Consider the following 48680-nt stretch of genomic DNA (forward strand, 5'->3'; position numbering starts at 1 on the left):
CTTCGTGGTGGTTGAGGTGAAATGTAGCTTAGATATGTCTTTATTTTATCGTAAGACAAGGGGTCTTGTGAACAGGAGTGTCCACAAGACCCCAACATTTATTATAGAACCAGAAAAAGCCCTTTTCCCCGGGCCAGGTCCGCCAGTTCCCGGGTCTGGGCCCACCGGGTGCAGAAGGGCTTTTCCAGGATTACGTTCTTTCCGGCCAGCAGGGCCTCCCGGGCATAAGCAAAATGGACCGGGTTCACCAGAGCGATGTACGCCGTATCCACATCCGCTTCCCGGAAAAGAGCCCGGCAGTCCGTATATACCCGGGGAATCCCATAGTCCCGGGCCAGGGTTTCTCCCCGCTGCCGGCTGTGCTGCCGGCACCAGAGGGCTTCCACACTTATGCCGACTGCCGCATTCATGGCGGCCAGGGCCACAGGAGCAATGGCGCCGGTGCCCAGCATGGCCACCTTCATGAAAAAGACCTCCCTTTTTTCTTAAAAGGTCACCCCGAAGGTAATGACCCCATCCTTGTATTCCACCTGGATCTTCCCGCCCAGGAGCCGGGTGGCCTCTTCTGCCATGGAAAGCCCGATGCCGTAGCCGGCCTTTTTGCTGTTGTGGCTTTCGTCTCCCCGGTAAAACCGTTCAAAAAAGTGGGAATAATCCACTCCGGCCCCGTTTTTGTAGTCGTTGGACACCTGGGCCCGGAACCCCTGTTTCCCGTGGGTTTCCAGCCGGGCCCGGATGGTTCCCCCGTCGTCACAGTATTTGGCCGCATTGTCCAGGAGGATGGTGAAGATTTCATAAAGATACTTGGGGTCGGTTTCAGCCAGGATATCCGGCTGGATCTCCGTCACCAGCTTTTTCTTCTCCCCTTCCACCACCGGAGCAAAGGACTGGACCACTTCCGTAAAGGTGTGGCTGATGTCCATGGTTTCCTTTTTCAGTTCCCGCTCATTCTTTTCTCCCATTTTGGCCAGCATGATCAGTTCGTTGATCAGCCGGGTCACCCGCTTCACCTGGAACAGGATGTTGTCCGTCCACTGGCTTTTGCCGCTGATCAGTTCCAGAGCTTCCGCGTTGGCGGAAATAATGGCAATGGGGGTCTTCAGTTCATGGCCTGCGTTGGTAATGAACCGTTTCTGGCTGGCCACGTTTTCCACAAAGGGCCGGATAGCGTAATTGCTCAGGAACATGAGCACCAGCATGTACAGCAGCACACAGACCAGGCCGAACCGGAGGGAATACCGCATAAATGCATCCACGGCCCCCACATCCCGGGTGCAGTCCATGACCACCACCAGTTTGCCTCCGTCATTCCGGGGGGTTACGCTGTAGCAGTAGCTGGCCCGTTTGTTCTTGAACAGTCCCTGGCTCTGGGTGCTGTCCGCCAGGGAACGGGCAATTTCCAGGGCCTGGAGTTCGTTGAAGGCGGAGATGTTGGACAGATTCAGCCGGCGGATTTTTCCGCTTTCATCCATAATAACGCTGAAATACCGGGTCTGATGGGCGAATTCCGGGGTGTCATTGTACCATTCCGGATCACTGAGCCAGCTTTCGGTGCTGGTACCCGGCTGATGGGAGGGCATGATTCCATCGTTCTGGACAATGGCCGTCAGGAGGGTGTTCACTTCCGACCGCATTTTCATATAGGTAATGCCGTTGATCAGTCCCAGGGCCCCGGCCAGGATCAGTACCACGGCAGCAAAGGCCAGGATCAGGAATTTCCGGCGCAGACGATGGATCATATCCATGATAAATTCTCCTTAATTGGCCAGGGCCGGCGTCTGGAGCACAAAAGATCCGTCCTGATGGCCGTCGATGGTGAGATTTCCCCCGATGGCCTTGAGTTTTTCCCGCAGGTAGGACACATAGATCCATACGATGCCCTGGTCTTCCTGCTGTTCATCCTGCCAGATCCGGTCAAAAAGCATCCGGGTTTCGCAGGGTTTCCCCGGGTGCTGCATGAAGTACTTCATCAGCTGGGTTTCCTTGGGGGACAGCCGGACGCTGCTCTTGCTGGACAGCTCCCCTTCCGCACAGTTGAGGGTCACGGTACCGGCCTGGAGGGTATCCCGGTTGAAGTCTTCCTGGCGCCGGGTCAGGCTCCGGAGACGGGCCAGCAGTTCCCCCATGGCAAAGGGTTTGGTCAGGTAGTCGTCGGCTCCTGCATCCAGGCCGGTGATCCGGTCGTCCACTTCTGCTTTGGCAGTGAGCATGATCACTGGAGTCCGGTCCCCTTCCTTCCGGAGTTCCGTCAGGGCGGTGATTCCATCCTTCACCGGCATCATAATATCGAAGATCATGGCATCGTAGACCTTTTCCCGGGCTTTGTCCACAGCGGCCTGTCCGTCGTACACCGGATCCACTTCATAGCCGGAATGTTCCAGCACGGCGCACAGGGCCATGGACATGGCTTTTTCATCTTCTGCAAGCAAAATTTTCATCTGGGGTTGACTCCTTTCTGGGTCAATGGATCATCCGTTTTCCCGGATCAGCTTCCGGATGGTCTCCATGGACAGGTCGCAGGCCGCCAGTTCGTCAGCGCACCGCTTCAGTTCCTGGCCGATCAGTTCCGGGTTCCGGATGCTCTTTTTGTACTTCATTTCGTGTTCCAGGCTGGCCCAGGAATCCATGGCGATGGTCCGGAGCTGGACCTCTGCATAGAAAATCCCCGGATTATTCCCTTCCACATCCGGGAAGGGTTCCTCCAGCCGAAGGATCAGGTGATAGGACCGGTAGCCGTTGGGTTTTACATTGTGTACGTAGTCTTTTTCCTGGATGATGGTGCAGCCGGGGATGGCCCGGAGCAGCCGGAGATTCCGGTCGATGTCGCTGAGGAACCGGCAAACGATCCGCAGTCCGATGGCATCGTGGATATCATGGAGGGCCGATTTAGCCGTCACCGGCAGCCCTTTCCGCTGGCATTTTTCCTCCATGCTGGCGGTGCCTTTCACCCGGTAGATCAGGTGCTCATAGGCGTTTTCGCCGGTTGCGTCCTTTTCTTTCTGGTTGTAGGCCTTAATGTCCCGGACCAGCTGTTCCAGCACCTTCTCCAGCACCGGCCGCCATGCCTCATAGCTGCTGCCCATGGGTTGGTTCAAAGTGATTCCTCCTTTTGCAAAGTCTTTGTCAGATTATATTGTATACTTATTGTATCATAGGAATATGGAATTTGTATGAAGAAAAAGAGGGCCTGCTGTCAACGGTCAGCAGCCGCTGGAAATCATATCACCTCATGGATTTTTTCTTTTACCCGGTCCAGCTGCCGGGCACTTTGGGGGTTCCCCGGCTGGAAATCCAGCAGTTTCTGGTAATAGCCCTGCTGCCGGACCAGGGCCAGGCTGGGGGCATAGGTAAAATCAAAGATCTGGCACAGACAGCCGGTGAAAAAGTCCAGGGCATTCTTTTTCACTTCTGTGTGGACCAGTTTTTTCTCCAGGGCTTCTGCCAGGACTTTGGGGGAAATTTCCTGTCGGCCCAGATCTTTCAGGGACATCTGCCACACCTGTTCCGGATGGTCAAGGTACCCGGCGTAAACCCGGAACAAGTCGATCTTGTCCGCATCCCGGATCAAAAGGGCAAAATCCCTGGCCCGGCCGGTGACTCCACCAGGGACGGCATAGGCGTTGTGCCACAGGATGGCCAGCTCCAGGATTTTATCCCGTTCCGGCTCCGGTTCCGGCAGAAAGTCCCGGATATGGCCCTGTTCGAACAGGTACCATACCCCGTACCGGGCATGGTCCATGGATTTGTAGTCGATGAAGGTATGGAACCGCCGGGCCTGTTCGAACCGGCCGATGTCATGGAGCAGCCCCAGCACCCAGGCCAGGTCCTGGTCCGCCCGGGACCACCCCAGCGCCTGGGCCAGCTGACCGCACAGGCCGCAGACGATCCGGGAATGGCGCTGTTTGCTCAAAATCCCCGGAGTATCCGGGTCAAAAAGAGAGACATACCGGTCAAAAGCCGCAGAAACAGCTTGTTTGTCCATCATTGTTTTTCCTTTCGTAAAAAAGGTGTGCTGCACGCTCCATGCAGCACACCTTTTTGTCATCCGGCCGCTGACCGTTGCCAGCTGACCGTTGACCGTTTTTATCTGATGTTGTAGAACACATCCATCCCGTTGTACTGGGCAGCGGCTCCCAGATCTTCTTCGATCCGCAGCAGCTGGTTGTACTTGGCCACCCGGTCGGTCCGGCAGGGTGCCCCGGATTTGATCTGTCCGGCGTTGGTGCCCACCACCACATCAGCAATGGTGGTGTCTTCCGTTTCACCGCTCCGGTGAGAGACGATGGCGGTATAACCGGCCCGTTTGGCCATTTCAATGGCATCCAGGGTTTCGGTGAGGGTACCGATCTGGTTCAGTTTGATCAGGATGGCGTTGGCCACGCCCATTTCAATGCCCTTCTTCAGCCGTTCCACGTTGGTGACGAACAGGTCATCCCCAACCAGCTGGACTTTTTTGCCCAGGGCATCGGTAAGCTGTTTCCAGCCGTCCCAGTCATCTTCGGCCAGGCCGTCTTCAATGGAAATGATGGGGTATTTTTCACACAGGGAAGCGTACCATTCCACCATTTCGGCAGAAGTCTTCACGACCCCTTCCCCTTTCAGGTTGTATTTGCCGTCTTCGAACAGTTCGCTGGCAGCAGTATCGATGGCCAGCCGTACCTGTTCACCGGGTTTGTAGCCGGCTTTTTCGATGGCTTCCACAATCACCTGGAGGGCTTCTTCGTTGCTTTCCAGGTTGGGTGCAAAGCCCCCTTCATCCCCTACGGCCGTAGCCAGGCCTTTGCCCTTCAGGACTTTCTTCAGAGCCTGGTAGATTTCCGCGTTGATCCGCAGGGCTTCGGCGAAGCTGTCAGCCCCTACGGGCATGATCATGAATTCCTGGATGTCCACGTTGTTGTCCGCATGGGCACCGCCGTTCAGGATGTTCATCATGGGAACAGGCAGTTCCTTGGCGTTGACCCCGCCCAGATACTGATACAGAGGCAGGCCGATGGACAGAGCCGCAGCCTTGGCCACAGCCAGGGATACACCCAGGATGGCGTTGGCACCCAGACGGCCCTTGTTGGGGGTGCCGTCCAGACGGATCATGGCTTCGTCGATTTCCACCTGACGGGTGGGATCCAGACCGATGATGGCGTCGGCAATGGTGTCATTCACATTGTCCACAGCCTTGGAGACCCCTTTGCCTCCGAAACGGTCCTTGTCCCCATCCCGCAGTTCCACGGCTTCGTGGACCCCGGTGGAAGCACCGGAAGGAACAGCCGCACGGCCTACCGTGCCGTCATCCAGCAGCACATCCACTTCTACCGTGGGATTGCCCCGGGAATCCAGGATTTCTCTTGCGCACACATTTTCAATGATTGGCATTGTTTTCACCTCGTTATTTTGGGCAGCAAGGGAAAATGATTTCCCTTGCTGGTCAATGGTCAATGGTCAATGGCCGATGGAAGCCAGCTTTTGCTGGCCACGAATTTACCTTTTACTTGCGTACCAGCAGGGAATGGCCGGTCATGGCTTCCGGTTTGGGGAGATCCAGCAGGTCCAGCAGGGTGGGAGCGATATCGGAGAGTCCTCCGTCTTCCACCTGGGTCCCGGGTTCAGCACCCACCACCAGGAAAGGCACCGGATTGGTGGTATGGGCCGTCATAGGCTCATGGGTCACCGGGTCTTCCATTTCTTCCAGGTTCCCATGGTCCGCGGTGATGCACAGGGCACCGCCTTTTTTCAGCACCTTTTCCACCAGGCTGCCCACACATTCGTCCACGGCCTCCAGGGCCTTCACTGCCGCCTCCAGGGAGCCGGTATGGCCTACCATATCCGGGTTGGCGAAGTTCAAGATCACCAGGTCGTACAGGTCCTTGTCCAGGGCTTCCTGGAGCTTTTCCGTCACCAGGTAGGCGCTCATCTCCGGCTGCAGGTCATAGGTGGCCACTTTGGGAGAAGGCACCAGGATCCGGTCTTCGTTGGGGAAGGGCTGTTCCCGTCCGCCATTGAAGAAGAAGGTCACATGGGCGTATTTTTCCGTTTCCGCAATGTGGAGCTGATGGAGTCCCGCCTGGGACACCACTTCCGCCAGGGTATCCCGGATCTCTTCCGGAGGGAAAGCCACCGGCGCATCAATACCCTTTTCATATTCCGTCATGGTGACGAAATGGACGGGCAGCTGGTCTTCCTTCCGGGCAAATCCCTGGAACTCCCTGTCCGTAAAGACATGGGTCAGTTCCCGGGCCCGGTCCGGACGGAAGTTGAAGAAAATCAGGCTATCGCCTTTTTCCACATTCCCTTCCACGCCGGATACCCGGAACGGCACCACGAATTCATCGGTCTGGCCGGCAGCGTAGGCGGCTTCCAGTCCTTCTGCAGCACTGGGTGCTTCCTGGGCCTCTCCGCCGCTCATGCAGTCGTAGACCTTCTGGATCCGTTCCCACCGTTTGTCCCGGTCCATGGCATAATACCGGCCGGATACGGTGGCAATCTGTCCCACCCCCAGCTCCCTGCAGGCTTTTTCCACCTGGTCCAGGAAGGGGCCGGCGCTCTGGGGCGGAGTATCCCGTCCATCCAGGAAGGCATGGATACAGACCTTTTCCACCCCCAGCTTTTTGGCCATGGCCAGAAGACCCAAGAGATGGTCGATATGGCTGTGGACCCCGCCGTCGCTGAGGAGCCCCAGGAGATGGAGTTTCTTTCCGGTGTCCCGGGCTTCCTCCATGGCCTTTACCAGCACCGGGTTGGTTTCCAGACTGCCGTCCTTCACCGCCCGGCTGATCCGGGTCAGGCTCTGGTAGATGATCCGGCCGGAGCCGATGGACAGATGGCCCACTTCCGAGTTGCCCATCTGCCCTTCCGGCAGGCCCACTGCCTCTCCGGAGCACCGGAGCTGGCTGTGGGGATACCGGTTGAAGTAAAAATCAAGATGAGGAGTCCTGGCGCGGGTCACCGCATTGGTGGAACTGGGAGGAGCGATCCCCCACCCGTCCAGGATCATCAGCATAACAGGTTTCTTTTTCATGAAGCGCCTCAGAAGGTATTGGCAATGGCGCAGAATTCCTGGGCGGACAGACTGGCCCCGCCTACCAGGACCCCGTCGATGCCGTCTTCATGGAAGGCATGGGCGTTTTCACTGGTCACGCTGCCCCCGTAAAGGATCCGCACCCGGCGGGCTGCTTCTTTGCCGAATTTTTCTGCAATGGCTTTCCGGATCAGATCCGCAGCCGCCACTGCATCCCGCACTTCCGCACTCTTGCCGCTGCCAATGGCCCAGACCGGTTCATAGGCAACCAGCAGATGCTGGATCTGGCTGTCGGTGAGCACATTCAGCACCGGAGTCAGCTGGCTCAGGATCTTGTCTTTGGTGGAGCCGTTTTCATGTTCGTCCGCGTCTTCTCCCACGCACAGCACCGGGTCCAGATCGTTCCGGAAGGCAGCCAGGACTTTCTTCACCACGATGTCGTTGGTTTCGTGGAAGAACTTCCGCCGTTCGCTGTGGCCCACCAGCACGTACCGGGAACCGATTTCCGCAATCATGGGGCCGGATACGGCGCCGGTGTAGGACCCTTCGTCTTCATAGAACAGGTCCTGGGCACCATAGCCGATGCCGTCTTCATCCACCATGGCTGCTACGCTTTCCAGAGCAGTGAAAGGCGGGAACAGCACCACTTCCGCCCGGGCCATTTCCGTGCCGTGAGCGATCTGGTGAGCCAGTTCCATGGCTTCTTCCACAGTTTTATGGCATTTCCAGTTGCCGGCCACAATGGGAGTCCGGAGATCATCCAGAGCCGCCAAGCCTGGCAGCACTTTCCCTTCCAGGTATTCCAGGGAGGCACCGCCGCCGGTGGATACATGGCTCATCTTGTCGGCCAGGCCCATCTGTTTCACAGCTGCAGCACTGTCGCCGCCGCCTACGATGGTGATGCCGTCAGAAGCAGCCATGGCTTCCGCCACCCGCCGGGTCCCTTCTGCATAGTTGGGCATTTCAAAGACGCCCATGGGGCCGTTCCACACAATGGTCTTCATGCCGGCCAGGGTCTGGGCATACAGTTCCGCCGTCTTGGGGCCGATATCCAGGGCCATGTACTCCGGATTCAGGGCATCCAGGTCTTCAGCTTCATGTTCCGCGTCATTGGAGAAGCTGGCGGCCATGATCAGGTCCACCGGCAGGAGCATTTTGGTCTTCTGGGCAGCAGCTTCCGCCAGCAGGTCCTTGGCGATCCCCAGGCTTTCCTTTTCCACCAGGGATTTGCCCAGGTCATAGCCTTTGGCAGCCAGGAAGGTATTGGCCATGCCGCCGCCGATCAGGATCACATCGGCTTTCTTGATCAGGCTGCGGATCACGGCGATCTTGTCCGCCACTTTGGCCCCGCCGATAATGGCGGCAAAAGGACGCTGGGGTTTGTCCACTGCATTGCCCAGGTAGGCGATTTCCTTTTCCAGCAGGAAACCAGCCACCGCAGGCAGGTAGTGGGTAATGGCTTCCACGGAAGCATGGGCCCGGTGGGAAACCCCGAACCCGTCGTTCACGTACACATCCCCCAGAGCCGCCAGTTCCTGGGCAAAATGAGGATCATTCTTTTCTTCTTCCGGATGGAACCGGAGGTTTTCCAGCAGCAGGATATCCCCATTCCGCAGCTGAGCGGCTGCAGCCTGGGCTTCCTTGCCGATGCAGTCCGGGCAGAACTGCACCGGACGGTGGATCAGCTGGCTCAGGGCTTCGGCCACAGGCTTCAGGGTGTACTTCATATTCACCTTGCCTTTGGGACGGCCCAGGTGGGCCAGGAGGATTACAGCAGCCCCCTGGTCCAGCAGGTAATGAAGGGTGGGCAGAGAGGCTTCGATGCGGATAACATCGGTGATTTCCCCTTTGTCGTTCATGGGAACGTTGTAGTCCACCCGGACCAGCACCCGTTTCCCGGTCAGCTGAATGTCTTTGACGGTTCTTTTATCCATGGCTCCGTGCTCCCTGCCTTTCTCTTACAGGCCCTTCTTGGCCACGAACAGAGCCAGTTCCACCAGACGGTTGGAATAACCCCATTCATTGTCGTACCAGGAAACCACTTTGGCCACACGGGGACCCACCATCATGGTGGACAGCCCATCCACAATAGAGCTCAGAGGGCAGCCGCTGTAGTCTTTGGATACCAGAGGCAGTTCATTGTAGCCCAGGATCCCTTTCATGGTGGTTTCAGAGGCCACTTTCATGGCTTCGTTGATTTCTTCTTTGGTGGTGTCTTTCTTCAGGTTCACTACCAGGTCGGTGAGGGAAACATCCGGAGTCGGGACACGGATGGCCATGCCTTTCAGTTTGCCTTCCAGTTCAGGCAGTACCAGACCGATGGCTTTGGCGGCACCGGTGGTGGTGGGGATGATGGAGCAGGCACCGGCACGGGCACGGCGCAGGTCTTTGTGGGCTGCATCCAGGATCTTCTGGTCGTTGGTGTAGGAATGGACGGTGGTCATCATGCCGCTTTCAATGCCGAAGTTGTCTTCCAGCACTTTGGTGAAGGGAGCCAGGCAGTTGGTGGTGCAGGATGCGTTGGAGATGATGTGGTCTTTCTTGGGATCGTACTTGTCTTCGTTGACGCCCAGGACGATGGTGATGTCTTCCCCTTTGGCCGGGCAGGCGATCAGCACCTTTTTGGCGCCGTTGTCCAGATGAGGCTGTACGGTTTCACGGGTCTTGAATTTGCCGGTGGTTTCCAGCACTACATCCACGCCCATATCGCCCCAGGGGATTTCCTTCGGATCAGTGTACCGGGTGAATTTGATGGCTTTGTCCCCTACATGCATTACGTCTCCATCAACGGACACATCTTCATCAAAGGTGCCGTGGATGGAATCGTATTTCAGCAGGTGGGCATAGGTATCGATGCCGGAACGGGCATTGACCGCCACAACTTCCACTTCAGGGTTCTTTACAGCGATACGCAGAGCGCAGCGTCCAATACGACCAAAACCATTGATACCGATTTTTACCATTTTGCATTCCTCCTAAGTTTTTTACTGATGATTGGGATCAGTTTGCAAACAATCGATGATTTCCCGGGCAGCCGCCTCGTCGGTGACCAGGATATCGTCCTGGCCGCTGCGGAGCATGGAAAGGATGGCCCTTCCCTTGGACTGTCCGCCGGCAATGCCCATGACCGTGTGGATCTTTTCCAGATCGTTGACCATGAGTCCCAGGGTGTCTGTGCTGTACACCACCCGGCCGTTCAGGTCGAAATACTGCCCCAGGGCTTCCCCTACGGCACCGGCCTTTGCCAGGCGGTCCATCAGTTTGGGGTCCATCCCCCGCTTTTCGGCCATCACCAGGGCCTGCCCCATGCCATGGACCAGGATATCCGCGCTTTTGATGGTTTCCACCACCTGTTTCACCCGGGCATCCTCTTCCAGGATCTTGCGGAGCACGTCCTCGCTGACACTGTCCGGCACATACAGCTGCAGGTACCGGGTCTTCAGCCGGCCGGCCAGCACCGTGGCAATGGTGTTGGCCTGGAGTTCCATTTTGTCCCCCAGACCGCCCCGGGCCGGGACCACCACGGTCTCCGGTTCATTGCCAAAGGTGTTTTCCGCCATGGCCGCCACAGTGGTGCCCCCGGTTACCGCCACAATGTGCTTTTTGTGGTCCGCCAGAAGGCGCAGCAGGATACCGGCCGCCACACGCCCGATTTCCCGGGTGACCACTTTGTCCTGGTCCGCATTGCCGGGCAGCACCACCACCTTCTGGAGATGGAGCTTGTCCTGGAGGATGCGTTCCAGGCTGGAAAGCTTCTGGAGCCGGTTCACATAGTCCCGGAGCTCCTGGAGGAGCACCGCCCCCTCTTCCGTAATGCTCATGCCGGTGAGGGTGAAATCCAGCAGCCCCGCTTCCTTGAGGAAATCCACATGGGAACGGAGGATCCGCTCGCTGAGCCCCAGCTTTTTGGCCAGGGTCCGGCGGCCGATGGGCTGATCGTGGCTGATCTGCCGGAGCACCTTATAGCGCTCGGTAAGCAGGTCCACCATTTCCGGAACCAGTTTATTCTGCAGGTTGATGATTCGATCCAAGCTGATGTTGCACATTTTGTCCCTCGTGGTACTTTTTATGTCCCACCCTGTTCGAAAAAAAATAAATTTACTACGTCTTCATTATAGCATAGATAAGAAAAAAAGGAAGGGGGACACCCTTCCTTTTTTTGCCCTGCCCGTTATTTAATCTCCCCCACATCCAGACTGATGTCCAGGGTTTTTACGCTGTGGGTCAGGGCTCCTATGCTGATTACGTCCACCCCGGCGGCTGCTGCGGCTTCCAGATTGTGCTCGTCGATGCCCCCGGAGGCTTCCACCACCGCCCGGTGACCGATCATCCTTACACATTCCTTCATGGCCTCCGGAGCCATGTTGTCCAGCATGATCACGTCGGCGCCCCCTTCCAGGGCTTCTTTGGCCTGGGCCAGGCTTTCCACTTCGATCTCGATCCTGGTCATGTGGCTGGCGTAGGCTTTGGCCCGGGCCAGGGCTTCCTTCACCCCTCCGGCCACGGCAATGTGGTTGTCCTTGATCAGGATGGCGTCGTAGAGCCCCAGCCGGTGGTTGTGGCCCCCGCCGGTGCGGACAGCGTATTTTTCCAGGAGCCGCAGCCCCGGCGTGGTCTTCCGGGTATCCACCACCCGGGTGCCGTAGGGTTTGGCCAGGTCCGCCAGCTTTTTGGTCCGGGTGGCAATGCCGGACAGGTGCTGGAGCAGGTTGAGGGCCAGCCGTTCTCCCGTCAGGACACTCCGGGCCGATCCGGTGACTTTGGCAATGAGGGTCCCCGGTTCCAGTTTGTCCCCGTCTTTGGCCAGGGCCTCGAAGGTCAGGCTGGGATCCAGCACCCGGAACACCTGCCGGGCCACTTCCACCCCGCACAGGATCCCTGTATCCTTGGCGTGGATGATCCCGGCAGTCACCGCCCCTTCCGGCAGCAGGGCCTCACTGGTCAGGTCCCCGCTGCCCACGTCTTCCGCCAGCCATTCCTCCAGCTGTTTATCCAACATTCTGCTGTACATGGATGCTGCCTCCTTCTTCCTCTTCGATAGTATGATGCTTCCAGCAGTCCCGGGGCTTGGGGAAATCCAGCCGGTAATGGGCCCCCCGGCTTTCTTCCCGCTGGAGAGCCGCCTGGGCAATGAGCCGGGATACCAGGATCTGGGATTTCAGATCCAGCTGCTCCGGGGTTTCCGCTGCCTGTCCGGCATATTTGGCTTCCACGGCCCCCAGTTCTTCCAGGGCCTGGCGGAGATCTTCCCGGTCCCGGGCAATCCCCAGCTGCCGGCTCATCAGTTCCCGGAGCTGCTGCCGGTCAGCGGCGGTTTCCCCCTGGGAAACTTTCCAGGGTTCCAGGACGGACTGCCAACGGCCGCCTTTTTCCTTCTGCCCCTCAACAGGGATTTCCCGGCACAGGGCACGGGCCGCCCGGCGTCCGAACACCAGCCCTTCCAGGAGGGAATTGCTGGCCAGCCGGTTGGCGCCCTGGAGACCGGTGCAGGCCGCTTCTCCGCAGGCATACAGGCCGGGCACCGTAGTGTGGCCCCAGCTGTCGGTGCGGATGCCTCCCATCATGTAGTGGGCCGCAGGAGCAATGGGGATCCGTTCCTTCCGCATATCCACTCCATAGTCCAGGAGAGTCCGGAAGATCATGGGGAATTTTTCCTCCACCCGGTCAATCACCGTGGCGTCCAGCAGCACATGGTTCGTGGCGCAGTGCTTCATTTCCGTGGCAATGGCCCGGGCCATCACATCCCGGGGAGCCAGTTCCAGCATGGGATGGTACCCGGGCATGAACCGTTCTCCCCGGGTGTTGTACAACAGGGCGCCGGCACCCCGGACCGCTTCCGAAACCAGGAAACTGGGCTTTCCCGGAAGGGCCAGGGCCGTGGGATGGAACTGGACGAATTCCATATCCATCAGTTCCGCACCGGCCCGGCAGGCCAGTGCCAGGCCGCTGCCCGTGGCTCCTTCCGGGTTGGTGGTGTGGGCAAACAGCCGTCCTACCCCACCGGTGGCCAGCACCACGGCGTTGGCGGAAAAGCGGACCATCCGGCCTTCGTGGAGAGCCATAGCTCCTGCGCACCGGCCTTCCTGGAGCAGCAGATCCGTTACATAGCAGTGTTCCAGGGTGGAGATCCGGCTTTCCCTGCCGGTAATGGACCGGAGGGCCCGGGACACTTCCTCCCCGGTGCTGTCTCCGTTGGCGTGGACGATCCGGTTCCGGCTGTGGCATCCTTCCCGGCCCAGGGCCAGGGTGCCGTCGGGATTTTTGTCAAACCGGGCTCCGTGATGAAGCAGGTCCAGCACCGCCTTGGGCCCTTCGGTGACCACGATTTTGGCCATGGTTTCGTCGGTGAGCCCGGCTCCGGCCACCAGGGTGTCCTGGTAATGGAGGCTGGGGTCGTCGTCCCTCCCCAGGGCCGCCGCAATGCCCCCCTGGGCCTTGGAGGTGTTGCTGTCCTGGAGTTCATCCCGGACCGCCACCAGCACCTGCCGGCCCGCCTCTGCCAGGGACCAGGCCGTCTGGAGCCCGGCCGCTCCGGACCCGACTACCAGGATATCCGTTTGTATTTCAGGCGTTTCCGCCGTATCAAAATTCGTCCAACAGGTTTCCATAAGGAATCCTCCTTTTACAAGTGGCCGCCTGAGCAGCAGCCTGTTACAGGTCGTAGGGAAAAGGGAAGGAACCCCATTAACGGGTTCCTTCCGCCATTGACCATTGACAACCCAATCACTTCACTTCCAGCATCCGTTCCAGAGCCCTCCGGGCCTTGTTCCGGATCTCTTCCGGCACCACGATCCTGGGTTCCAGGGTCTCCAGGGACCGCTTCACCAGTTCCAGGGTGGTCTTTTTCATGTTGGGGCACAGCAGGTTGCCTCCTGCCATATAAAACTTCTTGTGGGGGCATTTCCATTCCAGCTGGGTCAGTACTCCGCATTCCGTGGCAATGATGAATTCCTGGTCCGGGCTCTGCTGGGCATAATGGATGATCCCCATGGTGCTGCCCACATAATCCGCCAGGGCCCGGACTTCCGGCCGGCATTCCGGGTGCATCAGCACTTTGGCGCCGGGATGGGCTTTTTTGACTGCCGTCACTTCTTCCACCGAAAGGGCGTGATGGGTGGGACAGGCTCCCCGCCAGGGCAGGATGGTGTGATGGGTCTTCTCCGCCGTAAAGGTGGCCAGGTTCTGGTCCGGTACGAACAGGATGGGCTGGTCCGCCGGCAGGCTTTCGATCACCTTCACCGCGTTGGAAGAGGTGCAGCAGATTTCGCTGAGGGCCTTGACGCTGGCCGGGGTGTTCACATAGGACACCACCTTGTATTCCGGATGCTCTGCCAGAAAGGCTTTCACCCGGGACTCCAGGGTGTCGTCGAACATCCGGCACCCGGCATCGATGGCCGGCAGCAGGGTGATTTTGTCCGGAGACAGGATGTTGGCGGTTTCTGCCATGAACCGGACTCCGCAGAACACGATCACATCCGCATCGGTCTGGGCCGCCTGCTGGGACAGGGCAAACGAATCCCCGCAGAAATCAGCGATTTCCTGGATTTCCTCCGGTTGGTATACATGGGCCAGGATCACCGCATTCCGTTCCTTTTTCAAGCGGGTGATGGCATCGAACAAGTCTTCCATGGATCAGGACTCCTTTTGGGAAAAGGGGAACTCTCCGTTCCCCTTTCGTATTTTGTGTACATTATACACGATTTTTCTTTCATTGTCATGTCAGTAGATGTCAACAGATAATGCAATGAGTCCATTGTAGCTGATTTTGGGGGAAAGTGCAAGGCGGATAAAAAAATGCTCCCCGCAGGGAGCATTTTATCCTTATGAATTTATTCCACCGTCACGCTCTTGGCCAGGTTCCGGGGCTTGTCCACGTCGCAGCCTCTGGCCAGGGCTGCGTAGTAGGCCAGCAGCTGGAGCGGGATCACTGCCAGGATGGGAGCCAGGTCTTCGTCGGCTTTGGGGATGATGATTACGTTATTGGCGTGTTTGGCCAGTTCCGTATCCCCTTCCATGCCGATGCCGATCACGATGGCACCCCGGGTCTTCACTTCCTGGAGGTTGCTGATGGTCTTGTCATAGATGTTGGACTGAGTGGCCAGGACGATCACCGGCACCCCTTCCGTAATGAGGGCCAGGGTCCCGTGCTTCAGTTCCCCTGCCGCATAGGCTTCCGCATGGATGTAGGAGATTTCCTTCAGCTTCAGAGCCCCTTCCAGAGCCACCGCATAGTCCAGGCTCCGGCCCAGGAAGAAGGCATCTTCCCGGTTGGCATAGTTGGTGGCGTACACCTTGATCTGGTCCACATGGTCCAGGATGTCGTGCATCTGTTCCGGCACTTCCAGCACGCTCTGGATCAGTTCATGGAGCCGTTCGTCGCTGATCTTCCCTTTCAGGTTGGAGATGTACAGGCTCAGCAGCAGCATGACGATCAGCTGGGTGGTGTAGGCCTTGGTGGAGGCTACGGCGATTTCCGGGCCCGCATAGGTGTAAACCACCTGGTCCGCTTCCCGGGCGATGGAGGAGCCTACCACGTTGGTGACGGCCATGGTCTTGGCCCCCCGGCGTTTGGCTTCCTTCAGGGCTTCCAGGGTATCGCTGGTTTCCCCGGACTGGCTGATCACGATGCACAGGCAGCTTTCGTCGATAATGGGGTTCCGGTACCGGAATTCGGAAGCGATGTCCACTTCCACCGGGATCCGGGCCATTTTTTCAATGTAGTACTTGCCTACGATGCCTGCATGGTAGGCGGTGCCGCAGGCCACGATGAAGATCTTCCGGATGTCCTTCAGGGTTTCCGGGGTCCAGTTCAGTTCGTTGAAAACCACCTTGTCGCTGCCTTTGTCCACCCGGCCCCGGAGGGTATCCCGGACGGCTTTGGGCTGTTCGTAGATTTCCTTCAGCATGAAATGTTCGAAGCCGCCTTTTTCTGCCGCTTCCGCATCCCAGTTCACCCGGAACACTTTTTTATCGATCTTGTGACCTTCCAGGTCCTTTACCACAACTTTGTCCGGTTCCACCACGGCCATTTCCCCATCGCTGAGGATGTAGGTGTCCCGGGTCTTGCTGATGATGGCCGGGATATCGGAGGCAATGTAGTTTTCCCCTTTGCCCAGGCCGATGACCAGCGGGTTGTTCTTTTTGGCGCAGATCAGCTTGCTGGGATCCTTGGCGCAAAGGAACACCAGGGAATAGGATCCTTTGATGGTGTGGAGCACTTTCCGGACGGTGCTTTCAAAATCCCCGTCCCACAGATCTGCCATCAGATGCGGTACCACTTCCGTATCCGTATCAGAGCGGAAATGATGGCCTTTTTTCAGCAGAGCCTGCTTCAGAGGCATGTAGTTTTCAATGATCCCGTTGTGGACCACGGCGAACTGGCCGCTTTCGTCCGTATGGGGATGGGCATTGATGTCGCTGGGTTTCCCATGGGTGGCCCACCGGGTGTGGCCGATGCCCAGGGTGCCCACCGGTTCGTGACCCACGATTTTCTGGCGCAGAGCGTCCAGACGGCCCACGCATTTTTCCACGTCGATTTTCCCGTCGTTGTATACGGCAATGCCTGCAGAGTCATATCCTCTGTATTCCAGCTTGCTCAGCCCTTCCATGAGAAAGGGAGTAGCCTGATGACGTCCAATATATCCTACGATTCCGCACATGTTGTTGTGCCCTCCTGCATATGGTAGTTACCGTCTGCCGCCGCCCCTTCTGTATGCCTCCGTTGCCGGAGGGATTTGTAGGACAGCTTACGGTGTGCAGCTTACCGAGAGGCATCCGCTGACTGATCGATGAACCTCTTCCTCGTCGGCCGGGCAAAGCCCGGCACCTGCGCTCCAGATTTGCAGAAATCCCCTTGCCCGTTCCCCCTCAAAAACAGGCGGCCCTCCAGTCCGGTATCCCCAGAGAGCATGTTTCCACAGATACTTTATGATACTATGTTTTTGCCATGGGGTCAACAGGAAAGGGGGTGCTGCCTGCGCAGCACCCCCATCAGCGGTCAGCTGACAAAAAAAGGCGCTGCCTCAGCAGCGTCTTTTTCCTTATGCCAATTCTTTCCGCACCACTTCTGCAATGGCTTCGGTGATGCTGTCCAGTTCCACCTGGTTGGGGCCCTGGGCCATGATCCGGATCAGGGGTTCGGTGCCGCTGGCACGGACCAGCACCTGGCCGTCGTCCCCCAGTTCTTCCGTATATTTCCGGACCACATCGGCAATGGCCTGGTTTTCCTGCCAGCCGTTCTTGTCCTTCACCCGCACGTTCAGCAGGGTCTGGGGATACTTCACCATCAGTGCCCCCAGCTGGGACAGGGTCTGGTTGTGGCGGACCAGGCTACTCAAAAGCTTCACCCCGGTCATCATCCCGTCCCCGGTGCGCACCAGGTCTCCGAAGATGATGTGGCCGGACTGTTCGCCACCCAGTTTGTAGTCGTGTTTCAGCATTTCTTCCAGCACATACCGGTCCCCTACGGCAGTCTTCACCGTGGAGCCACCATGTTCCTTCATGGCTTTGGCCAGCCCCACGTTGCTCATCACCGTGGTCACCAGCACATTGTCCTTCAGCTTGCCGGCCTTCATCAGGTCCAGGGCACAGATCAGCATGATCTGGTCTCCGTCCAGCACGTCCCCGTTTTCGTCCACAGCCAGCAGACGGTCCGCATCCCCGTCGTTGGCCAGGCCGCAGTCGGCTCCCACTTCCTTCACCTTGGCCTGGAGTGCTTCCAGGTGGGTGGAGCCGCAGCCGTTATTGATGTTGATCCCGTTGGGTTCATGGAAAATGGGGATCACATGGGCCCCCAGGGTCCGGAGGATGGCCGGGGCGATTTCACTGTTGGCCCCGTTGGCACAGTCCATGACCACTTTCAGCCCGTTCAGCTTCACGTCGGCGCTGTCCACAATGTGCTTTACATACACCATGCCCATGTCCTGTTCCTGGATCACCCGGCCCAGGTTGGACCCGGTCACCGTGTTGGCATAATCCACCGGCTGGTTCACGATGGCTTCGATCTCGTCCTCCACCGCATCCGGCAGTTTGTAGCCGGTCCGGGCAAAGAACTTGATCCCGTTGTCTTCAAAGGGATTGTGGGAAGCGGAAATCACCACCCCTGCATTGGCTTCCAGCTTTTCCGTCAGATAGGAAACCGCCGGTGTGGGGATCACTCCCAGAAGATGGGCATTGCCCCCGGCGCTGCAGATGCCGGCGGCCAGGGCGCTTTCCAGCATGGTGCCGGAAAGACGGGTATCCCGCCCGATCAAAATCTTGGGAGTCTTCACTTCCCGTCCAAAATACAGAGCCGCAGCGCGGCCCAGCTTGTATGCCAGTTCCACATTGAGTACAGGACCATTGGCGACGCCGCGGACGCCGTCCGTTCCAAACATTCTAGCCATCAGAGCCCTCCAGGTTGTTACAGGTATTTGCTGCTTATTTTTCTTCTTCCACTTTCCGGCCTGCCATTTCCACCAGCATTTCGCCGGGGGTGATGTTATGGTAAGCCAACAGCACTAAGCAATGATACCATAAATCCCCCATCTCGTAAACAACCTGGTCCGCATCGCTGTTTTTGGAAGCCAGGATGGTCCGGGTGGTATTGGCGCCCATTTCCGTCAGCAGCTTGTCCTGGCTGGGAGATGGCAGCAGCTTCCGGGTCTCTTTCTGTTTTTCCTGATAGCAGACGATCTGTTTGTACAGTTCGTTGATCACCTGGGGCAGCCGGTTGTCCGCCACAGGCAGGCTTTCTCCAGAAGCACTGTTCCACAGCGGGTTGAAGAAACAGGAATAGTTGCCCGTGTGGCAGGCAGCCCCTTTCTGTTCCACTTTCACCAGCAGGGCATCCCCGTCGCAGTCGTAGGTGATGCTGTACACCTTCTGGGTGTGGCCACTGGTGGCTCCCTTGTTCCACAGTTCCTGGCGGCTCCGGCTCCAGAACCAGGTATAGCCGGTTTCCACCGTACGGGCCAGGCTGGTGCCGTTCATGTAAGCCAGCATCAGCACCTTGTCCGTCTTCACATCCTGGACAATGGCAGGGATCAGGCCCCTGTCGTCAAACTTCAGCTTGCTGATATCGATTTTCATAACCGTACGTCCACTCCTTTGCTCCGCAAGTATTCCTTCACCTGGCGGATCGTGAATTTCCTGTAATGGAATACGGAAGCGGCCAGAGCCGCGTCAGCTTTTCCGGCGGTAAGGACTTCGTAGAAGTCTTCCAGGGAGCCGGCGCCCCCGGAGGCAATCACCGGTACGGGAACGGCTTCCGCCACTTTCCGGGTCAGGGGAATGTCGAACCCGTCCTTGGTGCCGTCCGCATCCATACTGGTCAGGAGGATTTCCCCCGCCCCCAGGGATACGGCCTTTTTCACCCATTCCAGGGCATCCAGCCCGGTGGGAGTGTGGCCCCCGTTGATGTACACTTCCCAGGAATCTTCTCCCCGGCGTTTGGCATCCACGGCCAGCACCACACACTGGTTCCCAAAAGCTTCCGCTCCCCGGGTGATCAGGGTGGGATCCTTGACCGCCGCGGTGTTCAGGCTGGTTTTGTCCGCCCCGGCCAGGAGCACCGCCCGCATGTCCTCAAGGGAGGAAATGCCGCCCCCTACAGTCAGGGGCATGAACACTTCCCGGGCGGCCCGTTCGATGGTGTCCACCATGGACTTGCGCTTTTCCAGAGAAGCGGTGATATCCAGGAACACCAGCTCATCGGCCTGTTCCTTTTCATAAAGGGAAGCCAGTTCCACCGGGTCTCCGGCATCCCGGAGGCTGACGAAATTGGTCCCCTTTACAACCCGTCCGTCTTTTACGTCCAGACAGGGAATGATCCGTTTTGCCAGCATGGCTCACGCCTCCTTCGCAATCCTGACAGCTTGGCGAAGGTCAATGGCGCCGGTATACAGCGCCTTACCTATAATACACCCTTCGATGCCGTCTGTTTCTCTTTTTTTCAAAATTTTCAAATCTTCCAGGCTGGCCACCCCGCCGCTGGCGGTGACCGCAAGACCGGAAGCCCGGGCCACGTTCACCGTGGCTTCCACGTTCACCCCGCTGAGCATGCCGTCCCGGGCAATGTCCGTAAAGATGATCCGCCGGACGCCTGCCTCTGCCATTTTCCGGGCCAGGTCTTCCGCCTGGATGTGGCCGCTGGCTTCCCAGCCTTCCACTGCCACGTCCCCGTTCTTGGCGTCGATGCCCACCACAATTCGGCCGGGATACTTGTCACAGGCTTCCTTCACCAGTTCCGGATTCTTCACCGCCGCGGACCCCAGGATCACCTGGTGGACCCCCCGGTCCAGCAGCCGGGCAATGTGTTCCAGGGTCCGGATGCCGCCCCCCACTTCAATGGGGATGTTCCCCTGTTTCAGGATGGCGTCGATGGACAGCAGGTTCCGGCTTTCCCCGGCAACCGCCCCGTCCAAATCCACCACATGGATGCAGCTGGCCCCCTCATCGGCCCATTTTTTCGCCATGGCACCGGGATCGGTGCTGTATACTGTTTCTCTGGAAAAATCGCCCTTCACCAGCCGGACGCAGTTGCCTCCCCGCAGGTCGATGGCAGGATAGATGTTCATAGTTTCCACTCCTTGAAGGCTTTCAGCATGGCCAGGCCGGCGAAAGAGGACTTTTCCGGATGGAACTGGAAGCCCTGGACGCTGCCCTGGCCCACACTGGCCGTAATCTGGGTTCCGTAATCGCAGACGGAGGTAATAATGGAGGGATCTTCCGGCACCGCATGGAAGCTGTGGACGAAGTACACATACTTCCCGTCCGCCTCCTTCATCAAAGGAGAGGGATTCACGGTGGTAATCCGGTTCCACCCCATGTGGGGAATCTTATAGTCGGTGACGATTTTTTTCACCTGGCCCTTGAAGTATCCCAGGCCCTTTACTCCCGGTGCTTCTTCGCTGCCTTCAAAGAGCAGCTGTTCTCCCAGACAGATGCCCAGGAAGGGTTTGCCGCTGTGGAGAGCCTCCTGGACCGCTTCTTCCAGCCCCCGGCTCCGCATGGTGTCCATGCAGTCCCCGAAGGACCCCACCCCCGGCAGGATCACCCGGGGGGCCGCTTCGATGACCTTAGGGTCTCCGGAAATCACCGGATTGGCCCCCACCTTCAAAAGACCGTTGTACACAGAGTGCAGGTTCCCCCGGCCGTAGTCGATGATCACAATGGTGTCTTTGTCCATATTACAGTGCCCCCTTGCTGCTCATGACCCCGTGTACCCGGGGATCCAGGGCCACCGCCTGGCTCATGGCCCGTGCCACACCCTTGAAGATGGCTTCCAGCATGTGGTGGGTATTCTTCCCGTAGGGTACGTTGATATGGAGGGTCAGGCCGCAGTTCATGGCCAGGGCCCGGAAGAAATCTTCTCCCATTTCCGTATCGAAGTTCCCCAGGGTCACCCGGGGGATGATGTCCGCATTCCACACCAGGTAAGGCCGTCCGGAAAAATCCAGGGCGATTTCCGCCAGGGCCTCATCCATGGGCAGCAGGAAGCTGCCGTACCGGTGGATGCCTTTTTTGTCACCCAGAGCCTGGGCAATGGCCTGTCCCAGGGCAATGCCCACATCTTCCACCGTATGGTGGCAGTCCACTTCCAGATCCCCTTTGGCCCGGACCTTCAGGTCCATGAAGGAATGGACCGCCAGCAGGGTCAGCATGTGATCCAGGAAGCCCACCCCGGTGGAAATATCCGCCTTGCCAGTGCCGTCCAGATCCAGTTCCACAGCAATCTGAGTTTCTTTCGTATTCCGTTCCACTTTCCCTTGCCGCATAACCATGCCTCCCTTGTTTATTGGATGATGTCCCGGATGGCCCCGATGATCTGGGGATTCTCTTCCGCTTTGCCCACGGTGATCCGCAGGCCCCCGGGCAGCCGGGGATTCCGGGAATAGTTCCGCACCAGGATCTTCCGGTCCAGCAGTTCCTGGAACAGGTATCCCCCGGCAGCCATGGCTTTTTCACTGCTGGGCAGATCCCCGGCACCGGCTTTTTCCGCCAGGCTTTCCAGAGCTTTCCCTGCCGGCAGGGCCAGCAGGAAGTTGGTGGCGCTGGGCAGCACCCGGAATCCCAGGGCTTCCAGGTGATCCCGCAGGTATCTCCGGCCGGAGACCACCGCTTCCACCCGCTGCCGGAGCACTTCCGGCTTGCTGTACATCAGTTCCGCCGCCAGGATGGACACCCCGTTCACCGTGTAGGGCAGCAGCACCTTTTTCAAAATCTTCATCAAAGGAGCACTGCCGATGCCGTAGCCGATCCGGAGATTGGCCAGACCGTAGGCTTTGGAAAAGGTCCTCAGCACCAGCAGGTTATCCACCTGGTTCACCAGGTCCAGGGTGGTCACCTCTTCCTCTTTCCCCTCTTCCACGGCAAATTCCATGTAGGCTTCGTCCATGATCACCGGACAGTCCACACTGCGGATGATTTTTTCCATGGAAGCTTTGGGATTGAAGTTGCCGGTGGGGTTGTTGGGGTTGCAGATGATCAGAAGGGCCGGTTTTTCTTCCTTGCAGAAACTGATGACCCCTTCCGGATCCACGAACCCGTCCGCGGTCAGCGGGAACAGCACCGGCTGGCTGTCCGCCAGGATGGCGTAGGTCTGGTACATGGAAAAAGAGGGATTGGCGGAAGCGATCTTCCTCCCGGCACCTCCGAAGGCATAGCAGGCCTTCTCCAGCAGTTCGCTGGACCCGTTCCCGATGGCCACCTGGGCAGGATCGAACCCCAGCCGGTCAGCAATGGCCTGGCACAGGTCTTCCCCGTGCATGGAGGGATACCGGTTAAAGGCATGTTCCGCCAGACGGGTCCCCAGTTCCAGACGGATTTCCGGGGTCATATCCCAGTTGGTTTCATTGGCATTGACAACAATGTCTGCATCAGGTACGGTTTCCACCTGATAGTCTTCGATCCGGGCCAGACTCTCCCGGGCAAGCAAATCGCTCATAACAGCGCCCCCTCATTGACAGATTGCAGCGTAAAACCGTAGGGGGCGCAGGCCCGGCGCCCCGCCACAGGCACGGACAAACGTTGATTTGGCGGGCGGCCGGGCCTGCCGCCCCTACGGAAACGATATACACATTCAGAAAAATTTGCAGGCAAATTTTATCCAACGGCCGTTGACCGTTGACAATTGACCATTGACAGTCTTGTTACAGCTGCTTCTCCTTCCGGATCCGGATGGCATTGGCGTGTGCCTGGAGCCCTTCCGCTTCCGCCATGGCGATGATGTCATCGGCTGCTTCCGCCAGGGCTTCCCTGGTATAGGAGATGATGCTGGTCTTCTTCATAAAGGTTTCCACATTCAGCACGGAATAGAACCGGGCGGTACCGCCGGTTGGCAGGATGTGGTTGGGGCCGGCGTAATAGTCCCCCAGAGGTTCCGGAGAATAGGCTCCCAGGAAAATGGCACCGGCGTTCCGGATCTTGGGCACCAGGGCAAAAGGTTCCCGGGTGTTGATTTCCATGTGTTCCGGAGCGGAAATGTTGGCCATGTCCACCACCGTATCCATGTCCTTGGCCAGGATGATTTTCCCCTGCACTGCCAGGGACTGGGCGGCGATTTCCTTCCGGGGCAGCTTCTGGAGCTGGACTTCCACTTCGTCCGCCACCTTGTTGGCCAGGGTTTCATCGTCGGTGATCAGGATGGCGCAGGCCAGAGGATCATGTTCCGCCTGGCTCAGCAGGTCCGCCGCCAGGTACTGGTAATCCGCCGTTTTGTCCGCCACAATGAGGATTTCACTGGGGCCGGCCAGCATGTCGATATCCACATGTCCGTAAACCGCCTTCTTGGCCAGGGTCACGAAAATGTTCCCGGGGCCGGTGATTTTTTCCACTTTGGGAATGGTTTCCGTACCAAAAGCCAGAGCGGCAATGGCCTGGGCCCCGCCCATTTTGTAGATTTCAGTGATGCCGATTTCCCTGGCGGTGGCCAGCACATAGGGATTCATCTTCCCGTCCCGGCCGGCAGGGGCAGCCATGGCGATCCGGGGCACCCCGGCCACTTTGGCAGGCACCGCGTTCATGATCACGCTGGAGGGATAGGCGGCAGTACCGCCGGGGACGTAGATCCCCACGCTGTCCACCGGGGTCATCTTCTGGCCCAGGAAGGACCCGTAGGCCCGGGGCGTCAGCCAGGTCTTGGGCAGCTGTTCTTCATGGAACTTCCGCACATTGGCAATGGCCCGGCGGATGGCCCCCATGGTCTTTTCATCCACGGCCTTTTCCGCTTCCGCAAATTCCTCTTCCGTCACCCGGATGGTGGCCGGGGTCAGGTCCGCCCCATCCAGCTTTTTGGTATATTCGAACAGGGCTTCATCCCCCTTGGCACGGATGTCGTTGACGATAATGTCCACTTCTTCCGCAGCCGTAAGGGGCCGGCCGAACATTTTTTCCACAGCCGCCGCCACTTTCGGAGACAGCTTCACTTCATCAAAAGATTTCTTTTCCAGGAGACGGCTGATTTCTTCTGCCGTGCTTTTTCTTTCATCATAGACTTTCATTCCGGTTTTTCCTCCTTCAGGACCACTTTCAGATCTTCCACCAGCTTCCGGATCCGGTCGTACTGCATCTTGAAGCTGACTTTATTGGCAATGAGACGGGCAGTGGACGGGAACACCGTGGCCACTTCCTTCAGATGATTTTCTCTCAGGGTACGGCCTGTCTGGACAATATCCACGATCATTTCGCTGAGCCCCACAATGGGCCCCAGTTCGATGGAGCCGTTCAGTTTGATGATTTCCATCTGCATCCCCAGTTTGTCGAAGAAATCCGCGGCGCATTTGGGATACTTGGTGGCCACCCGCATATGGGCGTAATCGGTGATTTCCGGCAGCACTTTGGCTTCCGGCACCGCCATCATCAGATGGCAGCCCCCGTAGCCCATATCCAGCAGTTCGTAGATGTCCTTCCGTTCCTCGTTGAGCACATCCTTGCCGATGATCCCGATGTCCGCCGCCCCGTATTCCACATAGGTGGGCAGGTCCACGGTCTTTACGATGATGAACTTCACTTTGGTCTCTTCATTGGTGATAACCAGCTTCCGGGAATCCTCCACCACATTGTCCGCGGCGTAGCCCACCTTGGCCAGCAGTTCCACAGACTTGGCGAAAAGTTTTCCCTTGGGCAGGGCAATTGTCAAATAATCCATTCCCGTTCTCTCCTATCCTACATATGCTACGGCTTCACACCGGTTGGCTGCACAGGCCTTGGCCGCTTCTTCCGGGGTCAGGGCGTTGGTGGCCACCTTCACGTTCTTGCCGCCGTTCCGCAGTTCCAAGGCTTTCTGGATGGCTTTTTCCTGGCATCCCGGAGCCCAGGCCACGTAAATGTCCCATTTGGATTCCCGGTTGAACCGGCCGTCCCGGCGCAGGGACAGGATGATCCGGTCGATGCCCAGGGCAAAGCCCGTAGCCGGCTCCGGATCCCCGAAGGCTTCCATCATATGGTCGTACCGGCCGCCGCCGCAGATGTTGAACCCGATCTGAGGGGCATAGGCTTCGAACACCATACCGGTGTAATAGTCGAAATTCCGGATCAGGGACAGGTCGAAGGACAGGTACTGGGCCACTCCGTAGGCTTCCGTCAGCTTGTAGATGGCTTTCAGGTTCTTCAGGGCATCCAGGCTCTTCTGGTTCTTCACCCGGCCTTCCAGAGTATCCAGCAGGTCCCGGCCGCCCTGGAGGTACAAGAGCTCCCGGAACAGGTCCTTCAGCTCTTTGGGGATGAACCGGTCAGCAGCTTCTTCCAGTCCCACCGCGTTGTGGGTGAGGATCATGGTCTTTACGAAGTCCGCCTGTTTTTCCGTCAGCCGGGCTTCTTCCATAAGCCCGGCCAGGAAGGCGCTGTGGCCTACGCTGATCAGGAAATCCTGGAGCCCGGCAGCTTTCAGGCTGCTGACTGCCAGGGCCAGCACTTCCGCATCCGCCATGGGTGCTTCCGCTCCGATCATTTCGATCCCCGCCTGGGAAAATTCGCACTGCCGGCCGGCCTGGGTCTGTTCATGGCGGAACACATTGGCAATGTAGAACAGCCGTTTCACACCCTTGTCGTTCTTCAGCCGGGTGGCCACCATCCGGGCCAGGGGGGTAGTCATTTCGCTCCGGAGCATCACTGTCCGGTTGTTCCGGTCCATGAACCGCATGCTTTCGTCGCTGATGCCGGCGCCGCTTAAAGCGAAGGTGTCGGCGTATTCAAAGGTGGGGGTGATGGCTTCGTCATAGCCCCAGGAAAGGAAGTTCCCGGCCACCCGGTCTTCCAGTTCCCGTTTCAGCCGGGCATCCCCCGGCAGGATATCTTTGGTCCCGTAAGGGATCCGCAGTGCAGTACTGTTGCTCATTTCTCTTTAGCTCCTTCAGTCAAAATGGGGATCAGGGTTCGGTATCCACCTGCTCCATAGTTCAGACAGCGATTTACCCGGGATACCGTGGTGCTGCTGGCGCCCGTATCTTTGACGATCTTTGCATAGTTTTCGCCCCGGTGAAGACGCACCGCCACTTCCAGCCGCTGGCTCAGGGCCTTCAGCTCGTTGGGGGTGCAGATGTCTTCCAGGAAGGCCAGGCTCCCGTCCACATCTTTCAGCAGAGTGAAAGCCCTGGCAAGCTGTTTCAGTTCCCGTTCGTTCAATCCGGCTACCATGATCGTAACCCCTTTCTGTATCATAGGAATCCATGCGGTGCCGGTGTTCCGGCACAACCGCTTTACTGATTTAATACTTTACTACGATGATGCGATAAATGCAAGTAGTTTTTTTGAATTTGTGAAAATCTTTTTGGCCGGCCCGCCCGTCCCGGCCGCCCAGAGGGCAAAAACTTCTATACCCATACACCCGCGAGGGCTCTCCGCCGGGAGGGCAGACCCGTTCGTCCCTGGCGGGAGGCCCACAGCCTATCGCCTTGCCCTAACGGTCAAAGGCAGCGGCTACGGACCAGGAAAGCCGGACCCTATCGCCCGCGTGCTCCACCCCAGGAGCGACAACACCCGATGTTGTCCCGCCGACTCCTCCTGGGCCTGCCCTCCCGGCTCCCGGAGAATCGATGTATACTCGTACAAAGTACCAGCAAGGCCGGAGGCCAAGTCCGCCCTGCAGGGGTGGGGGACCGGGCTTGCCCGGTGGTGGGGGCATGAGGTCCTGAAAGGACCGAATACCTTGACGGTGGTATGGAAACTATCTACCTGAGAGACAGCAATGGATACTGCGTTCATCATATTTCTACTTCTGCCAGACACTCCCTTGTTTTCGGCCGGTCCTGCAAAATATCGGCTGTCGCCGATGCCCCCACCACCGTGCTCCGCACGGTCCCCCGCCCCTCACAGGGCGGACTTTGGGACCGTCCTTATTACCAGTTCAGTGCTGCGGCCAACTGTCCCATGAGACTGCTGCTGGGACCGTAATTGGCAATTCTGCACTGATGGGTACCTACGTGAGGGACGAATATCGGCTTTTTCACCGTTTCTTTCACCGCATTCCGGTACTCTTTCAGGGTTTTCAGTTGCGGAAGCAGGTCGAGTCTCCGATGGACCTCGGCCCCGTGGAACCCACCGAACCCCCGACCCTGACGCTGTAGGGGCAGGCCGAAGGCCAGCCCGTCCCGGCCTCCGGTTTTCTCCATTAAAAAAAGACCTGGCAAAAACCAGGTCTTTTCCATAGGCCGCTGACCGTTGACAGCTGACCGCCTTTAAATATCCATCCCCGCCCAGTGTCCCCAGTACACTGCATTGGTGATGGTGGATACTTTGGCGGCGTCTCCGATGACTCTTACGAAGGGGGCACAGTCCCGCAAAGCATCCACCACATCCGTCCGGGAGCGCTGGCCCAGAGCGCAGATCACCGTATCCCCGGGCACCAGCACCTGGGCCCCGGAGGGATCCGTACACAGGATCCCTTCTTTGGTCACTTCTACCCCTTTGTAGCCCGTATGGACCCTGGCGGTTTTGGCAATCTCCGCCAGCAGCAGGGGACGATGGCGCACATTGGCGTCCGGAGCCAGGGTGGGCCGCATTTCCACGATTTCCACCTTTTTCCCTTCCCGTCCCAGGTGGATGGCACATTCACACCCGGCCAGGCCGCCGCCGAACACCACCACATGGTCTCCCACCTTGTCCTTTTCCCTGTAGTAGTTGTTCACGATCACCACATTGTCCCCGTCCAGGCCCTTGATGGGCGGCACCAGGGGCCGGGAACCGGCGGCGATGATCAGGGCATCGGGCTTTTCCGCCTCCACGGTTTCCGGGGTGGCTTCCGTGTTCAGCCGGATCTCCGCCCCTGCCTTCCGGGCCAGCAGCTCGTAGGTATGGGCCAGTTCGTACATCTCCCGTTTGAAGGGAATGGCCTGCTCACTTTTCAGGATGCCCCCCACTTCTCCTTCTTTTTCCATCAGGATCACCCGGTGGCCCCGGCGGGCAGCAGTATAGGCAGCGTACAGGCCCCCAGGGCCTCCGCCCACCACAACCACTTTCTTCTTCACCGATGCCGGCTGGACTTCTGTCCCGTCCAGCTCCCGGCCAATCAGGGGATTCACCGTGCACCGGCGGGTGCTGGTGGCCGCCCGTTCCGCCATACAGGTGAAGCACCGGAGACAGTGGACGATTTCTTCATCCCGGCCTTCCTCGATCTTCCGTGGCGTTTCCGGGTCCGCCAGCAGCTGCCGGGCCATGTACACCACATCCGCCTTCCCGGAAGCGATGATTTCCTCCATCATGGCCGGATCCGTCAGGCCGCCGATGGTGGCCACCGGTTTGGACACATGCTTTTTGATTTCCGCCGCCAGGTACACGTTCCGGCCGTGGTCCTCGAACATAGAGGGATGGGTGATCCCGAAGGTCTTCTGGTAGGTGCCGGCGGAAACATGGATCAGGTCCGCATAAGGTTCGATGGCCTGGGCAATCTTCACCCCTTCGTCCAGTCCGTAGCCTCCTTCCGCAAATTCCGCCCCGCTCATCCGGAATTCGATGGGGAAAAAGGGCCCTACCGCAGCCCGCACCGATTTCAGCACTTCCATTGCAAACCGGGTCCTGTTTTCCAGGGATCCCCCGTATTCGTCCGTCCGGTGGTTGAACAGCGGGGACAGGAACTGGTTGATCAGCCACCCGTGGCCCCCGTGGATCATCACCATTTCAAAACCCGCCCGTTTGGCCAGGCTGGCTGCATGGCCGTAGGCTGCCACAATGTCGTCGATCAGATCTTTGGTCAGAGCCCGTACCGGCACCCCGTCGGCCCGGACCCCGTCGCTGGGGCCCCACTGGTGGAGATTGTGCTGTTTGGTCTTGTCCGTCATGTAGGTGCCGGCAAACTGGCCGGAATGGGACAGTTCGATGGAAGGGATGGCTCCGTGCCGGCGGATGGCGTCGGCGGTATAGGTGGCGCAGGCCAGGGAATTCAGGATGCTTTCATCCAGATGATAGGCGTGGGAACCGTCGGTGGCCGGATGGACCATCAGTTCCGAGACGGTCACCGCCCCGGCCCCGCCTTTGGCCCGGAGTTCGTAAAAAGCCGTGGATTTGGGGCCGATGCACCCGTCGTTGGTAATATCGGTACCGCCCATGGGAGCGGAAAAGATCCGGTTCCGGAAGGTGGTGCGGCCGATGGTGATGGGGGTGGACAGATGGGGAAATTTGCGCAGCATGGTATAGTGCCTCCTAAAATATTTTCCAGTTTTTTCCGCCTTTCACCCTACCATAAAAAAGAAGCTGCCGTCCAGCAAAGAAACAGCAGTAGATATAAATAAATCATTGATAGGACTATTTCCCCTGGGGGCACACCGCCAGCAGTTCCTGAAACAGGGGTTCTTCCGCCCGGTTTTGGGGGCACACAAAGGACACCTGCCAGGGGGAGGTCTCCCGGAGGGGAATCTGCCGGAGAGGAGCCTCCACCGGATGGATGGCCGCGTCGATGCCGATGCCCCGGCCTTCCTGGCAGAACTGGTAAATCAGGCTGCTTTCCATGGTCTTCACTGCAAAATGTGGGGTAAAGCCAAAATCCCCGCACCGTTCCACCACATTGTGGTAAATGGAAAAATGCTCGTTCAGACACAAAAGAGGCTCCCCCTTCAGGTCTTCCAGGGACAGGCTGTCCCGGTCATAAAGGGGATGCCCCGGGTACACCACCGCTTCCACCGGCGCCTGGAACAGTTCCCGGCGGAAGAAACCTTCCGGAGCCCGGGACCCTACACAGAATCCGCAGGACAGGGTCCCTTCCTGGAGCAGCTCAAGGATGTTTTCGTTGAAATCCTCCGCCCATTCCAGCCGGAATTCCGGGTGCCGGGCCGCTGCGCTCTGGAGTTTCTCGATGGAAATCACATGGAGCACCCCGCAGGCAAATCCCACCCGGAGCCCCTGCTGCTGGCGCTTCAGTTCCTGGATCCCCAGCTGGAGCCGGAGCAGCTGGGCGGAGAAGGAACGGCTGTGTTCATAGAAATAATCCCCCTCCCGGGTAGGCACCACCCCTTTGGGAGTACGGACAAACAGCCGGGCCTGGAGCTCCCCTTCCAGCACCCCGATGATCCGGCTCACCCCCTGGGGCGTCAAAAACAGCACCTTCGCCGCCTGGTGGATGCTCCGTTTCTCATAAACCTGCAGAAAACGCCGGATAGCCCGGGTATCCATGGCAATCCCCTCCTTTGGGAGGATTGTAACACGGGTGGAAGAGGGTGTCAACGGATGTAGGATAGGAGTGGTTAAGTGGTTAAGTGGTTGATCATTCGATGATTGCCGTCCCCGCACTCTGCACTCTTTACTCTGCACTTATGCCCCAATTCCCATTGACAAACTGTACTTTATACGGTATCATTTAATACGCACAGAATTCATCCAGAGTAACGGAGGGACTGGCCCTATGAAGTTACGGCAACCATCAGCGGCTTTGGCCGGCTGAACGGTGCTAAGTCCATCAGGCGTGGCCTGAAAGATGAAGATGAGTGAGCCAATCTGATTCCTCTTCATTGCTGATGAAGAGGAATTTTTATTTTTTACGGAGGTGAACCCCCTTGATAGAACTCCAGCACATTGACAAAGTCTATCATACGGCTTCAGGGGACCTGCATGCCCTGAAGGATATCAATCTGACCATCAACGAAGGCGAGATCTTCGGCATCATCGGCCTGTCCGGGGCTGGCAAAAGCACCCTGGTCCGGTGCATTAACATGCTGGAAAAGCCCACCAGCGGCAAAGTCATGGTGGACGGCCAGGAAATGACCGCCCTGGGCGAGGAACAGCTGCGGAAGGCCCGGCAGAACATCGGCATGATTTTCCAGCATTTCAACCTGCTGTCCAGCCGCACCGTATTCGGCAACATTGCCTTCCCTCTGGAAATCCAGGGCATGGACAAAGCTGCCATCCAGAAAAAAGTGGAACCCCTGCTGGACCTGGTGGGCCTGAAGGACCGGGCGGACCACTACCCCAGCCAGCTGTCCGGGGGCCAGAAACAGCGGGTGGGCATTGCCCGTGCCCTGGCCAGCGACCCCAAGGTGCTGCTCTGCGATGAAGCCACTTCCGCTCTGGATCCCCAGACCACCGAAAGCATCCTGAACCTGCTTGGGGACATCAACAAACGGCTCCACATCACCATCGTCATGATCACCCACCAGATGAACGTGGTAAAGGAAATCTGCGACCGGGTGGCCGTGATCGAAAACGGGGAAATCATCGAACAGGGGTCCATGGTGGACATTTTCACCAACCCCCAGAAAGCCACCACCAAAGAATTCGTGGCCAGCATCCAGCACAACGACCTGCCTGATTTCGTCAAGAAGCTGGACATCCACAAGGACTACAAAGCCGGGGATAAGGCCCTGGTGAGCCTGAGCTTCATCGGGGACAGCGCCGGCGAACCCATTGTATCCGTGCTGATCAAGGAATACGACACCAATGTGAACATCCTGACGGCCAACATTGAAACCCTGCAGGATACCCCCTTCGGGACCCTGCTCATTGAAGTGGAAGGGGACGAGGCCCATCTGAAGAAAGCCCTGGATTACCTTCACGAAAGAAAAGTCAAAGACGAGGTGATCGGTTATGTCTCCTAATATGATCCATCTGCTGATTAAGGCCCTGGGAGAGACCCTCTACATGGTGGCCCTCTCTGCGGCCATTGCATCCCTGTTCGGCATCCCCCTGGGGGTGATCCTGACCATTACCGGAAAAGGCCACATCAAGGAAAATGCGGCTCTCCACAAAACCCTGGGCTCCATTGTCAACGCCCTCCGGTCCGTGCCTTTCATTATCCTGATGGTGGCCATCATTCCCCTCACCCGGATCATCGTGGGGTCTTCCATCGGCACCACCGCCGCCATCGTGCCTCTGACCATTTCCTGCACCCCGTTCATTTCCCGGATCATCGAATCCTCCCTGCTGGAAGTGGATCCCGGGGTCATTGAAGCGGCCCAGAGCATGGGGGCCTCCCCTCTCCAGATCATCTGGAAGGTGCTGCTGCCGGAAGCCATGCATTCCATTGTGCTGGGCATCACCCTGGCGGTGATCAGCCTGATCGGTTCCAGCGCCATGGCCGGTGCCCTGGGGGGCGGCGGCCTGGGTGACCTGGCCATCCGTTACGGGTACCAGCGGTTCCAGGCGGATACCATGGTGGCCACGGTCATCGTCCTGATTGCCCTGGTCCAGTTGGTCCAGACCATAGGGAACAAGATTTCGGCGAAGCTGAACAAGACGAAGATCAAATAAAAGAGGGGGTGTGAAAAAATTCACACCCCCTTAGCTGTAGAGCCGCATAGCGGCTCAAGTCCGGAGTCAGAAGTCTGGAGCCGAAGGTTAAATTTGCAGGCAAATTTTTTGAATGTGTAGAACCGTTGAACGAAATGATTTCTCAGATTAATTGCGATTCTGGTTCTACAGAATCAAAAGGATCCGTCCAGCCAGACGGATCCTGTCCTGAGGCTTCCGACTTCAGACTCCCGACTTCCGACTAAGGGGCTGTTGCGCATGCAACAGTCCCTTTTATCATCCCCACTTTCAAACCCAGCCGCTCTGCCTCTCCTGCTTTCAGTTCCAGTACGGAACTGGCTTTCAAACAAGCGGAAAGGCCCAGCCAGGGATGAAGGTTCCGGACGATTTTCACGATTTCCATATTTTTGTTGAAATACACTGCATCGATGGCAAATCTCATGAAGCACATATGGATGCTGTTGGTGGGGTTCAGCCACAGGCCGGCGGCCGGAGGCAGGGGCTTCCGCAGCATCAGCCCCCGGAACCGTCCCCACCAGGTGTCGGCGATTTCCACATCAATTTGTATTTGGGAACGGTCCCCAAAGGACCAGATTTCATGGTTGGACAATTTAGATTCTCCCTGTTATACAAAAATTCATTGGGGAACCCGCCTGCCGCGGGTTTCTTCCTTCGGCCAGTGACCAGTGACAATTGACCAGTGACAGAAACTGCCGGCCACACCAGGCCGGCAGTTTTTCATTTCATCCCCTGCATCAGAGAAATCAGCGACGGCAAGAGGACCACTACGAATATGGCGGGGAAAATACAGAACACCAGGGGGAAGATCATCTTCACCGGTGCCTTCATGGCCTGGGTCCTGGCCCTTTGTCTCCGCAGGTCCCGCATGTTGTCCGCCTGGATCACCAGGGTATCGGACATGGAGGCCCCCAGCCGTTCCGACTGGACCACGGACATGACGAACAGGTACACGTCCTGCACATCACACCGTTTGGCCATCAGCTGCATGGACCGTCGCCGGGTCATGCCCATCCGGATATCCCGGAGCATCCGGCGGAATTCGTCGATCAGGGGTCCTTCCATCCGTTCCACCACTTTCCGCATGGCACCGTCCAGGGAAAGGCCCGCCTGTACGGAAATGGACAGCAGGTCCAGCACATCAGGCAGCTGCCGGATGATCTTTGTCTGCCGGTCCCGGATGATATGGTTCAGCACCCCGAAGGGCAGCATGGCCCCGAACAGCAGGAATCCCCAGATCAGCAACAGGCCCCCGAAGGTGCCCATGGGATGGCTGGCGGTATACCGGAACCCCTGGACTCCCCAGAACACCATGGAAACGAACCAGATGCCCACCAGGGTCCTTGGCTTCCAGATTCCCTGCTTCCCGGCCAGGATGATCCGCTGCTCCATCATCTGAGGCAGTGCCGAAGGGGCAAACTTGGAGAAAAAGTCCATGGCCTGGTTCAGCAGCCGGCCGATGGTCCGCTGGTACAGGGGGATCTTCTTCAGGTCGTCGGGGTTGGTCTCCTCTTCCTGGACTTTCTCTTCTTCCCGGAAGGTTTCCAACCGGCGCTTCACTTCTTCCCCCTGGATCTTCTTCAGGGCCATGACCGAAAGGACCAGATAGAAGAACAACGCCAGGGCAATGGAAAGAGACAGTGCCAGCATGGTCAGTCACCTTCTTCCCAGTCGATCCCCGGCCGTGCCTTCTGCATAAAGGCCGGATATTCCACATTGTGGGATTTGAACTTGTTCAGGAACTGAGGCTGCAGCCCGGTGGGACGGAATTCTCCCTGAGCCTTGCCGTTTTCGTCGAACCCGGTCTGGACATACCGGAACAGGTCCTGGAGGACGATTACGTCCCCTTCCATTTTCTGTACTTCCGTAATATAGGTGATCTTCCGGGAACCGTCCTGGATCCGTTCCTGATGGATGATCAGGTCCAGAGCCGAAGAAATCTGGTCCCGGATGGCCCGCACCGGCAGGTCCAGGCCGCTCATGAGCACCATGGTTTCCAGGCGGGACAGTACATCCCGGGGGCTGTTGGCGTGGGCGGTGGTCAGAGACCCTTCATGGCCCGTATTCATGGCCTGGAGCATGTCCAGGGCTTCGCCTCCGCGGACTTCCCCGACGATGATCCGGTCCGGCCGCATACGCAGGGAGTTCTTCACCAGGTCACGGATGGTGACCGCCCCTTTTCCTTCGATATTGGCAGGGCGGGCTTCCAGGGTCACCACATGGGGCTGTTCCAGCCGCAGTTCCGCCGCATCTTCGATGGTCACGATCCGTTCATCATGGGGGATGAAGGAACTGAGTACGTTCAGGAAGGTGGTTTTACCGGAACCGGTACCACCGCTGATCATAATGTTCAGTTTGGCGTTGACACAGGCCCGGAGGAAAATGGCCATTTCTTCCGACAAGGTGCCAAAAGAAATCAGATTCTCCACCGACAGTGGTGTCCGGGAGAATTTCCGGATGGTCACACAGGGCCCAATCAGGGACAGAGGAGGGATCACCACGTTCACCCGGCTGCCGTCCTGGAGACGGGCATCCACCAGAGGGGAGGCTTCATCCACGTGCCGGCCGATGGGGGTGACGATCTTGTCGATGATGGCCATCAGATGGTTGTTGTCGTGGAACTGGGCTCCCGTCAGGTGGAGTTTTCCCATCCGTTCCACATAGATCTTCTTGGGACCGTTCACCATCACTTCGGTGACGCTGTCGTCCTTCAGGAACGGTTCGATGGGCCCCAGCCCCAGGATTTCGTCACAGATGTCGGATACCAGCCGGGCCCGTTCTCCCCGGGGCACCACAAAGGGGTTGTGCTCCAGCACCCGCTGGACATAACCGGAGATTACATTTTCGATATCCTGCCGGCTGTGGGTGGCAGAATCCAGCACCTTCTGCTGTTCCGCACTCATTTCATCCACAATGGCCCGGTGGACGCTCACCTTCAGATTCTGGTACTCTTCTTCCCGGGCGTCCGCCGCCCGTCCGTTGAATATGGGATTCTCCCGGACCTCGGGCTTGCCTTTTTCAGTTTTCCGTCCCAGCCGTTCCAGCAGTTTCAACGCCGTATCCCCCTTGTATCCTGCCAGGTCCCCGGATCTGGCAGGTTTTCCTTATTTTTGCTGATTCTCATCATACATGGTGTAGGTGGCCCGCATGGTCTTCAGGTCACTCCCCTGGAGCAGCCCTGCCCAGCTCAGATTGGAGAAGAAGACCCCCTGGGTCTTCATGGGAGCCTGCACCGTCACCGTCACCGAAGGAGACCCGTCCACCGTAGTCTGCTCGATGGTGATGTTGTTCTCATTGGTCAGTTTGTACAGATTCCCCGCAGTTTTGTACTCATTGAAGTTCCGGGTCTTCACATTATCCCAGCTGTCCCCGGGCTCCCGGACCACCGCCTCCCGGGCCACGGACCGGGCCACGTTGTTGAAGGTGATATAATCGCTGAAGAACATCCCGAAAGCGCACATGGCAATCAGGATGAGAAAAAAAAGAGGGACCAGAATGGCAAATTCCACAATATCCTGTCCCTTTTGCCGTTTCATGATGGTTCCCCCTTTCCTGTAGTTTTTCAGTTCTTTCGAAAAGGCACCAACCGGAAGCTGATGCCCTTTCGAAAGAACTCCTGCGAAGGCAGGAGTTCTTTCAGCATAACAACAAAATCAATTAGTTTTAGCATTATTAGCTTCGTTCATCAGACTTCCAGCGTTTGTGAACACTGCGTTGATGTTTTTAGCAATACCACTCTGCTGATAAATCAACCAGCCGATCCCAACGATGATGGCCAGCATCAGGGCATATTCCACCATGTCCTGGCCTTTTTCACCCAGACGGGGTTTAATGTACATGTCGTACATCATCTTTGCCATGGTAATCATAGTTTTCACCTCCTTCAGTGAACTGGTACAATTGCAATATTTATAAAAAGGGGAAATCCCTTTTTACCAAAATTCAGGGGACATATTAAATCTTGATGTCCACAATCCGGCTGATAAGCAGATAGCCGATGATTTCCATCACCACCGCAACGCCGATGGCCATTTTTCCTATACTGGTGGTCAGGAGCGGTTTCAGATATTCCGGAGAACTTACCGCAAAAAATAATCCCAAAGCCACTGGAATACAGGTCAGCACAATTCCAGAGAATTTTCCCTGTGCCGTCAGTGTCCCCACTTCCCGGCGGAGCCGAATCCGTTCGCTGATGGTTTCCCGGATGGTATCCAAGATGGTGGCCAGGTTGCCCCCCACCTGCTGCTGGATCAATACGGCGGTGATTACCAATGAGAAGTCCTCGTTCCCCACCCGCTGGTCCATTTCCTGGAGAGCATCCTCCACAGTCCGGCCCAGGGCCGTGTTCCGCATTACATTGGCGAATTCCGTGGACATGGGAGGCTGCATTTCCCGGGAGATGATCTCCATGGTCTGGAGAAAGGAGAACCCGGCCCGGAGGGAGTTGGATACCAGGGTAAGGCAATCCGCCAGCTGCCGTTCAAAGGCTTCTTTCCGGCGATTGATCCGCCGTTTCAGGAAAATCAGGGAACCGAAGATGGCCAGGATACCTCCCAGCAGCCCGGTCACCAGGCTCCGGCCCATAAGGGCTGTCACCAGGAACACCAGCACCGCCAGTCCCCCGGAAATGGCCAAGTATTCGTTCCCCAACAGGGGCAGCCCGGCCTGGATCATCATCAGGTCCAGTTTTTTCCGGTTCCAGGGACGCCCTGGCCGCCGGACCCGTTCCGCAAACAGTTCATGGAACTTAGTCCGGAGGATTTCCAAAAAGCCTGCCCGACGGACCTCCGCCGGGGTATATCCTGCATACTGCTGGATCCGCTGGGACACTTCCCGCCGCCGCTGGATATAGACGGAAAGACCGGCGTAAAGCACCAGGAAGAACAGAAAGGCAAAAAGCAGAGCTACCAGACCAATCATGCTTTTTTACTCCTTTCTATCTGTATTATACCATGGATGAGCCTGTTCACAACTGTCAAGATGGAAGAAAATTCACCAGTTTTTTATGGTCCCGGCCATCTGCTCCACCGCCTGGGAGAAGGGATTCTCCGGGGCCTGGGTCAGCAGCAGCCGGCCATTGTCCGCAGCAGAAGACACTGCCAGGTATTCGTTGGGCAGCACCTGGAACACCGGGAAGCCCAAGGCCTGGGAAAATTCCTTCCGGGCTTCTTCCGTGCAGGGATTCACCCGGGTGAACACCGGCTTCACCCGCCGGTCGCAATCCTCCCAGGCTTTGAAAATCTCCAGGGCCCGTTTCATATGCTCCACTTCGTAGCCCCCGTTCACCATGGCCATTACCAGGGTCTTGTCCGCCAGTTCGCAGGCAGTGCAGGCCACATCGGAAAATCCCGAAGACAGATCCACCAGCACATACCGGAAGATTCCCCGGGCCATTTCGATCAGGCTGGTGATGCCTTCCATGGTCACCGTTTCCGCCAGGTCCGGTTTGGCCGCCCCGCACAATACGGACAGTTCCTCATTCACCGGGACGAAATAGGATTTCAAAGTAACCGGAGACAGGAAGGAAATATCCCGGATGGCCTCCACAATGGTGCTCTGGGGGGTCAGGTTGAAGAACACCCCCATATCCCCGAACTGGAGATCTCCGTCGATGATGGCCACCGGCTCCCCGGTCTGTTGGGCCAGGGCCGCCCCCAGGTTGGCAATCAGGGTGGTTTTCCCGCTTTTCCCCTTGGGGCTGAAGAAGGCGATCACTTCCGAATTTCTGGAAGCCGAAGTGTTCTGAAGGTTCTTCAGGGTTTCCTGGAGCTCTTCCCCGGAAAAAGGCTTCACCATAAAGCCCCCGGCCCCGGATTGGAGCAGCCGTGACTGAGCCTCTGCATCCCACCGGCGGCTCATGCCGATGATCACCGTATGTGGATAGGCTTTTTTCAGATCCGGCAGCAGGGTGCTGTTCCGGTCCAGGTCGATGTCCAGCAGGATCAGTTCCGGCTTGAAGGCCTGCATCTGTCCCAGGGCATCCCCCGCATTCCGGTACCGGGCGCTCAGCTCGAACCCCGGCGTATTCCGGATGACGCTGGAAAGCCTCTCCTGCATCACCTGGTTTTCTTCAATAAGGACGGTTCTGTAACCCACGGTTCATGCCTCCTCAGGAAAAGATACGGCTCAGCCAGCCGCCTCCGGAATTGTCCCCCCGACTGTCCCGGGCTTCGTTTTCCGGATGCACATACCCATCCACCATGGAAGCCATTCCCTGGGCCAGCAGGGTATGCCGGCTGCCCAAAATACAGGGCACTCCGGTGCGGATGGATTCCTGGGCAGTCTGGAAATCATTGGGCAGCACATAATCGAAATGCTTCCCCAGAATGGATTCCACATCCTCCACATCGATCCGGGTCTTGGCATTGCTCCGGTTCAGTACATAGCGGATCTTGCTGTCGTCATATCCCAGTTCCTTCAGGGTATCCGATCCCCGCTTCATGTTCTTGATGGTGGGAATGAAGTCCACGATCCCCACAAAGTTGATCAGGGTGGACAGGTCCATTATGGACAGATTCAAAGCACTGAAAGTGGAGGTGGTGTCCAAGATCACATAATCATATTCCAGCTGGAGCTGGAGCACCAGGGATTTGATGATATTGTTGTCCATGTTGTAGGCCTCTTCCAGCAGTTTGGGATTGGCCAGCACATCGAACCCGGTGTTCCCTTCCTGGTACCGGGTCAGGTATTCCACCGCCACCGTATCCTTGGGATTCTTTTCCATGGATTTTTGGGCGTCTGCAATGGTCCGTTCCGGGTTCAGCTTCAGATAATAGCACACATCCCCGAACTGAAGATCCAGGTCCACCAGGCACACTTTCAGTCCCTGCCGGGCCAGTTCCGCTGCAATGTTGATGGCCAGCAGCGTTTTGCCCACGGCATAGGCCGTGCTGAAAACCGTAAATAGGGTCCCTTTCCTGCCTTCCATAGCTTCAAGCCTCCTGCTGTTTCTGGTTCTTTATCATGCAATCATTCAGGGCCGGGTGGGATTCTGCCACTGGTCACGGTACTCCTGCTGGAGCTTCCGGACCCGTTCCCTAAAGCTGGTGGTCCGCCGAGGTTCCGGCTTCTTCTTTTCCACCAGCAGGGGTTCTTTTCCGGTGTTCCGTCCTTTGTTCTCTGCTTCCCGGGCTTCCGGTTCGTCCAGCTGGATTTCCCCGTTGGGTTTTTCCACCCCTACCACTTTCAGGTTTTCTTTCCGCAGCTGGTAATCATCTTCAGAGAGAGGCACCAGGACGGTTTCGCCCTTTTCGTCAGTGGTCCGGAGCAGCCGGGAAGGTGGTTCCGGTGCTTTCTTTTCTTCCAGGATCTCCGTATCCGGATGTTCCTCCGGACGGCCGCCCCAGATATCCCGTTCCTGCTTGTCGTTCCCCGGTTTCACAGGGGTATTCACATCCACTTTTTCCGCATTCCGTTCATACCGTTCGGATGCCTCGTAATTCTCCTTCATCCGCTGGCTCATGGATACCGGGGAATCGTCCCCTACCAGGAGCGGGGTGATCAGGATCAGCAGTTCCCGGTTGTCCCGAGTGGTGGAAGTATGCCGGAAGAACTGGCCGATAATGGGAATATCCCCCAGGAGCGGAATTTTGGAAACGGACTTGCTGTCTTCGGAATTCAGCAGGCCCCCGATGGCCATGGTCATGCCGGAGCGGACGTTGATCATGGCTTCCGCTTCCCGGGACGCAATGGCCGGAATGGAAAAATCGTTTTCCTTCACACTGTGGCCGTAATCCAGGGTGGATACTTCCGCATGGACCTTGGAAGTGATTTTGTTGTCCGCGTCCACCACCGGCTCGATGTCCAGCTTCACCCCGTAATCCCGCCAGTCAATGGCAATCTGTCCGTCACCGGCAGAGGTGGGAATGGGGATCCGGCCCCCGATGAGGATTTTGGCCTTCTGGCCGCTCATGGTGGTAATGGAAGGCCGGGACAAGATCCGGGCCTTGCCGCTGGTGACCAGGGCCTGGAGAGAAGCGTTCAGGTTGGACAGATGGCTGCCGAACCAGCCGAAGCTCCCCCGCTGTTTGTAGAAGTTTTCCCCGGCGTAGAACAGACCGGGCGTCCCCCGGGTAATATCCGAGGAATTGCTGTCACCGGTAGTATTATCCCCCAGAGTGGGAGACCAATACTGGATTCCCAGGTCTTTTTCCGCCGAGGTGTTGATTTCGATGATCTGGGCCACCAGCCGCACCTGGGTAGGCTCCGTCATATCCAGCATATCGATGATGTTGGAATCGGTACTCCCTCCCTGGGCTGTGGTGCCTTCCTTTCCTCCCGCCTGAGCGGTGGAGGTGCTGCCGCCCCCGCTGCCCAGATACATCTGGGCCACCTTGATGGCGGAATCGTGTTCATACTGGTTCTGGACCCGGCCCCGGAGCAGCACCTTGCCGTTCATCATCTGCACCTGGACCTCCGGATAGCCGATGGCTTCCTGGATGGCCTGGGCCGTCCCTGCATCACTGCCGGAGACAAATACATTGTATTCTTCCCGGCCGTTGTCGCTCCACACCAAAAGAGTGGTAGAACCGGGCTTTTTCCCCACCAGCAGGAAATCGTTCCCGGACAGGAGCCGCACATCGGCGATTTCCGGATTCCCCACCGCCAGCCGGGTGATCCCGGAGGCTTCCATATATCGGGACCCGTTCACCGCCACACTCAGGGTGGTGGCAGCCAACGCCTGTCCCGTCATTCCCAGAATGGCCGCCGTAACAAGGAGGCCCATGCGTTTACTGTAATTGATCATGTTCATTTCCCCCTGGTAGCACTGGTTCCCCGGATGACTTCAATTCCCGACAGTCCGTCAGCATCTCCCCCGCCGTCTCCGGAAGGAGCTGCCGGTGCCTGGGGAACCGGCCGGGGCGTATAGTCACGCTGGACAGCCGGTGCCGGTGCCGGCGCAGGGGCGCTGGCCGGACTGTTGGGCAGAGGGATCACATAATATCCAATGGATTTGTCTTCGGCAGAGCCGTCCGCCGGCCGGAGCATCATCTGGAGCTGGCCGATCCGGGAAGAGCCGATCAGTTTGGCTGCATCATAAGGAGTCAGGGCCACGGTCACCACAGAAGGCGTCCCCATGGATCCGGTGCTGCCGGTGTTCCCGGTGGGCTGGCTGCCGTTGGGCATGGTCTGTTTCCCGTTGCTGCCGCTGGTCTGGGTGGTGGTACCCTGGGGCCGGTCGGAGCTTTTGTTCACTGCCAGGATCAGTACATCCTTCAGCAGGGTCTTGGAAACAATCCCGTTTCCTTCCTTGTCCGTCACCAGCAGGATATCCACTTTGTCCCCGGGTTTGGCGAAGCCGGAAACCCCGGTCACGTCATTGACCCCGAAAGAAACCGCCCGCATACCGTCAGGGATCATCCCTACAAAGCCGCCCCCGTGGGAGGTGAGCTTCCGTTCCGTCAGGATATCCCCGGTAAACAGGTCGATGCCGGTTTTCTTGCCCAGAGCCTGTTTCTTGTCCGTCAGGGCACCGGCGGGCACCAGGTTGGCGGGCACTTCCACGGTTTTCAGCATATCGTCGGTAAGGACGGTCTGAGGCGCGATGTCCCGGGCCGCTTCCACCACGGTTACATTCCCTGCCGCCACCTTTCCATTGTTCTGGTCCGGAAACAGGGCGGACAGGATCACATACAGCAGCAGGAACACAGCCAGTGCTGCGGATCCGCACAGAAGCAGCAGCTTCCGAGGCGACATTTTTTCGATGATTTCAGTGAGTTTCTCCAGCTTTTTCACAACGTTCCCCCTCGGTTCCCCCAGAAAAAGGACAAAACTTCCCTTCCTTCGTCCCTATCCAGTCATGTATTGTCACAACCCGTCCACAGCCCGGATTTGTGAATATTTTTCTATATTTTATCACATTTACACCAGTTGTACCACTGTTTGGTTGAGTAACCGTGTATGAAAGATCTTCGCCCGCCGGGAACCCCCGCCTCTCTCCCCCTTCCTTCTTTTCCAACAATCGTATATAATGTAATAAGTTTTGACTGCTATGTAAACTACTGACAAAAGAGGGACCGCACATGACAAAACAGGCTGTAATCATTGGGGCCGGGCCGGCGGGGCTTACGGCTGCCTATGAACTTCTGCGCACCACATCCATCCACCCCCTGATCCTGGAATCCGATACCCAGGTGGGCGGCCTTTCCCGCACCGTCAACTTTTCCGGCAACCGGATGGACATCGGCGGCCACCGCTTCTTCACCAAAGACCCCCGGGTCCAGGCTCTGTGGGACAGTCTCATGCCCCGTGCTTCCGCCCCCGCTCTGGACGACCGGCTGCTCTACCGTTCCTGCACCCTGGATCCCCAGGGAGTGGATCCGGAAGAGACGGACCGGGTATTTTTGGACCGCCAACGGGTATCCCGGATCCTGTACCGGCACAAATTCTTCGATTACCCGGTATCCCTGAACCGGACCACCATCCGGAACCTGGGGATCCCTGCCATGGCAGGAATCGGCTGTTCCTACCTGTATTCCTGCTTCCACAAACGGCCGGAGAATACCCTGGAAGATTTCATGATCAACCGGTTCGGAGAAAAACTCTACCGGACCTTTTTCGCCGGCTATACGGAAAAGGTCTGGGGCCTTTCTCCCAAAAACCTCTCTGCCGACTGGGGCAGCCAGCGGATCAAGGGCATTTCCATCGGTGCCGTGCTGAAGGACCTGTTCCAGCGGACCTTCCACATCCAGCCCAAGGAAGTCCAGACTTCCCTTATCGAACGGTTCCTCTATCCCAAATTCGGCCCTGGCCAGTTCTACGAAACCCTCCGGGACGAAGTGCTCCGTCTGGGCGGGGAGATCCGCATGGGAGCCACAGTCACCGGGTTCACCGGCGGAGGAGACAAGGCTCTTTCCGCCGTCCAGTACCGGGACCGGGAAGGGAAACTCCAGCAGGTGCCGGCAGATTTCGTCCTGTCCACCATGCCGGTAAAGGACCTGGCCGCCGGCCTGCCTCAGGACTGGCTTTCCCCCCTGGCCCGGGAAACCGCTGCCACCCTTCCCTACCGGGATTTCGTCACGGCCGGCCTTTTGGTGGACCGGTTGGAACTGAAAAATGAGACAGATCACCCTACCCTGAACCACAGGGTCCCGGACTGCTGGATCTACGTCCAGGAACCGTACGTAAAATTGGGCCGGCTCCAGATCTTCAACAATTGGTCCCCCTACCTAGTCCGGGATCCCCTCCACACCCTGTGGATCGGCCTAGAATATTTCTGTCAGGAAGGGGACGCCCTGTGGTCCATGACCGACAGTGATTTTATTTCCTTTGCCGCCAAAGAACTGGAAACCATCCATGTGATCCGGCCCGGGGCGGTGCAGGAAGGCCATGTGGTGCGGATGAAAAAGGCCTATCCTGCCTATTACGGCAGCTATGGGGATTTTCCCCGGCTCCGGCAGGAACTGGACACCATTCCCAACCTTTACTGCATGGGCCGGAACGGCCAGCACCGGTACAACAACATGGACCATTCCATGCTCTCCGCCATAACCGCCGTGGACCTGATCCGCCAGGGAAAAACTGACAAAACGGCCCTGTGGCAGGTGAATACGGAACAGGAATATCAGGAAATGGAAACACAGGAAGGACAGAGCCATGAAAAATAAACTTTCTTCCTTTATTTATGCCATTTTCCTGATTCTAGTGGTTGTGCTTTTCACCAACCGGTTCGACAACGATGGCTGGTTCCTGCTGAACAGCGGACGGTATGTGGAACAGTTCGGCATCCCCCATGTGGAGCCATTTACCATCCATCAAAATTTTCATTTTGTCATGCATCAATGGCTCTTTGACCTGGGGTTGTGGAAACTGTACAAACTGGGTGGTCTGAAAGCCATGATGGCTTACAACTGGATTATGGCAGCCCTTTTCTTTTTTGTCTATGTCCGGCTGGTAAAGTTGAAAATCAGACAAATTTCGGGCTCTGTCCGTTTTTTCCTGCTGCTTTGGCTTCTCCTGCTGTCCGCAGGCTATCTGTTCCAGCGTCCCCAGACCATGTCCGGCCTGATTTTTCTTCTGGAAATTTATCTGCTGGAAAGATCTGTCAACCAGCCCCGTGTGCCCCGGGTCCTGATTCCTTTGTTCTTTTTGCTGTCCGTTCTCCTGGTCAACCTCCATGGAGCCATGTGGCCCATGTTTACGGTTTTCCTGCTGCCCTATACCTTCGAAGCCTTGGTGGGTCCCCATCTTCCCTTTAGCAAATGGGAACTGACCTGGAAAGCCAAAGATTTCCTGTTGCTGTTTGCCGCCATTGTGGCAGGCGGCTTCTGCAGCCCGTATGGAACAGAATCCATGACCTATGCCTTCAATTCCTATGGATATAAGGACATTAACCAATTGGTATCCGAGATGCATCCCCTGAGTATGGATCCAGGATTCCCCTATCTGGTCATAATACTTGTTCTTCTGTTTTTCTGCACCGCCATCTATGCCCGCCATTCTCTTCCTCTGCGGCAGCAGCTGCTGGCTCTGGGCACTGGGTTCATGGCACTTCAGGCCAACCGGAGTTCCTTTCTTTTCTTAGTGGCCGGACTTTTTCCCTTGGCTGACATTCTGGCCGATCACAAAGATTTCCATGCCACTGTCAGTGTTTCTTCCTGGCCCCAAACCCGCCGGATGGTTCTTCTGTTGGGAACGGCGGCTTTGTTCGGCACTTGGGCACTGTTTCAGCAAACAAAGGTAACCTCCGACCGCTGCCCTCTTTTTTTGGGTGCTTTTGGAATCCTGTTGCTGATGGCAGTATGGAATTTCCGGATACTTTGGAAAGAGCGGTTGAATCCCCTTACACTGCGTCCAAACCTCCGGACACTGTTTGCAGCTCTTGCTTTACTGCTGCTGGTTCCTTTTTCCATAGCAAAACTCCAACTGCCCCGAGAAGATTTCGTTCTTGCCAAAAGCGTGGATGTGATTCAACAGGACGCCAATGGAAGTCCCATTTGCCTGTGGACAGGATACAACGATGGTCCCTATGCGGAATTCCAGGGGCTTCCCTGCTACATGGATACCCGGGCGGAAGTATTCAAGCCCAAACTGAATCACCAGAAAGATGTGATGGAGGAATATTGCTCCCTGCTTTGGGGGAAACTGGATTACCGGGATTTTGTCACCCGGTATCCCTTCACCCACTTCCTCACCACCGATCTGGACCCCCTGTATGTGAACCTGAAAAACGATCCCCGGTTCGAGCTGTTGTGGGATTCGGAAGAAGATCAGGAGGTGCAGGAAAAGGCCACGGAGGTGGAGAAGAAGAAAAGAGTACGGATATATAAATGGAGAGATTGAGGCGTTGCCCCAATCTCTCCATTTTTGTCAGCTTCCAGGTTCAGATTCTGAAAAGTATCAAGGTATTTAGACACATAGAACCGTGACATTTTTCTACCCTGCTAATTGTTTGTATTTTTCATTCGGGGTTACATAATCGATACCCGAATGAATACGATTAGCATTGTAATCAATAATATATTCAAAAACGGTCACTACCGCTTTCTCATAACTCATTTGGCTTGTATCAGGCATTTCCGTTTTTAGTGTATGCCAGAAACTTTCTATGGGCTGATTGTCCATTGGATGCCCTGGCCTGGAGAGACTGCGACGGAAGTGCATTTTATCGAGTGTTTCGCTCATTGCCTTGGATTTGAAGCAGCCTCCATTGTCAGAATGATACACAGCACCAATGGGACGGAAGGGATTTCTGCCACAGGCATCCATCAAGGCTGCTATAGCCAATGGACTCCTTTGATTTAATCCCTAGCTGCATCCCACAACACGTCTGGTAGCCACGTCAATGCCTCCACATACATAGAACTTTTCGCCTCTGTATGGAAGTTCCGTGTTGTCAAAGCACCACAGGTAATTAGGCATTTGCACAACATATTTATCCTGAATCAGATTCCTTGCCTTGATTTCGGGATCTGTTGGTTCTGGTTTGTCCTTTTTAGTCTTCTTACGGCCTGCTTTGGCATGAAGATCATTTTCCCGAAGCACCCTGGCAATAAAAGAAAGACTGACCATGACCGGCTGAGGATCTTGGGCCAGCGCGTGTTTAATACGTTTCTTCCCATATTCCTCATGGTGCTCATTAAAACAGTTAATAACCCTTTGTTCCAAGGCTATTTTGTCACGGGAAGGTTGGCGACGTTGGTAGTAATATGCAGCGCGGGTGATATTTAGGATTTCGCATACTTCACTAACCGGATACTCCTTTAGATCGCTTTTGGCGAATTCGACTCTCTCTTGGGGACGGAAGCAAAGTATGCTGCTGCTTTTTTTAGAATGTCGTTCTCCATTCTCAGCTTTTCATTAGCTTTCTGAAGTTGTTTAAGCTTAGCTTCAAAACTCCTTAGGTACCCAGAGCCTACAAAGGCATCTTCGCCATAATCCTGGTATTCCTTGAGCCAGCGGTAAATAGTTTGTGAAGCAATGTTAACAGCTTTGGCCAACTGCGGTACGGACTTATTTTTATCCAAAACAAGTTTACATACCTGGATTTTGAAATCCTTGGTGTATGTTTTTTGACTTCTCATAAAGACGCTCCTTCCTCCAGAAAAGTCACGCTTTCTACTGTATTAGAGCCCATCTGATTTGACCATTTAGAGCCCAGCTGAAATCACCATTTTCAGCCCAAACAAATAGCCATTACATATTTTTCCGTTAGCCTTTACAATATAAGTTGCGATCAACAACTTAGAGTAAAGGAGGAAACGTGGAAAAATTGTTATGTAATGGCTTGGATACTATTGTATCACAAGCATTGAAAGAAATGGAAGAAGAGAGCGGGCAAGCCATAAGCCTTGATGAAGTCAACCTGGCAGAACTGTCTCGTAGGACTCATATCTCCCGTTCCAAGCTGCGTACATGGAAAAACAAAGGTGGTTCTTTTGTTAAAGAAAACAAGGGATACACTTCCCGTAATCCAGTTTTAAGAGGCTATACAAGCATATTGGATGATCTGCTTCGCAATGGGGTTTATAACTCTGCTGTATGTTTGAAGCGCCTTCAAGCAGCCGGATATACCGGAGGGATTTCCACCATTAAACGTTATCTCAACAGCCATAAGGATCTGATCCCTGCCAAAAGGCAAACAGTAGATTCTCAAGGCAATCGTGGCCGGAGATACCAAACAGGTCCTGGTGAGAACTTTCAAATGGACTGGGGATTTGTTTACGTCGACACGAATTATAGCAAAAAGTTAAAAGCAGCCTGCTTTGCGATGATATGTCACCATTGTGGACAGCGTTACGTTGAATTCTTTCCTAATGCTAAGCAAGAGAACCTATTCATCGGAATGCTGCACGCATTCCGATACCTGGGAGTTCCCAAGTATGTTCTCACAGACAACATGAAAAGTGTCGTAATTAAGAGAGATTGGAGCGGTGAACCAATTTGGCAAAAGGATTATGAAAGTTTTATGTCGGCCGTAGGGTTTCAGACCAAGCTGTGTAAACCCAGGCATCCTTTTACCAAAGGCAAAGTGGAACGCCTGATCCGTTTCGTAAAAGAAAACTTCCTTGCTGGCCGTTCTTTCTGGACCATCACTGATTTAAACCGCGAGGCTATGAATTGGTGTTATGAAGAAAATGAACGCTTTCATCCTGCTCTTGCAAAAATTCCAGACCAGGTTCACCGCACTGCTTGTTTAAGTGCATTAAAACCATTGCCAGACGATGCAAATCTGGAAAAATATCTTTGCCCGGAACGGCGGATTTCTTTTGACGGTTTTATTTCTTATGAGAACCGGAGATTCGGAGTCCCCTTCAGTTACACGGAAAAAGTTGCTCGGGTTAAACGGGTTGATGACAAACTCCACATCTACTCTTCAGATATGAGTCGTTTGCTGACCACTCATCCCATAACCCGGGACCGCTATGACAGTTTTTGCAAGGATCAGTATGAAAAACGGCAGCCTGAGGAATTGCCTACCGCTCCTATCCGTACGACAATTAAACAGCTTGCACCAGCAGAGGCATCTCCATCCCTTTCCTTTGAAAAATTCAATTTTGATAAG

Annotated in this window: 46 protein-coding genes and 1 riboswitch; of the genes, 5 read left to right on the forward strand and 41 right to left on the reverse strand. The window is 56.7% G+C overall.

Annotation, left to right across the window (positions count from 1 at the left end):
• Positions 1 to 101 precede the first annotated feature (101 nt).
• From ACTQY1_RS09760 to ACTQY1_RS09895, 28 genes are all read right to left on the reverse strand, one after another.
• Positions 102 to 464: a Gfo/Idh/MocA family protein gene (locus ACTQY1_RS09760; RefSeq protein WP_441374130.1), complete on the reverse strand. Its 363-nt coding sequence runs from the start codon at positions 462 to 464 to the stop codon at positions 102 to 104.
• A gap of 21 nt (positions 465 to 485) precedes the next feature.
• On the reverse strand, positions 486 to 1745 hold the full coding sequence (locus ACTQY1_RS09765) for a sensor histidine kinase (protein WP_022486808.1): 1260 nt from the start codon (positions 1743 to 1745) through the stop codon (positions 486 to 488).
• A 12-nt stretch (positions 1746 to 1757) separates the two neighbouring features.
• Positions 1758 to 2438, reverse strand: coding sequence for a response regulator transcription factor (locus ACTQY1_RS09770; protein WP_022486807.1), 681 nt, complete (start codon positions 2436 to 2438; stop codon positions 1758 to 1760).
• Positions 2439 to 2468: 30 nt separating this feature from the next.
• Positions 2469 to 3083 carry a GTP pyrophosphokinase gene (locus ACTQY1_RS09775; RefSeq protein WP_347567384.1) on the reverse strand — a complete coding sequence of 205 codons (615 nt, stop codon included), beginning with the start codon at positions 3081 to 3083 and terminating at the stop codon, positions 2469 to 2471.
• A 134-nt stretch (positions 3084 to 3217) separates the two neighbouring features.
• Positions 3218 to 3985 carry an HD domain-containing protein gene (locus ACTQY1_RS09780; protein WP_022486805.1) on the reverse strand — a complete coding sequence of 256 codons (768 nt, stop codon included), beginning with the start codon at positions 3983 to 3985 and terminating at the stop codon, positions 3218 to 3220.
• Between the two features lie 98 nt (positions 3986 to 4083).
• A complete protein-coding gene (gene eno, locus ACTQY1_RS09785; protein ID WP_022486804.1) occupies positions 4084 to 5367 on the reverse strand; it encodes a phosphopyruvate hydratase in 1284 nt (427 codons plus the stop codon).
• Between the two features lie 112 nt (positions 5368 to 5479).
• Positions 5480 to 7009, reverse strand: coding sequence for a 2,3-bisphosphoglycerate-independent phosphoglycerate mutase (gene gpmI / locus ACTQY1_RS09790; protein ID WP_288311394.1), 1530 nt, complete (start codon positions 7007 to 7009; stop codon positions 5480 to 5482).
• A gap of 8 nt (positions 7010 to 7017) precedes the next feature.
• Positions 7018 to 8943: a triose-phosphate isomerase gene (gene tpiA / locus ACTQY1_RS09795; protein ID WP_441374131.1), complete on the reverse strand. Its 1926-nt coding sequence runs from the start codon at positions 8941 to 8943 to the stop codon at positions 7018 to 7020.
• 24 nt (positions 8944 to 8967) lie between these two features.
• Positions 8968 to 9972, reverse strand: a complete 1005-nt coding sequence (gene gap / locus ACTQY1_RS09800; protein WP_154488357.1) for a type I glyceraldehyde-3-phosphate dehydrogenase — start codon at positions 9970 to 9972, stop codon at positions 8968 to 8970.
• 21 nt (positions 9973 to 9993) lie between these two features.
• On the reverse strand, positions 9994 to 11055 hold the full coding sequence (locus ACTQY1_RS09805; protein WP_022486800.1) for a sugar-binding transcriptional regulator: 1062 nt from the start codon (positions 11053 to 11055) through the stop codon (positions 9994 to 9996).
• Between the two features lie 125 nt (positions 11056 to 11180).
• On the reverse strand, positions 11181 to 12020 hold the full coding sequence (gene nadC, locus ACTQY1_RS09810) for a carboxylating nicotinate-nucleotide diphosphorylase (RefSeq protein WP_441374132.1): 840 nt from the start codon (positions 12018 to 12020) through the stop codon (positions 11181 to 11183).
• On the reverse strand, positions 11998 to 13617 hold the full coding sequence (gene nadB, locus ACTQY1_RS09815) for an L-aspartate oxidase (protein WP_441374133.1): 1620 nt from the start codon (positions 13615 to 13617) through the stop codon (positions 11998 to 12000). The genes nadC and nadB overlap by 23 nt, the downstream gene beginning before the upstream one ends.
• 115 nt (positions 13618 to 13732) lie before the next feature.
• Positions 13733 to 14638: a quinolinate synthase NadA gene (nadA, locus tag ACTQY1_RS09820; protein ID WP_154488358.1), complete on the reverse strand. Its 906-nt coding sequence runs from the start codon at positions 14636 to 14638 to the stop codon at positions 13733 to 13735.
• A gap of 200 nt (positions 14639 to 14838) precedes the next feature.
• Complete coding sequence (glmS, locus tag ACTQY1_RS09825) at positions 14839 to 16668, reverse strand: glutamine--fructose-6-phosphate transaminase (isomerizing) (protein WP_288311381.1); 1830 nt, start codon at positions 16666 to 16668, stop codon at positions 14839 to 14841.
• Between the two features lie 381 nt (positions 16669 to 17049).
• Positions 17050 to 18393, reverse strand: a complete 1344-nt coding sequence (glmM, locus tag ACTQY1_RS09830) for a phosphoglucosamine mutase (RefSeq protein WP_441368659.1) — start codon at positions 18391 to 18393, stop codon at positions 17050 to 17052.
• 34 nt (positions 18394 to 18427) lie between these two features.
• The gene (gene hisIE, locus ACTQY1_RS09835) at positions 18428 to 19078 is read right to left on the reverse strand and encodes a bifunctional phosphoribosyl-AMP cyclohydrolase/phosphoribosyl-ATP diphosphatase HisIE (RefSeq protein WP_022487849.1); all 651 of its coding nucleotides are present in this window, start codon (positions 19076 to 19078) and stop codon (positions 18428 to 18430) included.
• Positions 19075 to 19833: an imidazole glycerol phosphate synthase subunit HisF gene (hisF, locus tag ACTQY1_RS09840; protein WP_441368658.1), complete on the reverse strand. Its 759-nt coding sequence runs from the start codon at positions 19831 to 19833 to the stop codon at positions 19075 to 19077. Before hisF ends, hisIE begins: the two co-directional genes overlap by 4 nt.
• Positions 19834 to 19836: 3 nt before the next feature.
• Positions 19837 to 20565 (reverse strand): 1-(5-phosphoribosyl)-5-[(5-phosphoribosylamino)methylideneamino]imidazole-4-carboxamide isomerase, encoded by a 729-nt coding sequence (gene hisA, locus ACTQY1_RS09845; RefSeq protein ID WP_302157912.1) that lies wholly within the window; start codon positions 20563 to 20565, stop codon positions 19837 to 19839.
• Positions 20562 to 21176: an imidazole glycerol phosphate synthase subunit HisH gene (gene hisH / locus ACTQY1_RS09850; RefSeq protein WP_154488362.1), complete on the reverse strand. Its 615-nt coding sequence runs from the start codon at positions 21174 to 21176 to the stop codon at positions 20562 to 20564. The genes hisA and hisH overlap by 4 nt, the downstream gene beginning before the upstream one ends.
• A 1-nt stretch (position 21177) precedes the next feature.
• The gene (hisB, locus tag ACTQY1_RS09855; protein WP_279127281.1) at positions 21178 to 21765 is read right to left on the reverse strand and encodes an imidazoleglycerol-phosphate dehydratase HisB; all 588 of its coding nucleotides are present in this window, start codon (positions 21763 to 21765) and stop codon (positions 21178 to 21180) included.
• Positions 21766 to 21782: 17 nt separating this feature from the next.
• Positions 21783 to 22934, reverse strand: coding sequence for a pyridoxal phosphate-dependent aminotransferase (locus tag ACTQY1_RS09860; RefSeq protein WP_288311372.1), 1152 nt, complete (start codon positions 22932 to 22934; stop codon positions 21783 to 21785).
• 205 nt (positions 22935 to 23139) lie between these two features.
• Positions 23140 to 24489, reverse strand: coding sequence for a histidinol dehydrogenase (gene hisD, locus ACTQY1_RS09865; RefSeq protein ID WP_154488365.1), 1350 nt, complete (start codon positions 24487 to 24489; stop codon positions 23140 to 23142).
• The gene (hisG, locus tag ACTQY1_RS09870; RefSeq protein ID WP_022487856.1) at positions 24486 to 25136 is read right to left on the reverse strand and encodes an ATP phosphoribosyltransferase; all 651 of its coding nucleotides are present in this window, start codon (positions 25134 to 25136) and stop codon (positions 24486 to 24488) included. Before hisG ends, hisD begins: the two co-directional genes overlap by 4 nt.
• A 12-nt stretch (positions 25137 to 25148) precedes the next feature.
• A complete protein-coding gene (gene hisZ / locus ACTQY1_RS09875; RefSeq protein WP_022487857.1) occupies positions 25149 to 26324 on the reverse strand; it encodes an ATP phosphoribosyltransferase regulatory subunit in 1176 nt (391 codons plus the stop codon).
• The gene (locus ACTQY1_RS09880; RefSeq protein ID WP_279127287.1) at positions 26321 to 26623 is read right to left on the reverse strand and encodes a YerC/YecD family TrpR-related protein; all 303 of its coding nucleotides are present in this window, start codon (positions 26621 to 26623) and stop codon (positions 26321 to 26323) included. Before ACTQY1_RS09880 ends, hisZ begins: the two co-directional genes overlap by 4 nt.
• A gap of 701 nt (positions 26624 to 27324) precedes the next feature.
• The gene (locus tag ACTQY1_RS09885) at positions 27325 to 27597 is read right to left on the reverse strand and encodes a hypothetical protein (RefSeq protein ID WP_308664662.1); all 273 of its coding nucleotides are present in this window, start codon (positions 27595 to 27597) and stop codon (positions 27325 to 27327) included.
• Positions 27598 to 27663: 66 nt separating this feature from the next.
• Complete coding sequence (locus ACTQY1_RS09890) at positions 27664 to 29610, reverse strand: oxidoreductase (protein WP_441374134.1); 1947 nt, start codon at positions 29608 to 29610, stop codon at positions 27664 to 27666.
• A gap of 115 nt (positions 29611 to 29725) precedes the next feature.
• A complete protein-coding gene (locus ACTQY1_RS09895) occupies positions 29726 to 30589 on the reverse strand; it encodes a LysR family transcriptional regulator (protein WP_441374135.1) in 864 nt (287 codons plus the stop codon).
• Positions 30590 to 30786: 197 nt separating this feature from the next.
• Positions 30787 to 30897, forward strand: a riboswitch (SAM riboswitch).
• Positions 30898 to 30969: 72 nt separating this feature from the next.
• On the opposite strand from ACTQY1_RS09895, the gene ACTQY1_RS09900 reads away from it, so the two are divergent.
• Positions 30970 to 32007 carry a methionine ABC transporter ATP-binding protein gene (locus ACTQY1_RS09900; RefSeq protein WP_441374136.1) on the forward strand — a complete coding sequence of 346 codons (1038 nt, stop codon included), beginning with the start codon at positions 30970 to 30972 and terminating at the stop codon, positions 32005 to 32007.
• Positions 31997 to 32659 carry a methionine ABC transporter permease gene (locus tag ACTQY1_RS09905; protein ID WP_022487373.1) on the forward strand — a complete coding sequence of 221 codons (663 nt, stop codon included), beginning with the start codon at positions 31997 to 31999 and terminating at the stop codon, positions 32657 to 32659. Before ACTQY1_RS09900 ends, ACTQY1_RS09905 begins: the two co-directional genes overlap by 11 nt.
• 241 nt (positions 32660 to 32900) lie before the next feature.
• Here the strand turns inward: ACTQY1_RS09905 and ACTQY1_RS09910 are convergent, their stop codons facing one another.
• From ACTQY1_RS09910 to cpaB, 10 genes are all read right to left on the reverse strand, one after another.
• Positions 32901 to 33269, reverse strand: a complete 369-nt coding sequence (locus ACTQY1_RS09910; protein ID WP_370834403.1) for a DUF192 domain-containing protein — start codon at positions 33267 to 33269, stop codon at positions 32901 to 32903.
• A 128-nt stretch (positions 33270 to 33397) separates the two neighbouring features.
• Positions 33398 to 34327, reverse strand: coding sequence for a type II secretion system F family protein (locus ACTQY1_RS09915; RefSeq protein ID WP_154488372.1), 930 nt, complete (start codon positions 34325 to 34327; stop codon positions 33398 to 33400).
• 2 nt (positions 34328 to 34329) lie between these two features.
• On the reverse strand, positions 34330 to 35730 hold the full coding sequence (locus ACTQY1_RS09920) for a CpaF family protein (protein WP_441374137.1): 1401 nt from the start codon (positions 35728 to 35730) through the stop codon (positions 34330 to 34332).
• 51 nt (positions 35731 to 35781) lie between these two features.
• Positions 35782 to 36213 carry a TadE/TadG family type IV pilus assembly protein gene (locus tag ACTQY1_RS09925; protein WP_154488373.1) on the reverse strand — a complete coding sequence of 144 codons (432 nt, stop codon included), beginning with the start codon at positions 36211 to 36213 and terminating at the stop codon, positions 35782 to 35784.
• A 117-nt stretch (positions 36214 to 36330) separates the two neighbouring features.
• Positions 36331 to 36546: a Flp family type IVb pilin gene (locus ACTQY1_RS09930; protein ID WP_441374138.1), complete on the reverse strand. Its 216-nt coding sequence runs from the start codon at positions 36544 to 36546 to the stop codon at positions 36331 to 36333.
• A gap of 85 nt (positions 36547 to 36631) precedes the next feature.
• The gene (locus ACTQY1_RS09935; protein WP_154488794.1) at positions 36632 to 37597 is read right to left on the reverse strand and encodes a type II secretion system F family protein; all 966 of its coding nucleotides are present in this window, start codon (positions 37595 to 37597) and stop codon (positions 36632 to 36634) included.
• A gap of 72 nt (positions 37598 to 37669) precedes the next feature.
• The gene (locus ACTQY1_RS09940; RefSeq protein ID WP_279127302.1) at positions 37670 to 38773 is read right to left on the reverse strand and encodes a response regulator; all 1104 of its coding nucleotides are present in this window, start codon (positions 38771 to 38773) and stop codon (positions 37670 to 37672) included.
• A 13-nt stretch (positions 38774 to 38786) separates the two neighbouring features.
• The gene (locus tag ACTQY1_RS09945; protein ID WP_154488796.1) at positions 38787 to 39605 is read right to left on the reverse strand and encodes an AAA family ATPase; all 819 of its coding nucleotides are present in this window, start codon (positions 39603 to 39605) and stop codon (positions 38787 to 38789) included.
• 45 nt (positions 39606 to 39650) lie between these two features.
• Positions 39651 to 41423: a type II and III secretion system protein family protein gene (locus ACTQY1_RS09950; RefSeq protein WP_195839662.1), complete on the reverse strand. Its 1773-nt coding sequence runs from the start codon at positions 41421 to 41423 to the stop codon at positions 39651 to 39653.
• A gap of 2 nt (positions 41424 to 41425) precedes the next feature.
• Positions 41426 to 42412 carry a Flp pilus assembly protein CpaB gene (gene cpaB, locus ACTQY1_RS09955; protein ID WP_441374139.1) on the reverse strand — a complete coding sequence of 329 codons (987 nt, stop codon included), beginning with the start codon at positions 42410 to 42412 and terminating at the stop codon, positions 41426 to 41428.
• A 287-nt stretch (positions 42413 to 42699) separates the two neighbouring features.
• Here cpaB and ACTQY1_RS09960 point away from each other — a divergent pair, with 287 nt between their 5' ends.
• Together ACTQY1_RS09960 and ACTQY1_RS09965 are read left to right on the forward strand one after the other, a co-directional pair.
• A complete protein-coding gene (locus ACTQY1_RS09960; RefSeq protein WP_441374140.1) occupies positions 42700 to 44283 on the forward strand; it encodes an NAD(P)/FAD-dependent oxidoreductase in 1584 nt (527 codons plus the stop codon).
• Positions 44273 to 45958 carry a hypothetical protein gene (locus ACTQY1_RS09965; protein ID WP_441374141.1) on the forward strand — a complete coding sequence of 562 codons (1686 nt, stop codon included), beginning with the start codon at positions 44273 to 44275 and terminating at the stop codon, positions 45956 to 45958. The genes ACTQY1_RS09960 and ACTQY1_RS09965 overlap by 11 nt, the downstream gene beginning before the upstream one ends.
• Before the next feature lie 93 nt (positions 45959 to 46051).
• Here the strand turns inward: ACTQY1_RS09965 and ACTQY1_RS09970 are convergent, their stop codons facing one another.
• The 3 genes from ACTQY1_RS09970 to ACTQY1_RS09980 all read right to left on the reverse strand — a co-directional run bounded on the left by ACTQY1_RS09970 (position 46052) and on the right by ACTQY1_RS09980 (position 47199).
• Entirely contained in the window at positions 46052 to 46402 is a 351-nt protein-coding gene (locus ACTQY1_RS09970) for an integrase core domain-containing protein (protein WP_441374142.1), read from the reverse strand.
• Positions 46403 to 46423: 21 nt separating this feature from the next.
• Positions 46424 to 46783 (reverse strand): hypothetical protein, encoded by a 360-nt coding sequence (locus ACTQY1_RS09975; protein WP_441374143.1) that lies wholly within the window; start codon positions 46781 to 46783, stop codon positions 46424 to 46426.
• 95 nt (positions 46784 to 46878) lie between these two features.
• Positions 46879 to 47199 (reverse strand): transposase, encoded by a 321-nt coding sequence (locus tag ACTQY1_RS09980; protein WP_441374144.1) that lies wholly within the window; start codon positions 47197 to 47199, stop codon positions 46879 to 46881.
• 179 nt (positions 47200 to 47378) lie between these two features.
• On the opposite strand from ACTQY1_RS09980, the gene istA reads away from it, so the two are divergent.
• On the forward strand, positions 47379 to 48680 hold a 1302-nt coding region (istA, locus tag ACTQY1_RS09985), incomplete at its 3' end, for an IS21 family transposase (protein ID WP_441374145.1).

This window comes from Acidaminococcus sp. HCP3S3_G9_1 (genome assembly GCF_052122455.1).
Taxonomy (GTDB): Bacteria; Bacillota; Negativicutes; order Acidaminococcales; family Acidaminococcaceae; genus Acidaminococcus.

What these genes read in the sequence shown, in the direction of transcription:
- ACTQY1_RS09860 (WP_288311372.1), bottom strand. Translation starts at nt 22,934, where the DNA reads ATGAGCGATTTGCTTGCCCGGGAGAGTCTGGCCCGGATCGAAGACTAT.
- nadA (WP_154488358.1), bottom strand. Translation starts at nt 14,638, where the DNA reads ATGGAAGACTTGTTCGATGCCATCACCCGCTTGAAAAAGGAACGGAAT.
- hisF (WP_441368658.1), bottom strand. Translation starts at nt 19,833, where the DNA reads ATGCTGGCAAAACGGATCATTCCCTGTCTGGACGTAAAAGACGGACGG.
- hisZ (WP_022487857.1), bottom strand. Translation starts at nt 26,324, where the DNA reads ATGAGCAACAGTACTGCACTGCGGATCCCTTACGGGACCAAAGATATC.
- hisH (WP_154488362.1), bottom strand. Translation starts at nt 21,176, where the DNA reads ATGGACAAAGACACCATTGTGATCATCGACTACGGCCGGGGGAACCTG.
- ACTQY1_RS09930 (WP_441374138.1), bottom strand. Translation starts at nt 36,546, where the DNA reads ATGATTACCATGGCAAAGATGATGTACGACATGTACATTAAACCCCGT.
- ACTQY1_RS09880 (WP_279127287.1), bottom strand. Translation starts at nt 26,623, where the DNA reads ATGGTAGCCGGATTGAACGAACGGGAACTGAAACAGCTTGCCAGGGCT.
- hisIE (WP_022487849.1), bottom strand. Translation starts at nt 19,078, where the DNA reads ATGAAAATCGATATCAGCAAGCTGAAGTTTGACGACAGGGGCCTGATC.
- ACTQY1_RS09925 (WP_154488373.1), bottom strand. Translation starts at nt 36,213, where the DNA reads ATGAAACGGCAAAAGGGACAGGATATTGTGGAATTTGCCATTCTGGTC.
- ACTQY1_RS09765 (WP_022486808.1), bottom strand. Translation starts at nt 1,745, where the DNA reads ATGGATATGATCCATCGTCTGCGCCGGAAATTCCTGATCCTGGCCTTT.
- ACTQY1_RS09935 (WP_154488794.1), bottom strand. Translation starts at nt 37,597, where the DNA reads ATGATTGGTCTGGTAGCTCTGCTTTTTGCCTTTCTGTTCTTCCTGGTG.
- ACTQY1_RS09950 (WP_195839662.1), bottom strand. Translation starts at nt 41,423, where the DNA reads ATGATCAATTACAGTAAACGCATGGGCCTCCTTGTTACGGCGGCCATT.
- ACTQY1_RS09805 (WP_022486800.1), bottom strand. Translation starts at nt 11,055, where the DNA reads ATGTGCAACATCAGCTTGGATCGAATCATCAACCTGCAGAATAAACTG.
- hisG (WP_022487856.1), bottom strand. Translation starts at nt 25,136, where the DNA reads ATGGATTATTTGACAATTGCCCTGCCCAAGGGAAAACTTTTCGCCAAG.
- nadB (WP_441374133.1), bottom strand. Translation starts at nt 13,617, where the DNA reads ATGGAAACCTGTTGGACGAATTTTGATACGGCGGAAACGCCTGAAATA.
- eno (WP_022486804.1), bottom strand. Translation starts at nt 5,367, where the DNA reads ATGCCAATCATTGAAAATGTGTGCGCAAGAGAAATCCTGGATTCCCGG.
- ACTQY1_RS09885 (WP_308664662.1), bottom strand. Translation starts at nt 27,597, where the DNA reads ATGGAGAAAACCGGAGGCCGGGACGGGCTGGCCTTCGGCCTGCCCCTA.
- ACTQY1_RS09905 (WP_022487373.1), top strand. Translation starts at nt 31,997, where the DNA reads ATGTCTCCTAATATGATCCATCTGCTGATTAAGGCCCTGGGAGAGACC.
- gap (WP_154488357.1), bottom strand. Translation starts at nt 9,972, where the DNA reads ATGGTAAAAATCGGTATCAATGGTTTTGGTCGTATTGGACGCTGCGCT.
- ACTQY1_RS09980 (WP_441374144.1), bottom strand. Translation starts at nt 47,199, where the DNA reads ATGAGAAGTCAAAAAACATACACCAAGGATTTCAAAATCCAGGTATGT.
- hisD (WP_154488365.1), bottom strand. Translation starts at nt 24,489, where the DNA reads ATGAAAGTCTATGATGAAAGAAAAAGCACGGCAGAAGAAATCAGCCGT.
- ACTQY1_RS09775 (WP_347567384.1), bottom strand. Translation starts at nt 3,083, where the DNA reads ATGGGCAGCAGCTATGAGGCATGGCGGCCGGTGCTGGAGAAGGTGCTG.
- hisB (WP_279127281.1), bottom strand. Translation starts at nt 21,765, where the DNA reads ATGCGGCAAGGGAAAGTGGAACGGAATACGAAAGAAACTCAGATTGCT.
- tpiA (WP_441374131.1), bottom strand. Translation starts at nt 8,943, where the DNA reads ATGGATAAAAGAACCGTCAAAGACATTCAGCTGACCGGGAAACGGGTG.
- glmM (WP_441368659.1), bottom strand. Translation starts at nt 18,393, where the DNA reads ATGGCTAGAATGTTTGGAACGGACGGCGTCCGCGGCGTCGCCAATGGT.
- ACTQY1_RS09760 (WP_441374130.1), bottom strand. Translation starts at nt 464, where the DNA reads ATGAAGGTGGCCATGCTGGGCACCGGCGCCATTGCTCCTGTGGCCCTG.
- ACTQY1_RS09965 (WP_441374141.1), top strand. Translation starts at nt 44,273, where the DNA reads ATGAAAAATAAACTTTCTTCCTTTATTTATGCCATTTTCCTGATTCTA.
- ACTQY1_RS09960 (WP_441374140.1), top strand. Translation starts at nt 42,700, where the DNA reads ATGACAAAACAGGCTGTAATCATTGGGGCCGGGCCGGCGGGGCTTACG.
- glmS (WP_288311381.1), bottom strand. Translation starts at nt 16,668, where the DNA reads ATGTGCGGAATCGTAGGATATATTGGACGTCATCAGGCTACTCCCTTT.
- gpmI (WP_288311394.1), bottom strand. Translation starts at nt 7,009, where the DNA reads ATGAAAAAGAAACCTGTTATGCTGATGATCCTGGACGGGTGGGGGATC.
- ACTQY1_RS09895 (WP_441374135.1), bottom strand. Translation starts at nt 30,589, where the DNA reads ATGGATACCCGGGCTATCCGGCGTTTTCTGCAGGTTTATGAGAAACGG.
- ACTQY1_RS09915 (WP_154488372.1), bottom strand. Translation starts at nt 34,327, where the DNA reads ATGCTGGCACTGTCTCTTTCCATTGCCCTGGCGTTGTTCTTCTATCTG.
- ACTQY1_RS09770 (WP_022486807.1), bottom strand. Translation starts at nt 2,438, where the DNA reads ATGAAAATTTTGCTTGCAGAAGATGAAAAAGCCATGTCCATGGCCCTG.
- nadC (WP_441374132.1), bottom strand. Translation starts at nt 12,020, where the DNA reads ATGTACAGCAGAATGTTGGATAAACAGCTGGAGGAATGGCTGGCGGAA.
- ACTQY1_RS09890 (WP_441374134.1), bottom strand. Translation starts at nt 29,610, where the DNA reads ATGCTGCGCAAATTTCCCCATCTGTCCACCCCCATCACCATCGGCCGC.
- hisA (WP_302157912.1), bottom strand. Translation starts at nt 20,565, where the DNA reads ATGAACATCTATCCTGCCATCGACCTGCGGGGAGGCAACTGCGTCCGG.
- ACTQY1_RS09945 (WP_154488796.1), bottom strand. Translation starts at nt 39,605, where the DNA reads ATGGAAGGCAGGAAAGGGACCCTATTTACGGTTTTCAGCACGGCCTAT.
- ACTQY1_RS09780 (WP_022486805.1), bottom strand. Translation starts at nt 3,985, where the DNA reads ATGATGGACAAACAAGCTGTTTCTGCGGCTTTTGACCGGTATGTCTCT.